This is a genomic window from Amycolatopsis sp. NPDC049159, from assembly GCF_040648295.1.
GTDB classification, from domain to species: Bacteria; Actinomycetota; Actinomycetes; order Mycobacteriales; family Pseudonocardiaceae; genus Amycolatopsis; species Amycolatopsis pretoriensis_A.
Genome location: NZ_JBEZDL010000014.1, coordinates 215,644 through 265,782, shown reverse-complemented (window position 1 = coordinate 265,782; position 50,139 = coordinate 215,644). Strand labels below are relative to the sequence as shown.

At 72.1% G+C, this 50,139-nt stretch carries 43 protein-coding genes and 1 rRNA gene; 30 read left to right on the top strand and 14 right to left on the bottom strand.

The features are described 5' to 3' along the window. A 5S ribosomal RNA gene (gene rrf, locus AB0B33_RS26545) occupies nt 1-95 on the top strand; the annotation flags it as partial. Nucleotides 96-150: 55 nt separating this feature from the next. Here the strand turns inward: rrf and cobF are convergent. Further along, nucleotides 151-918, bottom strand: coding sequence for a precorrin-6A synthase (deacetylating) (cobF, locus tag AB0B33_RS26540; protein ID WP_360776627.1), 768 nt, complete (start codon nt 916-918; stop codon nt 151-153). A gap of 79 nt (nt 919-997) precedes the next feature. Between cobF and AB0B33_RS26535 the strand changes: the two genes are divergently transcribed. The 3 genes from AB0B33_RS26535 to AB0B33_RS26525 are packed head-to-tail and all read left to right on the top strand — an operon-like array spanning nt 998 to nt 3,661. Continuing rightward, complete coding sequence (locus AB0B33_RS26535; protein ID WP_360776625.1) at nt 998-1,204, top strand: heavy-metal-associated domain-containing protein; 207 nt, start codon at nt 998-1,000, stop codon at nt 1,202-1,204. Next, a complete protein-coding gene (locus tag AB0B33_RS26530; protein ID WP_360776623.1) occupies nt 1,204-3,324 on the top strand; it encodes a heavy metal translocating P-type ATPase in 2,121 nt (706 codons plus the stop codon). Before AB0B33_RS26535 ends, AB0B33_RS26530 begins: the two co-directional genes overlap by 1 nt. A gap of 55 nt (nt 3,325-3,379) precedes the next feature. Then, nucleotides 3,380-3,661, top strand: a complete 282-nt coding sequence (locus AB0B33_RS26525; protein ID WP_125314973.1) for a metal-sensitive transcriptional regulator — start codon at nt 3,380-3,382, stop codon at nt 3,659-3,661. Nucleotide 3,662: 1 nt separating this feature from the next. On the opposite strand, the gene AB0B33_RS26520 is transcribed toward AB0B33_RS26525, so the two are convergent. From AB0B33_RS26520 to AB0B33_RS26510, 3 genes are all read right to left on the bottom strand, one after another. Next, nucleotides 3,663-4,370: a CPBP family intramembrane glutamic endopeptidase gene (locus AB0B33_RS26520; protein ID WP_360776621.1), complete on the bottom strand. Its 708-nt coding sequence runs from the start codon at nt 4,368-4,370 to the stop codon at nt 3,663-3,665. Between the two features lie 696 nt (nt 4,371-5,066). Next, nucleotides 5,067-5,885 (bottom strand): M protein, encoded by an 819-nt coding sequence (locus tag AB0B33_RS26515; protein WP_360776619.1) that lies wholly within the window; start codon nt 5,883-5,885, stop codon nt 5,067-5,069. Between the two features lie 144 nt (nt 5,886-6,029). After that, the gene (locus tag AB0B33_RS26510) at nt 6,030-6,749 is read right to left on the bottom strand and encodes an MgtC/SapB family protein (RefSeq protein ID WP_247025032.1); all 720 of its coding nucleotides are present in this window, start codon (nt 6,747-6,749) and stop codon (nt 6,030-6,032) included. Between the two features lie 109 nt (nt 6,750-6,858). Here AB0B33_RS26510 and AB0B33_RS26505 point away from each other — a divergent pair, with 109 nt between their 5' ends. Then, the gene (locus tag AB0B33_RS26505) at nt 6,859-7,530 is read left to right on the top strand and encodes a maleylpyruvate isomerase family mycothiol-dependent enzyme (RefSeq protein WP_360776617.1); all 672 of its coding nucleotides are present in this window, start codon (nt 6,859-6,861) and stop codon (nt 7,528-7,530) included. 62 nt (nt 7,531-7,592) lie between these two features. On the opposite strand, the gene AB0B33_RS26500 is transcribed toward AB0B33_RS26505, so the two are convergent. The 3 genes from AB0B33_RS26500 to AB0B33_RS26490 all read right to left on the bottom strand — a co-directional run bounded on the left by AB0B33_RS26500 (nt 7,593) and on the right by AB0B33_RS26490 (nt 10,337). Next, entirely contained in the window at nt 7,593-8,921 is a 1,329-nt protein-coding gene (locus AB0B33_RS26500; RefSeq protein ID WP_360776615.1) for a copper resistance protein CopC, read from the bottom strand. Further along, on the bottom strand, nt 8,918-9,493 hold the full coding sequence (locus tag AB0B33_RS26495) for a hypothetical protein (RefSeq protein ID WP_360776613.1): 576 nt from the start codon (nt 9,491-9,493) through the stop codon (nt 8,918-8,920). Before AB0B33_RS26495 ends, AB0B33_RS26500 begins: the two co-directional genes overlap by 4 nt. A gap of 151 nt (nt 9,494-9,644) precedes the next feature. Beyond that, entirely contained in the window at nt 9,645-10,337 is a 693-nt protein-coding gene (locus tag AB0B33_RS26490) for a winged helix-turn-helix transcriptional regulator (protein ID WP_247020216.1), read from the bottom strand. Between the two features lie 302 nt (nt 10,338-10,639). Between AB0B33_RS26490 and AB0B33_RS26485 the strand changes: the two genes are divergently transcribed. From AB0B33_RS26485 to AB0B33_RS26475, 3 genes are all read left to right on the top strand, one after another. Then, a complete protein-coding gene (locus AB0B33_RS26485; RefSeq protein ID WP_360776611.1) occupies nt 10,640-12,946 on the top strand; it encodes a TOMM precursor leader peptide-binding protein in 2,307 nt (768 codons plus the stop codon). A 49-nt stretch (nt 12,947-12,995) separates the two neighbouring features. Next, nucleotides 12,996-14,441 carry a SagB/ThcOx family dehydrogenase gene (locus AB0B33_RS26480; RefSeq protein WP_360776609.1) on the top strand — a complete coding sequence of 482 codons (1,446 nt, stop codon included), beginning with the start codon at nt 12,996-12,998 and terminating at the stop codon, nt 14,439-14,441. A gap of 68 nt (nt 14,442-14,509) precedes the next feature. After that, on the top strand, nt 14,510-15,706 hold the full coding sequence (locus tag AB0B33_RS26475) for a histidine kinase (RefSeq protein WP_360776607.1): 1,197 nt from the start codon (nt 14,510-14,512) through the stop codon (nt 15,704-15,706). Between the two features lie 223 nt (nt 15,707-15,929). Here AB0B33_RS26475 and AB0B33_RS26470 read toward each other — a convergent pair whose 3' ends face one another. Continuing rightward, entirely contained in the window at nt 15,930-16,535 is a 606-nt protein-coding gene (locus AB0B33_RS26470; RefSeq protein ID WP_086860973.1) for a response regulator transcription factor, read from the bottom strand. A 273-nt stretch (nt 16,536-16,808) separates the two neighbouring features. Continuing rightward, nucleotides 16,809-17,561, bottom strand: coding sequence for an AraC family transcriptional regulator (locus AB0B33_RS26465; protein WP_247020224.1), 753 nt, complete (start codon nt 17,559-17,561; stop codon nt 16,809-16,811). Between the two features lie 453 nt (nt 17,562-18,014). Here AB0B33_RS26465 and AB0B33_RS26460 point away from each other — a divergent pair, with 453 nt between their 5' ends. Both AB0B33_RS26460 and AB0B33_RS26455 read left to right on the top strand, forming a co-directional pair. Further along, entirely contained in the window at nt 18,015-18,191 is a 177-nt protein-coding gene (locus AB0B33_RS26460) for a hypothetical protein (protein ID WP_247020226.1), read from the top strand. A gap of 315 nt (nt 18,192-18,506) precedes the next feature. Next, nucleotides 18,507-19,112: a response regulator transcription factor gene (locus AB0B33_RS26455; protein WP_247020228.1), complete on the top strand. Its 606-nt coding sequence runs from the start codon at nt 18,507-18,509 to the stop codon at nt 19,110-19,112. Nucleotides 19,113-19,164: 52 nt separating this feature from the next. Here the strand turns inward: AB0B33_RS26455 and AB0B33_RS26450 are convergent, their stop codons facing one another. Continuing rightward, nucleotides 19,165-21,570, bottom strand: coding sequence for a histidine kinase (locus AB0B33_RS26450; RefSeq protein ID WP_360776604.1), 2,406 nt, complete (start codon nt 21,568-21,570; stop codon nt 19,165-19,167). Nucleotides 21,571-21,751: 181 nt separating this feature from the next. Then, nucleotides 21,752-22,267, bottom strand: coding sequence for a DUF899 family protein (locus tag AB0B33_RS26445; RefSeq protein WP_360776602.1), 516 nt, complete (start codon nt 22,265-22,267; stop codon nt 21,752-21,754). 162 nt (nt 22,268-22,429) lie between these two features. Between AB0B33_RS26445 and AB0B33_RS26440 the strand changes: the two genes are divergently transcribed. Next, nucleotides 22,430-23,050: an L-threonylcarbamoyladenylate synthase gene (locus AB0B33_RS26440; RefSeq protein WP_247020234.1), complete on the top strand. Its 621-nt coding sequence runs from the start codon at nt 22,430-22,432 to the stop codon at nt 23,048-23,050. Nucleotides 23,051-23,078: 28 nt separating this feature from the next. Here the strand turns inward: AB0B33_RS26440 and AB0B33_RS26435 are convergent, their stop codons facing one another. After that, nucleotides 23,079-23,744 (bottom strand): maleylpyruvate isomerase family mycothiol-dependent enzyme, encoded by a 666-nt coding sequence (locus tag AB0B33_RS26435; RefSeq protein ID WP_360776600.1) that lies wholly within the window; start codon nt 23,742-23,744, stop codon nt 23,079-23,081. 127 nt (nt 23,745-23,871) lie between these two features. Here AB0B33_RS26435 and AB0B33_RS26430 point away from each other — a divergent pair, with 127 nt between their 5' ends. Together AB0B33_RS26430 and AB0B33_RS26425 are read left to right on the top strand one after the other, a co-directional pair. After that, nucleotides 23,872-24,255: a YciI family protein gene (locus tag AB0B33_RS26430; RefSeq protein WP_247020238.1), complete on the top strand. Its 384-nt coding sequence runs from the start codon at nt 23,872-23,874 to the stop codon at nt 24,253-24,255. Next, nucleotides 24,252-25,469, top strand: coding sequence for a DUF6596 domain-containing protein (locus tag AB0B33_RS26425; protein WP_360776597.1), 1,218 nt, complete (start codon nt 24,252-24,254; stop codon nt 25,467-25,469). The genes AB0B33_RS26430 and AB0B33_RS26425 overlap by 4 nt, the downstream gene beginning before the upstream one ends. 20 nt (nt 25,470-25,489) lie before the next feature. Here the strand turns inward: AB0B33_RS26425 and AB0B33_RS26420 are convergent, their stop codons facing one another. Together AB0B33_RS26420 and AB0B33_RS26415 are read right to left on the bottom strand one after the other, a co-directional pair. Then, nucleotides 25,490-26,188 (bottom strand): winged helix-turn-helix transcriptional regulator, encoded by a 699-nt coding sequence (locus AB0B33_RS26420; protein ID WP_247020242.1) that lies wholly within the window; start codon nt 26,186-26,188, stop codon nt 25,490-25,492. Between the two features lie 67 nt (nt 26,189-26,255). Further along, nucleotides 26,256-27,062 carry an AfsR/SARP family transcriptional regulator gene (locus AB0B33_RS26415; RefSeq protein WP_247020244.1) on the bottom strand — a complete coding sequence of 269 codons (807 nt, stop codon included), beginning with the start codon at nt 27,060-27,062 and terminating at the stop codon, nt 26,256-26,258. Nucleotides 27,063-27,560: 498 nt separating this feature from the next. Between AB0B33_RS26415 and AB0B33_RS26410 the strand changes: the two genes are divergently transcribed. From AB0B33_RS26410 to AB0B33_RS26330, 17 genes are all read left to right on the top strand, one after another. Continuing rightward, entirely contained in the window at nt 27,561-28,466 is a 906-nt protein-coding gene (locus AB0B33_RS26410; RefSeq protein WP_247020246.1) for an AraC family transcriptional regulator, read from the top strand. 31 nt (nt 28,467-28,497) lie between these two features. Further along, on the top strand, nt 28,498-29,493 hold the full coding sequence (locus AB0B33_RS26405) for a DUF1702 family protein (protein WP_247020249.1): 996 nt from the start codon (nt 28,498-28,500) through the stop codon (nt 29,491-29,493). A 133-nt stretch (nt 29,494-29,626) separates the two neighbouring features. Beyond that, entirely contained in the window at nt 29,627-30,610 is a 984-nt protein-coding gene (locus AB0B33_RS26400) for a DUF1702 family protein (protein ID WP_360776595.1), read from the top strand. Beyond that, complete coding sequence (locus AB0B33_RS26395; RefSeq protein ID WP_360776593.1) at nt 30,607-32,580, top strand: CRTAC1 family protein; 1,974 nt, start codon at nt 30,607-30,609, stop codon at nt 32,578-32,580. The genes AB0B33_RS26400 and AB0B33_RS26395 overlap by 4 nt, the downstream gene beginning before the upstream one ends. A gap of 1 nt (nt 32,581) precedes the next feature. Next, on the top strand, nt 32,582-33,586 hold the full coding sequence (locus AB0B33_RS26390; RefSeq protein WP_360776591.1) for an enediyne biosynthesis protein: 1,005 nt from the start codon (nt 32,582-32,584) through the stop codon (nt 33,584-33,586). Next, the gene (locus AB0B33_RS26385; RefSeq protein ID WP_360776589.1) at nt 33,583-34,959 is read left to right on the top strand and encodes a cytochrome P450; all 1,377 of its coding nucleotides are present in this window, start codon (nt 33,583-33,585) and stop codon (nt 34,957-34,959) included. The genes AB0B33_RS26390 and AB0B33_RS26385 overlap by 4 nt, the downstream gene beginning before the upstream one ends. 35 nt (nt 34,960-34,994) lie before the next feature. After that, complete coding sequence (locus tag AB0B33_RS26380) at nt 34,995-35,564, top strand: DUF5987 family protein (RefSeq protein ID WP_360776587.1); 570 nt, start codon at nt 34,995-34,997, stop codon at nt 35,562-35,564. Continuing rightward, nucleotides 35,561-37,213 carry a GMC family oxidoreductase gene (locus tag AB0B33_RS26375; protein WP_247020256.1) on the top strand — a complete coding sequence of 551 codons (1,653 nt, stop codon included), beginning with the start codon at nt 35,561-35,563 and terminating at the stop codon, nt 37,211-37,213. Before AB0B33_RS26380 ends, AB0B33_RS26375 begins: the two co-directional genes overlap by 4 nt. A gap of 74 nt (nt 37,214-37,287) precedes the next feature. Then, on the top strand, nt 37,288-38,349 hold the full coding sequence (locus AB0B33_RS26370) for a carboxymuconolactone decarboxylase family protein (RefSeq protein ID WP_360776585.1): 1,062 nt from the start codon (nt 37,288-37,290) through the stop codon (nt 38,347-38,349). A 194-nt stretch (nt 38,350-38,543) separates the two neighbouring features. Continuing rightward, complete coding sequence (locus AB0B33_RS26365; RefSeq protein WP_247020260.1) at nt 38,544-39,338, top strand: TIGR03084 family metal-binding protein; 795 nt, start codon at nt 38,544-38,546, stop codon at nt 39,336-39,338. A 251-nt stretch (nt 39,339-39,589) separates the two neighbouring features. After that, on the top strand, nt 39,590-45,415 hold the full coding sequence (locus AB0B33_RS26360; RefSeq protein WP_360776582.1) for a type I polyketide synthase: 5,826 nt from the start codon (nt 39,590-39,592) through the stop codon (nt 45,413-45,415). 2 nt (nt 45,416-45,417) lie between these two features. Beyond that, nucleotides 45,418-45,870 carry an acyl-CoA thioesterase gene (locus tag AB0B33_RS26355; RefSeq protein WP_247020264.1) on the top strand — a complete coding sequence of 151 codons (453 nt, stop codon included), beginning with the start codon at nt 45,418-45,420 and terminating at the stop codon, nt 45,868-45,870. Nucleotide 45,871: 1 nt separating this feature from the next. After that, nucleotides 45,872-46,447 carry a flavin reductase family protein gene (locus AB0B33_RS26350; protein WP_360776580.1) on the top strand — a complete coding sequence of 192 codons (576 nt, stop codon included), beginning with the start codon at nt 45,872-45,874 and terminating at the stop codon, nt 46,445-46,447. Nucleotides 46,448-46,461: 14 nt separating this feature from the next. Beyond that, nucleotides 46,462-47,505, top strand: coding sequence for an NAD-dependent epimerase/dehydratase family protein (locus AB0B33_RS26345; RefSeq protein WP_360776578.1), 1,044 nt, complete (start codon nt 46,462-46,464; stop codon nt 47,503-47,505). Then, a complete protein-coding gene (locus tag AB0B33_RS26340) occupies nt 47,502-47,681 on the top strand; it encodes a DUF6222 family protein (protein ID WP_360776576.1) in 180 nt (59 codons plus the stop codon). Before AB0B33_RS26345 ends, AB0B33_RS26340 begins: the two co-directional genes overlap by 4 nt. Next, on the top strand, nt 47,678-49,393 hold the full coding sequence (locus tag AB0B33_RS26335; RefSeq protein WP_360776574.1) for an acyl-CoA carboxylase subunit beta: 1,716 nt from the start codon (nt 47,678-47,680) through the stop codon (nt 49,391-49,393). Before AB0B33_RS26340 ends, AB0B33_RS26335 begins: the two co-directional genes overlap by 4 nt. Before the next feature lie 9 nt (nt 49,394-49,402). Continuing rightward, nucleotides 49,403-49,594, top strand: coding sequence for an acyl-CoA carboxylase epsilon subunit (locus tag AB0B33_RS26330; RefSeq protein ID WP_360776572.1), 192 nt, complete (start codon nt 49,403-49,405; stop codon nt 49,592-49,594). Nucleotides 49,595-50,139 lie beyond the last annotated feature (545 nt).

The window sequence follows — 50,139 nt, the reverse complement described above, 5'->3', positions numbered from 1 at the left end:
AAACGCCCGGTCCCATTCCGAACCCGGAAGCTAAGCTTGACAGCGCCGATGGTACTGCAACCGAAGGGTTGTGGGAGAGTAGGACACCGCCGAACATAACCAAATGAAAGGCCCCGGTCGAGAACCTCACGGTTCTCCCGGGGCCTTTCGCTATTTCCGGACCGGCCGGCGCAGCAGGTAGGTGTCCATGATCCAGCCGTGCCGCTCCCGGGCCTCGGCCCGCGCGCGCCGGATCTCCGCCGCGAGGCCGGCCGTGAGCGGGCCCGAAAGCAGGATCTCGTCCGGGGTCCCGACGTAGGCGCCCCAGAAGATCTGCAAGCCCTCGTCGGTGAAGCGGTCGAAGGTCGTGTGGGCGTCCAGGAGCACGAAGACGTCGTCGACCCCGTCCGGCCAGCCCTCGGCCAGCCGACGGCCGGTCGTGAGCTGGACGGCGCGGCCGATTTGGTTCATCGTCGTCCGGTGCCGGGCCACCAGCGCCGAGATGCTGCTGACCCCCGGCACGACCTCGTAGTCGAACGAGACGTTCCCCCGCGCGAGCACCGCCTCGATCAGGGCGATCGTGCTGTCGTACAGCGACGGGTCGCCCCAGACCAGGAACGCCCCCGTGCCGTCGGGGCCCAGCTCCGAGCGGATCAGCCGCTCGTAGACCTCCGCGCGCGCCGCGTGCCAGTCGGCGACCGCGGTCCGGTAGTCCGCCGGCGTCCGGTCGCGGGGCGGGTCCTCCGCCAGCACGACGCGGTAGCCCGGCCGCGTGACGAACCGGTCGAGGATCTCCTGCCGCAGCCGCACCAGGTCGGCCTTCTCCGAGCCCTTGTCGAGCACGAAGAAGACGTCGACGCGGTTGAGGCGGTCGATCGCCTGCACCGTGAGGTGCTCCGGGTCGCCGGCACCGATCCCGATCGCGTAGAGCTTGCGCATGGGTCGAGTCTGTCGGGGCCCGATGGTGAACCCCTACCCCCGATGGGTATAAAGGAGGGGAGAGCGAAAGGACCCTCAGATGACCGAAGCGAGCTACACCGTCGAGGGCATGACCTGCGGACACTGCGCCACGTCGGTCCGCGAAGAGGTCTCCGAACTCACCGGGGTCCGGCAGGTGGACGTCGACGTGGAGAGCGGGCGCGTGATCGTGACCAGCGACACCCCGCTGGCCGCCGAAGCGATCGCCGCCGCCGTCACCGAGGCCGGTTACCGCCTGGTGGCGTGATGGCGGCCGAAGCGACCGCCGCGGAACGCGTCGAACTCGCCATCGGCGGGATGACGTGCGCGTCCTGCGCGGCCCGCGTCGAGCGCAAGCTCAACAAGGTCGACGGCGTCACCGCGACGGTCAACTACGCCACCGAGAAAGCCCAGGTCAGCTACCCGAGCGCGCTGTCGGTCGAGGACCTGACGGCCGTGGTCGAAGCCGCGGGCTACTCCGCGCGGCTCCCCGAGCCGGACGCCCCCGACGAACTGGCGGCCCTGCGCAAGCGCTTGCTCCTCGCCGTCGTCTTGACCGTCCCGCTGATGGCCCTCGCGATGGTCCCGGACTGGCAGATGGGCCTGTGGCAGTGGCGCTCGCTCGCCCTCGCCGTGCCGGTCGTCACCTGGTGCGCGTGGCCGTTCCACCGGGCCGCCGCGGTCAACCTCCGCCACGGCACCGCGACGATGGACACGCTCATCTCGCTCGGCGTCATCGCCGCGACGGCCTGGTCGCTCTACGCGCTGCTGTTCGGCACCGCGGGCGAACCCGGCATGCGCCACGAGTTCGAGTTCACCAGCTCCGGCCAGACCGGCGACACGCTGTACTTCGAGGTGGCCGCCGCCGTCACGACGTTCGTCCTGGCCGGGCGCTACTTCGAGACGCGGTCGAAGCGCCGCGCCGGCGCCGCCCTGCGCGCGCTCATGGACCTCGGTGCGAAGGACGTCACCGTCCTGCGCGACGGCGAAGAACACCTGGTCCCGGTCACCGAGCTGCACCCCGGCGACGTCTTCGTGGCGCGGCCCGGCGAGAAGATCGCCACCGACGGCGTCGTCACCGAAGGCGGTTCCGCGGTCGACACCAGCATGCTGACCGGGGAGTCCGTGCCGGTCGAGGTCGGGCCGGGCGACGCGGTCACCGGCGCCACCGTGAACGTCGGCGGGCGGCTGCTCGTGCGGGCCACCCGCGTCGGCGCCGACACCCGGCTGGCGCAGATGGCGCGGCTCGTCGAGGCCGCGCAGAACGGCAAGGCCGAGGTCCAGCGGCTCGCCGACCGCGTTTCGGCGGTGTTCGTGCCGGCGGTCGTGTTCGCGGCACTCGCGACGCTGGTCGGCTGGCTGGCCACCGGCGGCGCGACGGAGGCGGCGTTCACCGCGGCCGTCGCCGTGCTGATCATCGCCTGCCCGTGCGCGCTCGGCCTCGCGACGCCGACCGCCCTGCTGGTCGGCACCGGCCGCGGCGCGCAGCTGGGCATCCTCATCAAGGGGCCGGAGGTGCTCGAGTCCACCCGGCGCGTCGACACCGTGGTCCTGGACAAGACCGGCACCGTCACCACCGGGCGGATGACGCTCGTCGAGGGCGACGGCGAGGTGCTGCGGCTGGCGGGCGCCGTCGAGGCCGCGTCCGAGCACCCGATCGGCCGCGCGATCGCCGAGGCCGCCCGCGAGCGGTTCGGCGCGCTGCCCGCGGTCACGGAGTTCCGCAGCACGCCGGGCGTGGGCGTGACCGGGGTGGTCGAAGGACGCATGGTCAGCGTCGGGCGCGCGAAGGGTGCCGCCGCGACCACGGTGGGCGTGACCTGGGACGGCGAGGTCCGCGGCACCCTGGTCGTCGCCGACACGATCAAGCCGACGTCCGCCCGGGCCGTCGCCGAGCTGCGGGAACTCGGCCTGACGCCGGTGCTGCTGACCGGCGACGACGAGGGCGTGGCCCGGGCGATCGCGGTCGAAGCGGGCATCGACGAGGTCATCGCCGAGGTGCTCCCCGAGGGCAAGGTCGACGTCGTCAAGCGGTTGCAGGCCGAGGGGCGCGTGGTGGCGATGGCCGGCGACGGCGTCAACGACGCGGCCGCGCTCGCCCAGGCCGACCTGGGCCTGGCGATGGGCACGGGCACCGACGCGGCGATCGAGGCGAGCGACCTGACCCTGGTCCGCGGCGACCTGCGCGTGGCGGCGGACGCGATCCGGCTGGCCCGGCGCACGCTCGCGACGATCAAGGGGAACCTGTTCTGGGCGTTCGCGTACAACGTGGCGGCGCTGCCGCTCGCGGCGCTCGGCCTGCTGAACCCGATGATCGCGGGCGCGGCGATGGCGTGCTCGTCGGCGTTCGTGGTGAGCAACAGCCTCCGCTTGCGCCGGTTCCGCTGAACCCCCGGAGGGTATAGTCGGTGGTCAGGGACGCGGACGAGGGGACAGGTGGGCGATGACGGGTTACGGCACCGAACGAGAGGCCTATCTCAAGCGCTTGCGCCGGATCGAAGGGCAGATCCGCGGGCTGCAGCGCATGGTCGAGCAGGACAAGTACTGCATCGACATCCTGACCCAGGTCTCGGCGGCGACGAAGGCACTGCAGTCGTTCTCGCTGGAACTGCTCGACGAGCACTTGGCGACGTGCGTCGTCCAGGCGGCGGCGTCGGGTGGCGAGGAAGCGGACCTGAAGGTGCGGGAAGCGTCGGACGCGATCGCCCGGCTGGTCCGTTCGTAGGTCATTTGACCAGTACGGCGATGATGAGGCCGCCGGCGTTGGTGGCGAAGTGCACGATGACGGAGGCGAGCACGCCCCGGCCGGCGTGCCGCCACCAGTGCAGGAAGATCCCGGCGACACCGGCGGCGGCCATGGCGAGGATCTGCAGGACGACCACGGGAGTCGACCCCAACACGGCGTGCACGGCGGCGTTGCGGCCGACGGCCAGCGCCGGGAGGGCGTGCCAGAGCCCGAAGAGCGCGGCCGAGCAGAGGATGGGCGGCCAGCGCCAGCGGTCGTCGGTCGCGCCGAAGAGGCCGGGGAGGACTCCGCGGAAAGCGATTTCTTCGATGAGGACGGTCCCGAAGAGGATGCGTCCGCAGGTCAGCCAGAGGAGCTGGGTGAGATCGGGGTCGCCCACGCGGCCGTCTTTGTAGACGGTGCGGAGGCTGGGGATCGCCAGCGCGATCCCGAAGACGACGGCGATGAGCGCGGCACCTGAGAGGCCGACGAGCGCTGGGCGCCGGAGGGCGCTGAGGCCGAGGTCGGCCCAGGTGCAGCCGGCGGCTCGCCCGAGGGCGATGAGGATGAGGGCGGCGACGAGGCCGCAGAGCGGGTAGGCCCAGCCGGGCAGGACGCGGTTGGCGAGGGTGGTGGCCGCCGCGAGGACGAGGACTGCGGTGACCAGGGCGAACACGCGGCGAGGCGTGAAGGGGACGGCATCGCTCAAGGTCGGATGCCTGTGGTCGCGACGGGCTTGGCTGGGGTCGGCGGGCTTACCACTGGAGTGCCGTGCGTGCTGGTGGGGCCGGGGCGGCGGGGTCGCGAATGACTCATTGGGGACGTTGGTGGTCGGGAGTGGGTCGTTGGCGGCATCGCCGCAGCCGGTCGGCGGCCGCTGGCTCCGGTCACCTGGTCTGGTCTGGTCGGGGCGACCGTGGTCGCGAGTGGGTCATTCGCGACCACGTCACCGGCCGGTTGCGGCCTACCTGGGCAACTGGGGCTGGTCGCGGCGGCTGCGGTCGCGGGTGGGTTATTGGCGGCATCGCCGCAGTCGGCTGGTGGCTGCGGGCTCCGGTCACCTGGGCTGGTCGAGGTGGCAGTGGTCGGGAGTGGGTCATTCGCGACCACGTCACCGGCCGGTTGCGGCCTACCTGGGCAACTGGGGCTGGTCGCGGCGGCTGCGGTCCCGAACGGGGCATTGGCGGCATCGCCGCAGCCGGTCGGCGGCCGCGGGCTCCGGCCAGCCCGGCCGATAGAGGTCGCGAATCGGTCATTGGCGGCGGCAGCGGTCCCGAATGGGGCATTCGCGGCACCCTCGGCCGGCTGCCGCAGGGCCGGGCGTCGGCCAGCCGGGGCGGCAAAGGTCGCGAATGGGTCATTCGCGACACCACCGCCGGCCGCCCGCCACCTGCACCGACCAACGTCAGCTGACCGGGTCGGCTAGGTTGTCCGCTGGTGAGCGGCGCTGGACCGGCACTCTCTTCGACATCGGCATCGGCAACGTCGCTTCCGGATCGAACGGCGCCGGGCGGTCGTCCAGGGCCACCGCTGCCTCGCTCAGCAATGTCCGGCAGCCCGTCAAGCTCGCGTGCAGCTTGTCGCGGACCTCGTTCAACGCCGTGACCTCGCGCTCGGCCGCGCCGACCAGGGCCTCGCCGCGGGTGGTGGCCTCCGCTACCAGCCGGTCCGCCTTCGTCCTGGCGGCCGCTTCCTGCTCTGCCAGCTCGCGCATCGCCTCCGCGCGGCGGACCGTCATCGCGCGCTTGTGGTCCTCTTCCAGCTCCGCTCGGCGGTGGGCCGCCGCTTCGTCGAGTTCGCGGCGGCGCTGCTCGGAGGCGCGCATCAGCTCTTCGTGCTCGGTGCGGTGGCGGTCGCGCTCCGCTTCCGCCTCGGCCACCAGGCGGCGCTCCTCCGCGGTCAGGCGGACGGCCTCCGCCTTCGCTTCTTCGCGGATGCGGGCCGCGGTTTCCGTTGCGCGGCCGGTGATTTCGGCTGCCTCTTCGCGGGTGAGCTCGATCATCCGGCGCGAGCGCTCCTGGAGGGCGTCCGGGGCGATCGGGGTGCGGCTGATCCGGTCGATCTTCACGCGGAGCTCACCGTTCCGCTCCGCGAGCTCGGCTCCGCGGCGGCGCGCCGCGTCGCGTTCGGTCGTGAGTCTGCGGATCTCGGACTCGGCCCACTCGACGTATTCCTTGACCTGGACGCGATTGAAGCCGCGCCACGCCAGGTCGAATCGGGCCACGTCCTCGCCACCGCCGGGGGCCACGCCTCACCTCCGAATTGGATGGTTTTTCCTCGGCCGCACCTTTTCCTTGCGGTGCCGGGGAATCCGGTGTGCACCCCAGTGTGCCGCAAACCCGCCGCCGCGCGCTGCCCGGGCGGGTGATCATTCGTCGAGCGGTTCCCCGGCGCCGGTGGACGTGCTCCGCACGCCAGGCAGTTCGGCGAGTTCGGCGGCGAGGTCGTAGAGATCACCGCGGCCGTCGAGGCGCAGCGTGACGACCGCGATCCGTTGCCCCTCCTCGGAAAGGGACTCGTGGTCGACGTCGACGTGCTGCACCGACCAGCCCCGTCCGGTGCACGTGGCCAGTGCCGCGCGCAGCACGCCGTGGCCGTCGAGGTAGCTCAGCTGCAGGAGCGGCGGTTCCCGGCGGTGCCGCGCGACGAACCGCTGCAGCGGCGGGAACCCGCGGGTCACCACGAAGTGCGCGATCGTCGCGCCGACGGCGAGCACCGGGAGACCCGCACCGCACGCCGTGCCGATCGCGGCGGTGACCCAGATCGTCGCCGCCGTGGTCAGGCCGCGGACCGCGTCGCGGCGGACGAAGATCAGGCCGCCGCCGATGAAGCCGATGCCGGACACGATCTGCGCCGCGATCCGCGACGGGTCGAGCGACACGTGGTCGAGGCCGAGCAGGTCGGCGAAACCGTACTTCGACACCAGCATGAACACGGCCGACCCGACCCCGACCAGGCTGTGCGTCCGCAGCCCGGCGGCCTTCATGCCGGCTTCGCGTTCGAGCCCGATGGCGACGCTCAGCACGAGCGCGAGCAGCACCGGCGGCAGCAGCTCCCACTGCGCCGACGTGGACCACAGAGTGGGCAAGGTCACGACCTCCTGTCTCTTCGGCCGACGGCACGCGAAGAGAACCGCGAGCCCGTCACCAGGGGATACTGGGTCAAGACCCCCGATCGTGCCAGGGTGAGGTGAGCTCGTGACAGCGACCCGGCCGGTCCCGGCCCCGGACTTCGTCGGCTACCCGGAAGTGCGGCGCCACGTCCGCGCGCTGCTCGACGGGCGGCCCGGCACGCACCGACGCCCGGTCCCGGCGTGTCCGAAGTGGACCGTCACGGACCTGCTCGACCACGTCCTCGAGAAGGCCGAGGGGGTCCTCGAGCGCCACGGCGGCACGCTGCCGCCCGCGGTGCCGCGCGAGGTCCCCGAGCTGCTCGACCGCTGGGACGAGATCGGCGACGAACTCGACCGGCGCTTCGCGGACGCGGGCGGGCGCAGCGGCGAAGTGCTGGTGATGGACGCCTACACCCACGAACTCGACCTGCGCGCGGCCCTGGGCGTCCCGCCGCCGGTGGAGCACCTGGCCTGGGCGCCGAGCTTCGCCGTGCTGGTCCGCGGCTTTTCGGGCTCGATCGCCGGCCGCGGCCTGCCCGCGGTCCGGATCCGCACGACGGGCGGCTCGGCCTGGACGGCGGGTGCGGGACGGCCCGAGGTGACGGTGACCGCCCCGGCCCACGAGCTCTACCGGGCGCTGGCCGGACGCCGGTCGTCGAGCCAGCTCACGGCGCTGGACTGGAGCGCGCCGCCGGCGCGGTGGCTGCCGGCCTTCACGTGGGGACCGTTCGTGCCCCCGCCCCGACCTGGGGTTTGAGCGCGCCGGCCGGCATGAACGACTCGTTCATGCCACCTGGCGACATGAACGAGTCGTTCATGTCAGCCGCCGGGGGGCGTGACCGTCAGCAGCGCCGCCAGCGCCAGCACCACCACGCTGAGCAGGACCTCGATCGCCACCGCCGCGCGCAGGCGGCGCAGGTTCGCCGTCACCGTCTTCGTCGTTCCCTCGCCCCGCTCGGTCATGCTCCGCCGGACCGCCGCGCGCGAGCGGCTCGCCACCGCCAGCAGCGCCGCCAGTCCGGCGATCTTCAGCAGCACCAGCAGGCCGAACTCGGTCGTCCACAGCGCGGACAGCGTCGGCATGATCCGCAGCGCCAGGATCGCGCCGCTGATCGCGACCGCCGTCACCGAGCCCGCCGCGATGCGGGAAAACCGCGTCGCGACCCCGGTCAGGTCCTCGTCCGGGGCCGGGCGGTACAGGCACAGGGCCAGCTGGACCAGTCCGCCCGCCCAGACCGCGATCGCGCCGAAGTGGACCAGGTCCGCCGTCACCGAGACGAACATGACCGGGTCCGTCACCGGGTGGCCGGTGGCCGAGAACGTCAGCAGGACGACGAAGCCCGTCACCATCGTCAGGTTCTCGTAGCGGGCCCGCAGCCGGTCCGGCTGCCCGGGCCGCAGCAGCCTGGGCAGCAGCACGACCAGCACGGCCACCGCGACCAGCCGGAGCAGCAGCAGCTTCCCGTAGGCGACGCGCAGCGTGTCCGCCAGCAGCCCGAAGTCGGACACCGCGCCGATGCCCCGCCCGGCCGCGTAGGGGCCTTGCAGCACGAACGCCGCCACGGTGGCCGCCGCGACCAGGCCCGCGCCGGTGTTCAAGAGCCGGCGGGCCCGGCGGTCGGTGCGGCCCGCCGGGCGGCACAGGACCAGGAACGCCGCGCCGCCGAGGAGGACGACGCCGAGGTAGGCCAGCCAGCGCACCGACGTCGAGGCCGCGTCGACGACGCCGTCGGTGCCGGTGGCCGCGGACACCGCGCCCGCCGACGTCACCAGCGGGCCGGTGCCGACGACGAACGCGAACGTGCCGCGCACCGGGTGGGAGTCGGCCGAGACGAACGCGTACTCGACCAGGTAGCTGCCGTCGGAGATGCCCGGCTGCAGCTTCACGGCGAGCTGTTCGGCGTCCTCGCCGGGCTGGAACACCGGACCGGAGTCCACCTGCTTGCCCGTCAGGTCGACGACCTTGATCGACCCGGGCTGGATCCCGACGTTCTCCGACAGGGTGACCGACACCAGGGACGGCGCCGCGCTCAGGCGGGCGCCGTCCCCGGGGGTCGACGAGACGACTTCGACGTGCGCCGAAGCGGGTGTGGCGCCGAGCAGCAGCCAGCCGGCCAGGAAGGCCAGCAGGGCCAGCGCCCGTTTCACGACGCGGAGAGCGCGGGCTGCCTCGGCACACCGCACGAGCAGCCGGTGATCTCGCGCTCGGCGGCCGAAGCACGCCGGTGCAGCACGACCGCGACGATCATCGGGATGGTGACGATCGTGTTGTAGAACAGGTGCAGCTCCACCCGCGGGACCAGCAGCTGGATGATGCTGGTGGGCACCTTCTGCCCGGCCAGCCGCCAGCCGCTCTGCGCCTGGATGAACAGCAGCAGGTGCTCGATGTGGTGCCAGAACTGGATGCCCAGCGCGAGGTTCCACCACTGCCGCGAGCGGCCCGCGAACCCGTGCCGCAGCACCCACAGGAACACCAGCATCACCAGTGCGTAGCCGTAGTGCAGCCACTCCTGCGAGATCAGCCACGGGAAGGGCATGCCGAGCACGCCGCGGGCCCGCGAAGTCGGCCAGCCCAGGGCGTAGATCTGCACGGCCTGCACGATGTGCTCGCCCCAGTGGGCGAGGACGATCAGCATGAACACCGCGAGCGCGCGGTTGTGGTACCGGCTGTTGAGACTGCCCAGGAACCCGGCGGGGCGGGCGATTTCGGACGTCGACATGCGAACCCCAGGTCTTCCGAAGTCGAAAGGTGTGCGTCGACGATAGCGGTCCGCGAGCCGTGATCCATTACTCCGGATTGCGCATTCCACCAGGGAAATCGCGGCACTCGGCCGAATGCGCGCCGCGGGGCGGGCCCGCGGCGCGGATCGGTCAGTGCGCGACGAGGCCGGTCGGGCGGTCCGGGGCCGGCGGGACGCGGAACAGGCGGGTGAACAGGTCCAGGTGCGCCGGGTCGCCCTCGACGCGGACCTTGCCGCTGGCGATCGCGTCCGGCGCGGACAGGTTGCCGTTGAGCAGGTCCAGCAGCGCCGGTCCCTGCGGCTCGATCACCAGGTCGGCGGCGGGCAGCGCGCCCGCGGACGCCTTGAGCGCGCCGTCGTCGACCATGGCGTGCACGACCATGTCGCCGGGGTGGTGCAGCTCGTAGTTGACGTGCACGCCCGTCGCGGCCTCCTCCTGGAAGGTCGTGTAGAGCGAGATGATCGCGGTGTCGAGGGTGAAGACCTCGTCCGGCTTCGGGTAGGTCAGCGACCGCGAGCCCCACAGGCCGAGGTCGAGGACGATGTGGTCGAGCTCGGTGCCGTACTCGGTCAGCTCGTAGACGATGCCGCCGTCCAGCTGCGACAGCACGCGCCGCCGGACCACGCCCGACTCTTCGAGCTCGTTGAGGCGGGAGGTCAGGATGCTCACCGGGATGCGTGGCAGGGTGCGCTGCAGGTCGGTGAACCGCTTCGGGCCGAGCATGAGGTCCCGGACGACGAGCAGCGACCAGCGCTCGCCGACGATCTCGAGCGCCCGGGCCAGGCCGCAGAACTGTCCGTAGGTGCGAGCAGAGGTAGGCATACTCGGGTCCTCACTATGTCTCGGGGTGCCAGACCGGGCACCACCCCCCGAATCGCGCAGGGCCGCGAGGTCGGTTACGGTGCCCCGTGACGCACCAATCCGGCGCGGGCGTCGCTGTCTACGGTGACGGTTCAGCGCGGTGCACGGCCAGTGAGTCCCGCACCGCCGCGCCATGCGTTTCCCACATCGGCCCATGCGTTTTGCATGACTTCTCCGTGTTTGCCGCACTGGTTGAGTAGACCTCGCGTGGAGCAGGATTCAGATTCTCGTCCCGCCCCACCCGGCTACCGGCAGGAGAGCCCATGCGCACGACGGCTGTCAACGCACGGGTCCCGGAAGACGGCGGCGCGGTGCCGACGCGGGCCCCCGCCTTCCGCCGGCACCTCCGCGCCGAGGTCAGGGCGGGCAAAGGGGCGTACCTGTTCTCCGAACAGGGCGTGATCGCGATGCGCGGGGCGAAGATCGAGTCGCTCGCGGCGCTGCTGGACGGGACCCACGACCTCGACGGGCTGCTGCGCGACCGGCCCGGCGGGATGGCCCCGGAAGAGGTCGCCGCGCTGCTGGCGCAGCTGGTCGACGCCGGTCTGGTGACGTTGCGCAGCCAGGGAGAAGACGACCGGGCCGGCGACGAACGCGCGCTGGCCTACTGGGACGCGTGCGGCGTGGACGCCGACCTCGTCGCCGCACGGCAGGGCACCGTGCGGCTGACGGCGGTCGGGGACAGCGCCGACGGCGTCGACCCCGGCGCGGTCGAGCGGGCGCTCGCCGGTGCCGGGCTCGGGGTGGTGCGCGCCGACGCCGGGGCCGCCGACCTGTCGGTCGTGCTGTGCGCCGACTACCTCGACCCGCGGCTGGCCGAAGTCGACGCCGAACACCGGCGGGCCGGGCGGCCGTGGCTGCTGGCGCGCCCGTTCGGCGCCCAGGTGTGGATCGGCCCGGTGCTGCAGCCGGAAGGCGCCTGCTGGCATTGCCTGACCCACCGGCTGTGGGGCCACCGGCACGCCGAAGCGTGCGTGCAGGAGGAGCTGGGCCACGCCGGCCCGGCGCGCCGCCCGATGCCGGCGTTGCCGCCGCTCACCTCGGCCGCGGCGCACCTCGTGGCGCTGGAAGCGGCCAAGTGGGTGGCCGGCTACCGCTACCACGGCCAGCAGTGCGTGTGGACGCTCGACACCCTCGACCTGCAGGGCCGCCTGCACGAGCTGCGCCGCCGCCCGCAGTGCCCGGGCTGCGGCGACCCGTGGCAGGTGGCGTGGCGCTCGGTCCGGCCGGTGACGCTGCAGCCGGCGAAGAAGGCGACCACCGGCGGCGGCGGGCACCGCACGGCGACGCCGTCGCAGATGCTCGAGCGGCACCGGCACCTGATCAGCCCGATCACCGGGATCATCAAGGAGATCCAGCCGGACCCGGCCGCGCCGCCGTTCGCCAACGCCTACCGCTCCGGGCCCAACGTCGCCCGCGGCATCACCGGGATGGCCGCGCTGCGCGCCGGGCTGCGCTGCGAAAACGGCGGGAAGGGCGTCAGCCCGCTCGACGCGGAGGTCAGCGCGCTCTGCGAGGCGGCGGAACGCTTCTCCGGCAACTTCCAGGGCGACGAGCTGCGCATCCGCGGCTCCTACGACGAGCTGGAGGACGAAGCCGTCCACCCCAACGCCTGCATGCTCTTCGCCGGGCGGCAGTACGCCGACCGCGAGGCCTGGAACCGCGCGCACGCCGACTTCCAGCACGTCCCCGAGCCGTTCGACACGTCGGCCCGCACCGACTGGACGCCGGTGTGGTCGCCGTCCGGGCGCCGCCGCCTGCTGCCGACGTCCTACCTCTACTACGGGACCCCGCGGGTGAGCGCGGCGCGCGGGGTGCGCGCCGATTCGAACGGCGCGGCGGCGGGCAGCAGCCTGGAGGACGCGATCCTGCAGGGTGCGCTCGAGCTCGTCGAACGCGACGCCGTGGCGCTGTGGTGGTACAACCGCACGCCGGTGCCGGGCGTCGACCTCGCCTCGTTCGCCGACGCGTGGCTCGAGGAGATGGCGGGCAACTACGTGGCGATCGGCCGCGAGCTGTGGGTCCTCGACGTGACCTCCGACCTGGGGATCCCGGTGGCCGTCGCGCTTTCGCGGCGGACCGACGGGCCGCACGAGGACATCATGATGGGCTTCGGCGCGCACCTCGACCCGCGGATCGCGGTGCGCCGCGCGGTGACCGAGCTGAACCAGATGCTGCCGGTCGTGCGGGAAGGCGGCCGCGGCCTCGACGACCCGGACGCGCGGCGCTGGCTCGCCTACGCGACCGTCGCGAACCAGCCGTACCTGCGACCGGCGGCCGGGCAGCGGATGCGGACCGCGGCGGACTTCCCGTTCGTCAACCGGCCCGACGTCCGCGACGACGTCGAGGCGCTGGGCAAGGTGTTCGACCGTGCGGGCCTGGAGCTGCTGGTGCTCGACCAGACCCGCCCGGACGTCGGGATTCCCGTGGTCAAGGTGCTCGTGCCCGGCCTGCGCCCGTTCTGGGCCCGGTTCGCGCCCGGCCGCCTCTTCGACGTCCCGGTCGCGCTGGGCAGGCTCGAGGCGCCGACTCTGTACGAGCGGCTCAACCCGTTCCCGATGTTCCTCTGAGCGTCCCGTGGGAAGCTCGGTTTTCGCAGTTCGCTTGAGGAGTTCCGCCTTGCCTGCACACCGCCAGGAGGGGATCCCGGAGACCGTCCGGCTCTGGTCCCTCACCGAAGACACCCTGCTGGAGGCGGGGGACGACGACACGATCGTCGCCATCACCTGGTGGGGTGAGTACGAGCTGGCGGGCATCCCCGGTCCGGTCCGTGAGTCGCTCGGCCGGATGGTGCTCGGCCCGGTCTCGATGGGCAACCTCGCCTCGTCGGCCAGCGGTGGCACCGAGGCCTGGGCGGGGGCGCTGCGCAAGGCGCTGAACCGGTTGTCCGGCTCCGTCGTGCATTCGCTGGCGCTCAACGACGGCCGCGGGCCCCTGCTTTCGGCGATCCCGGTGACGCAGTTCCCGGTCTTCCCGAGCGATCCGGTGCAACCGGGCCGGCTCATCAAGCTTTCGCGGTTCTCGGCCATGCGCCCGGACGGCGGCGGGCTGCTGCTCGAATCGCCCCGCGCCCGGTACCGCGTCGCGCTGCTGCGCCCGGCGGCGGTGACCGTCGCGTCTTCGCTCGCCCGGCCGGTCACCGTCGCCCAGGTCGCCGAGACGACCGGGCTGACCGAAGCGGTGGTGGCCGACATCGCGGCGTTCCTGGTGTCCGCCGGCGTGGTGCTCGCGGCCGACGACTGGGCGGAGTTCGCCGAGGACGGCGACGACGACCTCGCCGCCTGGTCGCCCGACGACCTGATGTTCCACGCGCGCAGCCGGACGTGGCAGAAGGGCGGGTCGTCGGAACCGGGGCCGCGCCGCACCGGCGCCGAGCCGCCGGTGGTCAAGCCGATCACGGCGGGCCCGACCTTCCCGTTGCACCGCCCCGACCCGGCGGTGCTCAAGGCGGCCGACCCGACGCTGAGCTCGCTGCTCGAAGAAGACCACCTGTGCCCCGAGGTCACCGAGCGCGCGTTGTCGGCCGAGCAGATCGGCGAGTTCCTCTTCCGCGCCGCGCGGGTGCGCTCGATCGGGCCGACGTACCTGCCCGGCGGGCCCGGCCACGAGGCGTCCCAGCGGCCGTACTTCAGCGTCGCCTGCCTGTACGAGCTCGAAATCTACGTCGCCGTCAACCGGTGCGCGGGCCTCGGGCGCGGGATCTACCACTACGACCCGCTGTGGCACACGCTGACGCTCATCAACGACGACGCGGTGGCGCTGGACGGCATGCTGGACCTGGCGATGATCGGTGCCGGCAGCCACCGCAGGCCGTCGGTGCTGCTGACGATGACCGCGCGGATGTCGCGGATCGCGTGGGTGCTCGGCAGCGCCGCGTACGCGACGACCCTGCTGCACGTCGGCGCGCTCCAGCAAGTCCTGTACCTCACGGCGAAGGCGATGGGCCTCGCCGCGCACGCCGTGCCGGTCGACGCCGGCGACCGCGTCGACCGCTCGCTGAAGCTGGAGTGGCCCGCCGAAGTGAGCGTCGGCGAGTGCGTCCTCGACTTCCCCGGGGTCGGTTGACCCCTGAATCCGATGGGCCGCCCTGTTACCTTGGAGTCACTGGGGTGCGGGGTGACGCGGGAGGGGCCGTGGTTTATCCGGTGCGGGTGCGCGGTGCACGGCTTCGGAAGCGGACCGCGCCGCTCGCGGGCGAGCGGCGGGAATCCCGCGCGCTCGTGCTCGGCGCGCAGGCCGTGGCCGCCGTCGGGGTGGCCGTGCTGGCCGCACTGCCGGTGCTGACCGGTGCCCAGCCCTGGTTCCTCAAGCCGATCGCGCTGGTGTGCGCCGCGGGGCTGGTGGCCGGGCACCTCGCCTGGTTCGCCCGCGGCCGCGTCCGGCGCCCGTGGCTGGCCCTGACCGTGCAGGCCGTGCTGGGATTCGGGCCGTTGCTGGCGCTCGGGGAGCCGTGGAGCACGGCGGGCGGCTTCTTCGCCGGTGGGCTGCTGCTGGTGTCCCCGCCGGCCAGGGCGGTGCCGTGGGCGCTGCTCGCGTGCGTCGTGGCGGGAGTCGTTTCGGCGCTGCCGGGCTGGCCGGCCGGATTGCTCGACGCGGGGGTGGGGAGCGCGGTGTCGGCCGGGGTGGCGGCGCTGTCCCTGTTCGGGCTCGCGACGGCCGCGCGGGTGGTCGCCGGGCGGGCGGAGGAGGTGTGCGAGCTGAAGCGCCGGACCATCGCCGAGGAACGCATGCGCTTCTCCCGAGACCTCCACGACCTGCTGGGATTGAGCCTTTCGGCCATCACCCTCAAGGGTGAACTCGTCGACCGCATGGTGCCCGGCAAGCCGGAGCTGGCCAAGGCGGAACTGGCGGAGCTGCTGGTGATGTCCCGGCGCGCGCTGGCCGACGTCCGCACGATCGCGGCGGGCTACCGCGAACTGTCCCTGGAAGAGGAGTGCCGCGCGGCGGCGGACGTGCTGAGCGCGGCGGGCACCCGCGTGACGGTCGCCCGCTCCGGCATCGGCGAGCTGCCGCCGCCGGTGGCCACGACGCTGGGGACGGTGCTGCGCGAAGGGGTGACGAACGTGGTGCGCCACAGCACGGCGAGCTGGTGCGCGTTCTCGGTGAGCACCGAGGACGGCACGGCCTGGCTGGAGATCGTCAACGACGGCGCGGGCGGCGCCGGCGGCGGTGGTGGTGCGGGTTCGGGCGCGGGACTGCGGAACCTGGGCGACCGCGTGGCGGCGATGAACGGGACGTTGACGACGGAAGTGAGCCAGGACGGCACCCACCGCCTGCTGGTGGCGATCCCGGTCGGGTCGGTGCGCAGGGAACGCCCGAAGGCGAGCTGAGGCCGGCGGCCCGGCCTGCGCGGTGCCGGGCGGCTCGGTGGTCGCCGGGCTCGCTCACGCGCCCCCGGATGTGGCGTTCGGTGCGTTGGACGCAACCAACGCCACATCGGGGCGCTCGCGGCTGGGTGCGGGCGGGTGCGGGCGCAGCGGAGCGGGCGGGTGCGGGCACAGCTGGGCCGGGTGGAGCGGGTGCGGGCGAAAGCGCTTTCCGGGACCGGTGCGGTCAGAGCCACTCGGCTTCGGTGGCGATGCGGATCGCGTGGACCCGGTTGCGGGCGTTCAGCTTCGTCACCACCGCGGCCAGGTAGTTGCGGACCGTGCCCGCCGACAGGAACAGCTCGGACGCGATGTCGGCCACCGTCCGGCCGCGCGCTGCCAGTGACAGGATCTCGATCTCGCGCGGGGTCAGCGGGCAGTCGTCGGTTTCCCAAGCGGCCAGCGCCAGTTCGCTGTCGATGACCCGGCGTCCGATCGCGACCGAGCGGACCGCGTTCGCCAGCTTGTCCGACGGCGCGTCCTTGAGCAGGAAGCCGTTCACCTTGGCGTCCAGCGCGCGGCGCACCGTGCCCGGGCGGCCGAGGCTGGTCAGGATCAGCGTGTGGACGTCCGGCAGGCTCTCGTGGATCTCGATGGCGGCGGACAGGCCGTCCTTGCCCGGCAGGTCGATGTCGATGATCGCGACGTCGGGCTGTGCCGCCTTCGCGGCGGGCAGGATCTGGTCCCCCGTGGACACCTCGGCCACGACCTCGATGTCGGATTCGAGGTTCAGCAAGGCGACGAGCGCGCCGCGGACCATGTGCATGTCCTCGGCCAGCAACACCTTGATCACGACGGTACCTCGCACCCCAGTCCGACGACTCCGAACAGTAATTGTACGCCATTGCCCCGCACCGCCGGAGTTTCGCGGAAGTGAAACTCCGATCGCGCACCGGAGGAGAATGCCCCCTCAATTCCGGCGCACTTACCCGAGATAGGCACTTACCCGCAATCCCGCGGCCGATGACGGCACGTTGGGCCGAACGGCCGCGGGTGCTCCCCAGTACCCCACGCCGCCCGCACCCCGGCGGGCGGCGGCTTCCCCAGTGACTCCCCAGTGCGTGCTTCAGCTCGCCAGCGAGCGCGAAACGGCGGCCTGGCGCAGGTCCGGGAGGGCCAGCAGGACCGGCGGGTCGAAGCCGTGGCGCGGGCGCAGCCGGACGTCGGCCAGGCTCGCCGTGACGCCGCGCTGGATGGTCACCGGGCCGGTGAGGCCGGTGAACGGCCGCAGCCCCTGGTTGCCGTCCAGCGGGCAGCTGCCGAACGCGTGGGTCAGCACGTACCACGACCCCAGCGGAACGTCTGCCAGCGCGTACGGCCCGGGACCGGGCACGACGACGTGCCGGGCGGGGGTACCCTCGGCGATCCGGGCGCTGAAGAGCCCGATGAACACCGGCCCGACGTCGGCCGGCGAGGAAAGGCGCAGCTGCCCGCGCACCGTGGCACCCGAGCCCGGCTCGGCCTGCCGGTCGGCGATCCGCGGCGCCATGCCGTGCAGCTGGCGGTAACCGGACGGCGAGACGCCGACGCTGCCGCTGAACCGCGCGCTGAAGGTGCCGACGCTGTTGTACCCGACCTGGTGGCTGATGTCGGCCACCGAGATGACGGTGGTCGCGAGCAGGCGTTTCGCCTCCGCCAGCCGCAGCGCCGAGAGGAACCGGCCGGGCGAGAGCCCGGTGACCCGCAGGAACACGCGGGTGAAGTGGAACTTGCTGAACATGGCCGCGCGGGCGAGGTCGTCGATCGTGAGCCGCTCGCCCAGGTTGTCTCGCATGGTCACGATCGCTCGCGCCACAGCTTGCCGGACGATCTCATCCATGGTGGGCCGTCCTTCCGGTCGAGGATGCCGCCCGATCGCCCGCCGAAGCAGGCACCCGGTGCGGGAATTGATTTCGACTAAAACTGTAGATCCGCCGCCGTCTACTTCTTAAGTGCTCTGTGCACCGGTCGACGTGGATTTCACCGGTGGTCGACATGCGTTTTGCACATGCCCTGTTTGTGGGGGTTCGGGGCGGGTAGTCGACGTGCACCGGACGTGTGTCACCCGTGACGGTGATAGCAAAGCGCAGCCGGACGACCGCGCTTCGTCACGAAATCGGTGTGCTCAGCTCCCGATTCGACTTCTTGTTAGGCCGTTCGGAGTCCGCTCCGGAACCGCACGGACCATGTGTAAGCCACAGCGCCCCGATGATGCGGGCACTGGCTGTCGTTGCGTCCGTCGGCGACGATTTATGGCACGTGAAGCATTCATCTTCGCCACTGGGAGCAAAAAATGTCCGCACAGGTTTCTGCTGACGTCCGCGCACTTTTCGCCGATATGGGTATCGAGTTCGAGAAGGCCGCGACCGATCTGGCCATCGACCGCTTCGAGCAGTGGAGCAACCGCGGCGCCGACCTCCGTCCCGTCATGGGCACCATCTGCAACATGGACCTCCTCGAAGCCGCCTGAGGTCTGTTTGCGCAGTTCCTGACGGTGCCGAGCCGGTCTCGACGGATGCCTCCCGTGTCCGCTGCGACCGGCTCGTCGCATGTGGAGGGCCCGAGTGTCCACACTCGCCGGCTGGTGACTTTCCCACCGAACCGCCGGTACGCTCGTCACGGCCGGTAGCCGTCCGGTCGCGAGCTGGCATTTTTAACCTGGTACTTACCTGGTGCGGAGTATTCCCGCCGCGGTGACGGCAAAGTGGTGCCCGAATGGTGCAACCGATTCGTCAAGCAGAATGTTTAACTGAGCTTCTGGGGAATCGTGAGTGCGGAGGCACCCGTGATCAGAGTGCTGGTTGCCGAGGACATGCACATCGTGCGGGGCGCACTGGTCGCCCTGCTGCGGCTGGAGCCCGACATCGAGGTCGTCGCGGAGGTCGCGTCCGGGCTGGAGATCCTGCCCACCGCCAGGGCCAAGCAGGCGCAGGTGGCGGTCATCGACATCGACCTGCCGGGCAAGGACGGGCTCACGGCGGCCGGTGAGCTGCACGAACAGCTGCCGGAATGCCGGACGCTCATCCTGACCAGCCTGGGCAGACCGGGGACGCTCCGGCGCGCGCTGGACGCCAAGGTGGGCGGGTTCCTGCTGAAGGACGCACCGCCCGACAAGCTGGCCAACGCCGTCCGCGGGGTCCTCGCGGGCCGCCGCATGGTCGACGGGGACCTGGCGCTGGCGGCCTGGGACACGGTGGACTGCCCGCTCACCGGCCGCGAGCTGGACGTGCTGCGGATGACCGCGCAGGGCTACGGAACCGTCGAAGTCGCCGCGCGCCTGTACCTGTCCGCCGGCACGGTCCGCAACTACCTGACGACCGTCGTCGCGAAGCTCAACGCCCGCAACCGGGTCGACGCCATCCGCATCGCCGAGGAGTCCGGCTGGCTCTGAGTCGCGGAATACTGGTCTGGACCATAAAGGTACAGACCAGTATTCCCGTGGTTCAGACCGGTACGACCGCGCGCAACCGGAAGCGGCCGTCCGGCTCGACCCCGGCGGTGAGTTCGCCGCCGAGGTCGGCCACCCGGTGCGACAGGTTGCCGATCCCGCTGCCCGGCGAGGTGTCCCGCGACGCGACGACGACGTCCGGGCGCCGCGGTGCGGGCACCACCGGCTCTTCCCCGGCCGCGTCCGGCGCTTGAGGACGGTCGCCGCGGGTCCCGTTCCCGGTGCGCTCGACGCCGTCGTTGACGATGTCGAGGCAGATCCCGTTGTCCGTGCGGCGCATGGCGATCTCGCAGCTCTCGACCCGGCTGTGCCGCAGCACGTTCGTGACGCCTTCGCGCAGTACGACGGCGAGCACCGTCCGTACCGGCATCGGCAGGTCGTCCTCGAGCATCTCCATCCGCACCCGGACGTCGGCGGCCACCAGCACGGACTTCGCGGTGCGTGACTCGCTGTCGAGGGACAGCTCGCGGTAGCCGCTGGCGACCGACCGGACGTCGGAAAGGGCTTGCCGCGTCAGGCCGAGCACTTCGGTCAGCTCCTCGGCGGCGCGGTCGCGGTCCAGCGGCAGCACCCGCGCGGTCAGCTCGCTCTTCAGCGCGATCGCCGACAGGCTCATGCCGAGCAGGTCGTGCAGGTCGCGGGCGAACCGCAGCCGTTCCTCGGCCAGCGCCATCTCGGCCAGCCGGCGCCGGGTGCTGTCGAGCTCGGCGACCAGCCGCACCAGCCACAGCAGCCCGAACACGGCCAGCCCGGTCATCACGGTCGCGGCGGTGTAGTAGACCGTCGAGATGACGTCCGCGCCGGAGAACCGCTGGATCTCGGCGTAGACGGCGATGTTCACCGCGAAGAACGCCCAGCCCGCCACCGGCGGCAGGACCAGCAGCCCGCTGCCGATCAGCAGCCCGGGCACGCTGACCCAGTTCGCGCCCAGCGGCAGCAGCGGCAGGTAGGTCAGGCAGATCTGGACGAACAGCATGCCGTAGCTCTGCCCCGACCGCAGTTGCGTCGACGGCCGGTTGAAGTACGAGAACTGCAGGGCCAGCAGCGCCAGCACGCAGCCGACCACCAGCGTCACCTGCCACGCCTGGGTGGTCAGCTGGAGCACGTGCACGGTCGCGCCGCACCCCATGATGGCCATGCACGCCGGCAGCAGCCAGCGGATCCGCTTCGACTCGCTCGTGCCCCGCCGCTCGGTCTCGCGGTCGGCGGAGCCCACCGTCCGGTCGGCCACCGGGAGGTCGACGCGCAGCCGGAAGCGGCCGTCCGCGCCGGCCTTCACGGTCGCGGTGCCGCCGAGCGCGGCGACCTCGTCGGGCAGGGCGGTCAGCTTGCTGTCCGGGGCGAGCGCCGCGTCGTCCGCCGTCACCCCGTCGTTGACGATCTCGAGGGTGACCTTGCCGTCGTGGTGCCGGACGTCGATCTCGCAGTGCTCGACTTCGCTGTAGCGCAGGACGTTCGTGACACCTTCGCGCAGCACCCGCGCGAGCAGCGTGCGGGCCTGCACGGGCAGGTCGCCCTGGTCCAGGTGGATCTGCACGGCGATGTCGGAGGCCGACAGCAGCGTCTCGGCCGTCCGGGACTCCTTCTCCAGCGACAGCTCCCGGTAACCGTGGGAGACGGCCCGGACGTCGGAGAGGGTGCGCTGCGCGGTGGCGGTGATCTCGGCGAGCTCGGCCTTGGCGCGCTCGGTGGACTTGCGCATCAGCCGGTGCACCAGCTCGCCCCGGAGCGCGATCGCGGACAGGCTCAGCCCGAGCAGGTCGTGCAGGTCTCGGGCGAAGGCCAGCCGCTGCTCGGCGACCGCGCGCTGGGCCAGTTCGGTGCGGGCCTGGTGCAGTTCGTTGACCAGCCGGACGAGCCGGGCCAGCAGGTAGAACAGGAAGCAGTAGAAGGCGGCCGCGAGCCCGTTGTAGATGGCGGACAGCGGCTCGGCGTCGAAGATCCAGTAGACGAAGACGACGCTGAGGCAGACCGTGACGAGCGTGGGCCACGCCCACCGGGGCGGCAGCACGAGCAGCGCCGCGCCGCCGACGAAGTCCGGCATGTCCGCCCAGTAGACGCCGAAGGTCAGGATGGGGAGGTAGGCCAGGACGACGACGACGGCGAGCAGGACCCGGCTGGTCGCCGAGTCGAGCTGGGCGCTCGGCCGGCTGAACCACAGCAGCTGGATCGCGAGCAGGCCGGCGACGGCGGCGATCGCGTACACGGCGTGCAAGCCGTCGACCGACGTCGGCAGCAGGTTCACGACGCCGACCACGCCGAACCCGGCGACCACGACGACGACGATCGCCGCCGCCAGGTAGGTGGCCAGCCGTGGGCGCCGGTCCGCCGCGGTCGTGCCGCGGGGCTCGGCGGTCGCTGAGCGCCCGGTGGGCGGCTCGAGTGCGGCGACCGGAGACATCAGTGCGGACCCCCCGGAGTCTGCGCGGCGGCCGGTCCGCTCGGGAGGCCGGAACCTGGACGCGGTGTGCATGGCGTGCGGTAGATCCTAACTCACGGGAGCGCGCCGAAAACGGTGCGAAAGCGCGCGGAACGGGCCCGGTGGCCCCTTCGGACACCGGGAATCGGAGGTGACGGCCAGGTCAGCGGCCGTCCGGTGCGGCCGGGAACCCGAACGCGTGTGCGAGCAGGCCGAGGAAGTCGAGGCGGGGCACGGCGACCGACCCGGTGTGCAGCACCGAACCCGGCGCCAGCCGGAAGAAGCTCAGCCCGGACTCGTCGTCGTCCCACGAGTCGCTGCCCGCGGCACCGGGGATGTGGCGGGTCGCCGGGAAGTCGTCGGTGAACCGGGTGCCCGCGGCCGAGAACGCGGCGACGTCCCAGCCGAGGTGCCGCCGGTACTGCTCGACCTTGGCGTAGGGCGCGCGGGAGACCAGCACCAGCCGCAGGCCCGGGTCGTCCAGCGCGGCCGCGACGTCGGCGGCGGGCAGCAGGTCGGCGGGTCCGCTGTGGTCGGCCATCGGGTGGTGCACGGCCAGGCGCTGGTGACCGCCGAACAGCCCGGCCAGCGAAACGCGGCCCCGCGAACCTTCGAACAGGTACTCGGCCCCGGCGACTACGCGGGGGCGGTCCAGCTCCGGCACGGTCAGCTCCGTCATGACTCGTCCTCCCTGGCTTGGTCCCACAGCGGATTGTGAGCCGGTGCCGGGGCACGAGCCCAGCGTTCGGCCCGTGAACCGCAACCTAGGAGACGCGGGCGGCGTGTCGCTGCCGGTGGGGCCCGACGTGCCGGTCCGGGCGGGCGACCCTAGGCTCGGCCCATGGCACGCTATTTCGACCTGCACCCGGAGAACCCGCAGAAGCGGTCGCTGGGCCAGGTCGTCGAGATCCTCCGCGGCGACGGGCTGATCGCCTACCCGACCGACTCGTGCTTCGCGCTCGGCTGCCGGCCGGGCAACCGGGACGGGCTCGACCGGATCCGCAGCATCCGCAAGCTGGACCACCGGCACCACTTCACGCTGGTCTGCCAGGACTTCGCCCAGCTGGGCCAGTTCGTCATCGTCGACAACGCGGTGTTCCGCGCGATCAAGGCGGCGACGCCGGGCAGCTACACGTTCATCCTGCCCGCCACCAAGGAGGTGCCGCGGCGGCTGATGCACGAGAAGAAGAAGACGGTCGGCGTGCGCATCCCCGACCACCGCGTCACCCAGGCGCTGCTGGCCGAGCTCGGCGAACCGCTGCTGTCGAGCACGCTGCTGCTGCCCGGCGAGGGCGAGCCGATGACGCAGGGCTGGGAGATCAAGGAAGAGCTGGACAACGTCCTGGAAGCGGTCCTGGACTCGGGCGACTGCGGCGTGGAGCCGACGACGGTCGTGGACTTCTCCTCGGGGGAGGCGGAGATCCTGCGCGTCGGCGCGGGCGACCCGGCCCCCTTCGAGTGACGCCCGGCTGAGCCCTGCGGCGGTGGCGTCAGCTCTCCAGCAGCTCCAGCCATTCGGCCGTGTGCCGTCCGGTGAACGCCAGGTCCAGGTCCTCGGCGAAGCGGCGGCCGGTCACCAGCAGGCAGAAGTCCTCCGCCGGGCCGCTCACGCGGTCGGTCGCGTTCTCCGGGCCGAAGTCCCAGCGTGCTCCCGACGGGGCCACCAGCTCGAAGCGGAACGGCTTCGCCGGTGGCGTCTCCTGGTGGCGCCGGTAGGCGCGGTCCCTGGTCCGGACGCCGTAGTAGGCGACGTGGCCGATGGAGTCGTCGCGCTGGGGCCGGACGCCGAACAGGTCGGCGATGTCCTGGCCGCCGGCGAAGACCTCGGTCAGCACGGCCGCGGCGAGGACCGACGGGCGCAGCGGGCCGTCGCTCCACGGCAGCTCCGGCTCCGGTGGCGCCGAAGCCAGCAGGGCGTTGGCCTTCCGCTGCTCGATCAGCCAGACCAGGATCGCCTCGTCGAGCGAGTCGTAGGAGATCTGCGGCGTGACGCCGAACGCGCCGGGGTTCTCCACGCTGAGCCGGACCAGCCGGGCGGTCGACGTCAGCCGGGCGAAGTGCCCGGTGATGTTCGGGCCGGGACCGTACCCGTGGCGCTCGGCCAGTTCGGCCAGCGCCTCCGTCTCGGTCTGCAGGTCCGTGAACACGTCGGCCATCGGTGCCACCCTCCTGGGTCCGGGACTGCCCGGGTCCAGGCTGGCAGCCGGGCGCGCGGGGGCTCCACTCCGCGGTTGCGACGTCGGCCTCGGCTATGTTCGAGGCGCACGGACGAAGGGAGCGGGCGTGAAGTACCTGCTGGCGATGTACCTGAACCCCGACGTGATGGCGGGCCTGTCCGAGGCCGAGATGGACACCATCATGACCGGGCACCAGGATTTCATCCGCACGATCAGGGAATCCGGCGAGATGATCAGCACGCAGGCGCTCGGCGCGGTCGCCGACAGCTCCGTCGTGCGGGTGCGCTCGGGCCTGCCGGCGGTCACGGACGGGCCGTTCGTGGAGTCCAAGGAGTTCCTGGCCGGGTACTACCTCGTGGAGTGCGCGAGCAAGGACCGCGCGGTCGAGCTCGCGGCGATGATCCCCGACGCCGCGATCGAGGGCCTCGGCATCGAGGTGCGCGAAGTCGTCTTCTTCGCCGACGCCGAAACCGAAGTCCCCATGGCGTGACCGGCGTCGCCGAGGTCCTGCGGCCGCTGGTGCCGCAGGTGCTGGGCGTGCTCGTCCGCCGCTACGGCCAGTTCGACGCCTGTGAGGACGCCGTCCAGGAGGCCCTGCTCGCGGCGAGTGAGCAGTGGCCGGCCGAGGGGGTGCCGGACAACCCGCGCAGCTGGCTCGTCACGGTCGCGACCCGGCGGCTCACCGACCTCTGGCGCAGCGAAAGCGCCCGGCGGCGCCGGGAAGAGACGGTCGCCGTGCGCGAGCCCGCCGCGGTCGTCGCCGGCCCCGGCGAAGAGCGGCCGTCCGACTCCGACGACACGCTGACGCTGCTGTTCCTCTGCTGCCACCCCGCGGTTTCACCGCCTTCGCAAGTGGCCCTGACGCTGCGTGCGGTCGGCGGCTTGACGACGGCGCAGATCGCGAGCGCGTTCCTGGTGCCCGAGGCGACCATGACGCGCCGCATCACCCGCGCGAAGGAGAGCATCGCGGCGGCCGGCTCGACGTTCGGCGAACCTTCGCCCACCGACTTCCCGGAGCGGCTGCGCGTGGTGCTCCAGGTGCTGTACCTGATCTTCAACGAGGGCTACACGGCGACGTCGGGGGAGAACCTGCTGCGCGTCGAGCTGGCGGCGGAGGCGATCCGGCTGACGCGCGCGGTGCGCGAGCTGGTCCCGGGCGAGGGCGAAGTGGCCGGGCTGCTGGCGCTGATGCTGCTGACGGACGCGCGGCGGGCGGCGCGCACCGGCCCGGACGGCGAGCTGGTCCCGCTGCCGGAGCAGGACCGCACCCGCTGGGACGCGGCGATGATCGCCGAAGGCGTCGAGCTGGTGCGTGCCGTGCTCGGCCGCGGCCCGATCGGGCCGTACCAGGTGCAGGCGGCGATCGCGGCGCTGCACGACGAAGCGCCGAGCACGGGAACGACGGACTGGCCGCAGATCGTCGAGCTGTACGGCGTGCTGGGCGAGCTCATGCCGGGCCCGGTGGTGGCGGTGAACCGGGCGGTCGCCGTCGCGCAGGTTTCGGGCCCGGAGGCGGGCTTGGCGCTGCTGGACGGGGTCGACGTCGCCCACCGGTCCGACGCGGTGCGCGCGCACCTGCTGGAAGAAGCGGGCCGCGCGGCGGAAGCGCGGGAGTGCTACCTCAGGGCGGCGAACCGGACCGGGAGCGGCCCGGAACGCCGTTACCTGCAAGCGAAAGCGGACCGGCTCGGCTCGGAGTCCTGACCGGACTCCGAGCCGGCGGGTCAGCGGACCACGATGCCGGACGCCGGCTCCGGGGCCGCCGGGACGTGGAACAGCTGGGCGAACAGCTCGAGGTCCGACAGCTCGCCCTCGATCGCGATCTTGCCCGAGCGCAGCGCGGTGGGCGCGGTGAGCTGGCCGCTCATCAGGTCCAGCAGCGCCGCGCCGTGCACGGCCTTGATGACCAGGTCGGCACCGGCGAACCGGCCCTCGCCGACCTTGACCGCGCCGTCCTCGACGAGAGCGTGCACGATCATGCGGTCGTCGTAGCGGATCTCGAAGTTGATCTGGACGCCTTCCGCGCACTCGGCGCGGAACGTGGTGTACAGCGACAGGATCGCCGCGTCCAACGTGAACACGTCGTCGGCGCCGGGGGCGTGCAGCGAGCGGGCGCCCCACAGGCCGAGGTCGAGCAGGATGTGGTCGAGCTCGCTGCCGTACTGGGTCAGCTCGTAGACCAGGCCCGCCTCCAGCTCGGCGCGGACGCGGCGGCGGATCACGCCGGTCGCCTCCAGTTCGTTCAGCCGGGCCGACAGGATGGACGGCGGGATCTTCGGCAGGCCGGCCTGCAGCTCGTCGTAGCGCTTCGCGCCGAGCACCAGATCGCGGATGATCAGCAGCGACCAGCGCTCGCCGATGAGTTCGAGCGCGCGGGCGACGCCGCAGAACTGGCCGTAGGCACGGGTGGGTGCAGTGGGCATCGAACGTTCCTCACTTCTTTCTCGGGCGATCCGACGGTTCGGCGGGTGCCGGGGAAGTCTGGGCGGATCAGCGGTGGTCGCCTTCGGAGATCAGCTCCCGGTGCAGCGTCTGCAGGTCGTCGCACGGTTCGACGCCCAGCTCCCCGGCCAGCCGGGACCGGAGTCTGCGGTAGACGGACATCGCGTCGGACCGCCGTCCGCTGCGCCCGAGCGCGCGCATCAGCTGCCCGTGCAGGGCTTCGTCGAGCGGGCTGCCCGTGGTCAGCGAACGCAGTTCGCCGATCAGCTCGCGGTGCCGCCCGCCGATGATCTCGGCTTCGATCCTCAGGTGCAGCACGCTGCGCCGCTGCTCCAGCAGTTCGGTCCGGTACGCGGACAACACCGGTCCACAGTGGACGTTCGCGAACGGCGTGCCGGACCACAGGTCCAGCGCCGCGCGGTAGGCGTCCGCGGCGGCCGAGTGGTCGCCGGCGTCCTGGTGCTCGTGACCGATCTGCTGCAGCCGGGTGAAGTCGTACGTGTCCACCTGGGCCGGGTCGATGTGGAACGTGTAACCGGATTGCTTGGTGGTCAACATCTTTTCACCGTCCCCCGCGAGCTTGTTCTGGTCGATGCACCGGCGGAGGTGGTAGACGTAGGTGTGCAGGGTGGTCCGGACCGTCCGCGGCGGGTTGTCCGACCAAAGCTCCCGGATCAGGGTGTCGATGTGTACCATCTTCCCCGGTCGCATCACGAGCACGGCCAGCAGCGCCAGCACCTTCGGCGTCGTCGGGGCGTAGTCGGTTCCCTCACGCAGCACTTCCAGCGGCCCCAGCACGGTGAAGCGGACGCCACCGGGGTCCGGCTCGTCGGTTCGCCGCTGTTCGGAGTACATGGCAGGCCTCCAGCATCATCAAAGCGTCCTCGTGCTCCCCAGGTCGTGCCGCGCGGCTCGGTGGACGGCCGAATTCCGGGCTTCTATCCGAATGTGACAGAGCCGGGCCGCCGCGGCCAGTGAGCCGCCCACCAGACTCCTCGTGCGTTAACCCCGCCCCCGCATGCGTTTCGCACGGTCCGGGTGTGCGTTGCGCATCCTCGGCCATCTGGCCGAACCAGGGGCCCGGCCCGTCCAGGGGGTCCCCGGAACGGACCAGACGGGACTCCCGGCGGACCGCGGACGATCAAGACGGCGGGTGTTGCGCACGCCCGGCCCGGGTGTTGCGCACGCCACACCCGGGTGGAATCCCCGCACCCGGGTGGGTGTCACGCGTCCGGGTTGGACGGACATCGGGATTCCTCAATCGCGCGTCGATCGATCTGCGAGATGTGGCGTCTTCCCTGGCTACAAGAGAACCAGGAGAACTGCCATCAGGGGAATTCGAGGTTTGGACTGATGATGTTGCGCTCTATAGCTGCTGTCGGGAACGACGGCGAGTTCGGTGAACCGCGCCGCGAGCCGGCGCTCGAGCGAGTGGAAAAGTCGGTCCGGCCCGCCGTCCTGCAAGCCATCTCTTCGATCCAGGAACGGTACTTCGAGCCGATCACGCTCGCGGAGCTGGCGTCGGAGGTGTTCGTCAGCCGGTTCCACTTCTCGCGGATGTTCGCCGAGGCCACCGGCGTCACACCCGGCCGGTTCCTCACCGCCGTGCGCCTGTTCGAGGCGAAACGGCTGCTGCTGACGACGTCGCTGAACGTCTCGGACATCGTGTGCAGCGTCGGCTACAGCAGCGTCGGCACCTTCACCAGCCGGTTCTCGCGGGCGGTCGGGATGACCCCGACGCAGTACCGCGAGCCGCAGGTGGCCGAGCTGCTCGTCGCGATCTCGTCGACGTTCCAGCGGCTCCCGCCGCTGCGGACGCTGCGCGCGGCCGGCCGCAGCTGCGCCTCGCTGCAGACCGGCTCCGGCGTGCTGTCGCTGCAGCTGGACATGCCGCGCGGCTCGGCGCCGGCGGACACGCTGGTCGGGCTGTTCGCCGACCCGGTGCCCCAGTGCGGCCCGGTCGCCTTCGGCGGCATGGCCAACATGACCTCCGGCGACCTGACCATCCACGGCGTCCCGGCCGGGCGGTGGACGGCGATCGCGGTCGCCCAGCACCAGCCGGGCAACGCCGGGCCGCGCTTCTCGATCGGCTACTCGCCGGTGCAGGTGGCCCCGCACGGCCAGTCGACCGGCCGGGTCGGGCTGCGCGCTCCCGCGTCGACCGACGCGCCGATCGCGATCACGCTGGCGTCGAAGCAGTCGCCGTTCACCCAGCGGATGCTCGCCGCCCAGCGGCCGCACCTGCGCGCTGTCGCCTGATCCCCTTCGAACCTTAAGGACGACTACGACGATGTCCACTGTCATCGGAGTGCTCCGCAAGCGGGTGCTCGCTCCTTCGCTCGCCTCGGTCGGGTTCGCCGACCGCGGCTTCCCGGTCACCCACACCGACGCGACGGCCCGGCTGGAGGCGGTGCCGCAGGCGGTGGTGTGCGGGTTCGAGTGGGCCATCGAAGGGGCTTCGCTGTGGGAGATCGAGCGGCGCCTCGCGCTGATCGAGCCCGAGCAGCGCGGCTTCGCCTACGAAGGCGCCACGATGGGCTACACGATCCTCGACGCGATGCCCGGCGGCGGCCGCAACCGCACGCGCGAGCTGCTCGAAGGACCGGGCCGCCCGCACATCTTCCTGACCTACATCGGGATCGGCTTCGCGATGGCGCGGCTGCCGCGTCCACTGTGGAAGAACATCCTGCCCGAGCTGAGCGGGGTGGCCTACCACCCGGTGATGAGCTGGCTCGCCGTCGACGGCTTCGGCTTCGACCGCGCCTACTTCGACACCGAAAAGTGGGTCGGCGAGCAGGCCGAGCCACAGCCCTACCCGTGGGCGGGGCGTCCGGAGTACTTCGCGCGCGCCTTCGACCAGGGCGTCGGCCGGGCGCTGTGGTTCATCAACGGCGGCAACCCCGAAGCCGCGGCCGCCGCGGTCGGGCGGTTCGCCGAGGGGCGGCGGGCGGACCTGTGGAGCGGGGTCGGGCTCGCCGCGACCTTCGCCGGCGGGGCCGACCAGGCCGGGCTCGGCAAGCTGCGGCGGCTGGCCGGGGAGCACTACGACGAGCTCGCGCTCGGCGTGGTGTTCGCCGTCAAGGCCCGCACGTACTCCGGCTACGTCCCGGCCCACACGCACCTCGCGGCCGGCGTGCTCACCGACCTGTCGGTGCAGGGCGCGCAGAACCTCGCGGACCGCACCGAGCGGGCCGACGGCGAGGACGGGCCGGAACCCGCGTACGAGCTGTGGCGGCAGCGGATCCGCGACGAATTCGACGTCGCCGCGAAGCGTCGCGCGAGCTGAGGCGGATTCCGCACTCGCGGAGAGGCCAGGCCCGCCCACGCAAATGTGGAGTAGAGCGCTGACCAGCGAATCTGTGACCGTAGAAGGCGAAGAAGCGACACCTTCCTATTCGACCCGTAAGGGGGAGAGTGCGTTGGGCAATGGTTGGCGCGCGCTCAGACGGCGCATCCTGACACCGAATGTCTCGGAGACCTCGCTGGAGAAGCGGGGTTTCCACCGGAAGAGCCCAGCCGCTCAAGAACGGCTCGAGACGGTCGGGGAGAAGTTCCTCCTCGGTTACGCACACGCGGTCGAAGCCCGGTCGGTCGAGCAGGCCGAGGAATGGCTCGAGCAGATCCCGACGCAGTTCCGCGGGTTCGCCTACGAGGGCGCGGGAATGGGGTACGGCGTTCTCGACGGGCTGCCCTTCGGCAAGAGCACCAACATCGCCGACTTCCTGGCCGGCCCCGGTGAGAAGCACGACTACATCATCTACGTCGGGGTCGGCTGGGCGATGTGCCGGCTCCCGCGGTTCGCGTGGCCGAAGGCGTCGGCGTTCGACCCGCTGCTGCGGTGGCTGGTGCTCGACGGCTACGGCTTCCACCAGGCGTACTTCAAGACCGAGAAGTACATCCGGCAGCAGCACCAGGACCAGGGCTTCTCCTGGCCGGACCGGCGCTACGACGGCTACGCGCTGCGGGCCATCGACCAGGGCATCGGCCGGGCGCTCTGGTTCATCTGCGGCACCGACGTCGAGCTCGTGACCAAGACGATCGAGGAGTTCCCCGAGTCGCGCCACGGCGACCTGTACGCCGGGGTCGGGCTGGCCTCGACCTACGCGTGCGGCGTCACCGCCGACGAGCTGGCGGAACTGGTCGACCGGGCCGGGATCCACCACGGGCCGCTGGCCCAGGGCAGCGCGTTCGCCGCCGAGTGCCGGGTGCGCGCGGGCCTGATGATCCCGGAGACCGAAATGGCGGCCCAGGCCATCTGCGGGATGTCCGCCGAACGCGCCGCGGCCATCACGCAAGAGGTCCGGCCGGCCGTGGTCGTCGACGGCGACGACGTCCCGGCGTTCGAAACCTGGCGGCAGCGGATCGCCGAAGAAGTGCTGACCCACGGAGGGAAGAACAAATGACCGCGACCTTCGGCTGGCTGCGCAAGCAGCTGGCGGGCATCGTGGCGCTGGTGCTGATCCTCGGCCTGTTCCTGGTCGCACGGCTGCCCAGCGTCTCCGCCGCCGAACAGGACAAGCTGGCGGACCAGTTCCACTTCACGCCGATGACGATCGCGCTGCCCGCGGCCACGAAGTCGCAGTCGATCCGCACGGTGAACAAGGAGTACGAACACATCTCCGCGTGGATCTCCTCGGTCGGCGCCGCGATCGCCATCAACGACATCAGCGGCAGCGGCAAGCCCAACGACCTCTGCCTGGTCGACCCGCGCAGCGACCAGGTCGTCATCACGCCGGCGCCGGACTCCGGCCCGCGGTACGCGCCCTTCGCGCTCGACCCCGCCCCGGCGCTGCCGACGTGGGACTACATGGCGCCGATGGGTTGCGTGCCCGGTGACTACAACGAGGACGGCCGCACCGACATCCTGGCCTACTACTGGGGCCGGACGCCGGTGTTGTTCCTGCAGAAGGCGAACGCGACCAAGTTCGACGCCTCCGCGTTCCAGCCGACCGAACTGGTGCCGGGCAACCACCGCGGCGCCGACGGCAAGTACAACGGTCCACTGTGGAACACCGACTCCGTCACCATCGGCGACTTCGACGGCGACGGCCACGTCGACATCTTCGTCGGGAACTACTTCCCGGACAGCAAGGTCCTCGACCCGAACGCCGACGGCGGCATCACGCTGAACCAGTCGATGTCGCACGCCACGAACTCGGGCGGCAAGTTCATCTACCGGTGGACGGGCGCCCAGGCCGGGGCGAACCCGTCGGCGAGCTTCGTCGACGCGTCCCAGGGGATCCCGGAGAACGCGCGGCTGGGCTGGACGCTGGCTTCCAGTGCCACCGACGTCGACGGGGACAACCTGCCCGAGCTCTACATCGCCAACGACTTCGGGCACGACCACTTCCTGTACAACAAGTCCACGCCGGGTCACGTCGAGTTCGGCGAGGTCAACGGGGTCCGCGGGATCGCCGACCCGAAGTCGAAGGTGCTGGGCCACGACTCCTTCAAGGGGATGGGCGTCGACTTCGGCGACCTGAACCACGACGGCCTCTACGACCTGTTCGTCAGCAACATCACGACGTCGTGGGGCATCGAAGAGTCGAACTTCCAGTTCATGAACACCGCGAAGGACGGCAACGACCTGACGCGGCAGCTGAAGGACGGGGTCGCGCCCTTCCACGACGACAGCGGCTCGGCGGGCACGGCGTGGTCCGGCTGGGGCTGGGACGTCAAGATCCAGGACTTCAACAACAGCGGCGAGAACCAGATCGCCCAGGCGACCGGGTTCGTCAAGGGCCAGGTCAACCGCTGGCCGAACCTGCAGGAGATCGCCACCGCCCACGACGGCCTGCTGTCCAACCCGTTCTGGTGGCCGAACGCCCGCGCCGGTGACGACATCGGTGGCGACCAGACCCTGCACTTCTTCGTGAAGAGCGCGGACGGCCGGTACGTCGACCTCGCGCCGAAGCTGGGCCTGGCGGTGCCGGTCCCGACCCGCGGCATCGCCGTCGGCGACACCGACGGGGACGGCCTGCCCGAGTTCGCGGTGGCGCGGCAGTGGGAGCAGCCGATCTTCTACCACAACGACAGCCCGAACCCCGGCAAGTTCCTGCAGCTGAAGCTGTTCACCGACGCCCCGGTGGCGCCCGGCCCGCTGCCCGCGGCCGGCCAGCCCGCGATCGGCGCCCAGGTCACCGTGACGACTTCGGACGGCAAGAAGTACCTCGGCCGGGTCGACGGCAGCAGCGGGGAGGCCGGCCGGCGCAGCTTCGACGTCCAGATCGGCCTCGGCCAGAACGTCAGCGGCCCGCTCGACGTGCACCTGCAGTGGCGCGACCGGACCGGGCAGCTGCGGACGCAGAACCTGAAGCTCGAACCCGGTTGCCACATGTACCAGCTGGGCTCCACGGCGAAGGAAGAGATGTGACATGGCCACCCCTACCCTGACCAAGGTGGACAGTGCGCCACCGAAGCGGACCAACAAGGTCATCACCGCGCTGCGGCGCTTCGCGATCTCGATCACGATCTTCAACATCATCGGCTACACCGTGCTCGGCTTCGAGCAGCCGTACCTGTACCCGTTCGTCGCGCTGGCGACCGCGTACACCACGGAGATCCTGCTCGAGATCATCAACTCCCGCGTGACCAAGCGTGACGTCCGGTTCCGGGGCAACGGGTTCAAGGGGCTCGTGGAGTTCCTCCTCCCGGCGCACATCACCGGTCTCGCGCTGAACATGCTGACCTACGTCAACGACCGGATCTTCGTGATGATCTTCGGGGTCGTCGTCGCCGTCGGTGCGAAGTGGGTGCTGCAGGCTCCGGTGTACGGCCGGATGCGGCACTACATGAACCCGTCGAACTTCGGCATCACGATCATCCTGCTGGTGTTCCCGTGGGCGAGCATCGCGCCGCCGTACCACTTCACCGAGCAGATCCCCACCTGGGGCGGCTGGCTGATCGTCGGCATCATCCTGGTGTCGGGCACGGTGCTCAACGCGTTGCTGACCAACCGCATGTGGCTGATCCTGGGCTGGCTGAGCTTCTTCGTGGTCCAGGCCTTCGTCCGCGGCTGGCTCTTCGGCACGTCGATCCCCGGCGCGCTGGCGATGGGCACCGGTGTCGCGTTCGTGCTCTACACCAACTACATGGTGACCGACCCGGGCACGTCGCCGTCGAAGCCGGCCTCGCAGTTCGCCTTCGGTTCCGGCGTGGCGCTGGCGTACGGCTTCTTCACCGCCGTGCACGTGGCGTACGGGCTGTTCCTGGCCACCGCGACCGTCTGCCTGATCCGCGGGCTCTTCCTGTGGGGCCTGCACTTCTCGAACAAGGCGCGGATCAAGTTCGAAGCCGACCAGGCCGCGCAGAAGGCGAAGCTCGAACTCGCCGCGGCACCGCCGGCCGAAGACGAGAAGCCGGGAGCCGTCGCGGCATGACCGATCCCACGGACGACACCCGGGCGGCGCGCACCGCGCCGCCCGGGCCGCCGCGCCGGGCGACGATCCGGTTGCTGAAGCAGCTCTTCACCGACCGGCTCGCGCTCATGGGCGACAACGCCGAGGCCTACGGCGACGTCGTCCGCATCGCCATCGGACCGAAGGCGATGTACCTGGTGAACCACCCGGACCTGGCCAAGCACGTGCTCGCGGACAACGCGGCGAACTACCACAAGGGCATCGGCCTGCAGGAGGCCCGCCGGGCCCTCGGCGACGGCCTGCTCACCAGCGACGGGGAGACCTGGCGCAAGCAGCGCCGGACGATCCAGCCGGTGTTCCAGCCCAAGCGGATCTCGCGCCAGGCGGGCATCGTCGCCACGCAGGTCGAGGCGCTGATCGAGCGGCTCGCCGCGCACGACGGGCCGGTCGAGATCCTGCACGAGATGACCGGGCTGACCCTCGGCGTGCTCGGCAGGACGCTGCTCGACGCCGAGCTGGGCGGGTACGAAACGCTCGGCCACTCGTTCGAGGCCGTGCAGGACCAGGCCATGTTCGAGGCGGTCACGCTGAGCATGGTCCCGCAGTGGGTGCCGCTCAAGAAGCAGCTGCACTTCCGGACCGCGCGGGAGGACCTGCGCCGGATCGCCGACGAGCTGGTCGACCAGCGACTGGCGAACCCGGTCGAGAACGGCGAAGACGTGCTGTCCCGGCTCATCGCGTCGGGCGCGGGGGACGGCGCGTCGCGCGAACGCATGCGCGACGAGCTGATCACCCTGCTGCTCGCCGGGCACGAGACCACCGCGAGCACGCTGGGCTGGGCGTTCCACCTGATCGACGAGCACCCGGAGGTCGGCGAGCGGCTGCACGCCGAAGCCGTCGAGGTGCTCGGCGACCGGCTGCCCGAGCACGAAGACCTGCGGCGGCTGACGTTCACCGTCGCGGTGGTCGAAGAGGTCATGCGGCTCTACCCGCCGGTGTGGCTGCTGCCGCGGGTCGCCCAGGCCGGCGACGAGATCGGCGGGTACCACGTGCCGGCCGGCTCCGACGTCGTCGTGGTGCCCTACACGCTGCACCGGCACCCCGAGTTCTGGACCGACGCCGAACGCTTCGACCCGGACCGGTTCACCGGCGCGGAGCGGCCGCCGCGGTACGCCTACCTGCCCTTCGGGGCCGGGCCGAGGTTCTGCATCGGCAACAGCCTCGGCGTGATGGAGGCGGTGTTCGTGCTGGCGATGGCGGCGCGGGACCTGCAGCTGCGGAAGGTGCCGGGCAAGGTCGTCGACCCCGAAGCGATGCTCTCGCTGCGGGTGCGCGGCGGGCTGCCGATGACCGTGCACCGCCGGGAGCGGACGCGGCGCGCCGAAGCCGCCTGAACTCTACTGTGGACATTCGATGAGGAGGTAGGCCGGTGCAACCCGAGGCCACCGAAGAAGAACGCGTCATGAACATGACTCTCGAGGCCTACGCGGACACGATCGTGCCCGGGGAGAAGCGGTACCCCGAAGACCGGGCGATCGCCGGGGCCGCGCCCGGGCCCGGTTCGGTCGCCGCGGGCGCGCTCGAGCTGCTGAACTTCGACGCGACCGGCGTCACGGCCGGCCTGCCCTACCTCGCGCAGTCGCTCAACGACCACGCGAAGGCGTACGCCGGGGAGGTGGAGCTGGAGCTCGACCACGACGTCGCGCCGTTCGTCGCGCTGCCCTACGAGCACCGCCGCGAGCTGGTGCACCGGCTGACCACGCCGGGGCACCCGGAGAAGGACGGCTGGGTCAGCCTCGCGCTGTTCTGCAACATGGCCTTCGACAGCGCCGCGCACAAGCACACCGCCGAGGCCATCCGCGAGGGGCACCCCGGCCTGCTGGCGCTGGGCTACACCGCGCCGGACGCGGACGGGTTCTGGCGGTTCCCGAAGTACGGCTACGGCCGCAAGCTGGCCGAACTCCACCCTGACACCACGCCCTCCGGGAGCCCCGCATGAGCGCCATCGAGAAGACCGACGTCGTCATCGTCGGCAGCGGGTTCGGCGGTTCGATCCCGGCCTACCACCTCGCCGCCGGCGGGGCGAAGGTGACCGTGCTGGAGCGTGGGCCGTGGCTGGCCGCGGCCGACTTCGAGCACGACTACCTGCTCGGCTCGTCCTACACCCGCGCGTTCGACTTCGTCGTCGGTGACGGGATGAGCGTGCTGGGCGGCAACTGCGTCGGCGGCGGCAGCGTGGTGTACTTCGCCGCGATGCCGCGCGCACCGCGCTTCGTCTTCGAGCGCCACGGCAGCATCGGGCGCCGGATGTGGCCGTCCGTGATTTCCCGCGACAGCCTGGAGCCGTGGTACGACCGCGTCGACGAGTCGATCCCGGTGTCCAAACAGGACTGGAGCGACGTCTCCTACGCCGGCGGCCTGTGGGCGGCGGCCTGCAACCACTCGGGCCGCACGGCCAACCCGGCGCCGGTCGCGGTGGACAACGACACCTGCGTCAACTGCAACTTCATGATGGCGGGCTGCAAGTTCGACGCCAAGCGGTCGATGCTGACGAACTACCTGCCCGCCGCCCTGTCCCACGGCGCCGAGATCCGGCCGCTGCACGAGGTCGAACGGCTCGAGCGCACCGAGGACGGCAGCTACCGCGTCCACTTCGACATCGTGGACGAAGAGGACTACCGGGTGCACACCGGCACCGGCGTGATCGAGGCGAAGGTCGTCATCATCGCCGCGGGTGCCGGCGCGACCCCGGTCATCCTGCAGCGGTCGGAGGCGGCGCTGGGCGAGATGCCGCACGGCGTCGGCCGCTACTTCTCGGGCAACGGTGAGCGGCTCAACACCGCGATCATCGACGAGGACCGCGTCCGCGAGGTGCTCGGACTGTCCCGTGAGGACGGTCCGGTGTACTCGGCCAACCACATCGGCAAGGGCCCGACGGTCGCGAACTGGGACAAGCTCGACGGTTCGCTGCCGGAGTACGAGCGGTACTCGCTGGAGCAGCTGTACTTCCCGCCGGGCCTGGGCACGATCCTCGCGCAGGTGCCCGGTGGCGAGGAGCCGCGCTGGTACGGGGCGGAGAAGAAGGAGATCCTCAAGCAGTGGGCCAACTGGCTCACGATCTTCTTGATGACCGAGGACGACAACGAGGGTGTCTTCGGCACGCCGCCGCCGACCGGCAACGCGTACCGGATCTCCCAGCAGATGCTCGGCCGCGGCCCGCTGCGCTACGACCCGACGGAGAACACCCGCCGGGGCTGGGCGCTGGCCGACGCCGACTGCAAGGCGATCATCGAGAAGGACGGCCTGGCCAAGGTTTCGCCGTGGACCAACGACGTCGTCGGGGCGTACACGGTGCACCCGCTGGCGTCCTGCCGGATCGGCGACGACGCGGCGACGTCCGCGCTGCACCCGAACCACGAGCTGCGCAACCACCCGGGCATCTTCGTGACCGACAGCGCGTCGGTGCCGGGTGCGCTGACGGTCAACCCGGCGATGACCATCGCGGCACTGGCCGAGCGCTCGATCCCGGGCATCGTCCGGGAGCTGCAGTCGCGCGGGGTCGACGTGAAGTACGGCGCGCCGTCCCCGGACGGCTCGATCACCGGGCGGCGCGCGGTGTCCAAACTGGACCTGGTCGCGGGTAACTGAGGCACGGCACCACCGTTCGCGGACTCGCGCACCCGGCCGGGGTGCGCGAGTTCGCCGTTTCAGGAGGAGGGGTCATGGCTCCGGGTTTGGTCAGGATCGCGCTGCGGCGGACGCTGCGGGACGTGAAGTACGTCGAGGTCGTGCGCCCGGGGCGGGCGCGGGGGCTCGTCAAGGACGTGTACCGGCAGGTCGAGCGGGACTTCGGGATGCTCGCCCCGCCGATGGCGCTGCACTCGGCTTCGCCGGAGGTGCTCGCCGCGGCCTGGGCCGTGCTGCGGGAGTCGCTCGTGGCCGGCGGGACCGCGAGCCGGGCCGACAAGGAAGTCGTCGCGGCCGCGGTTTCCGCGGCCAACGACTGCCCCTACTGCGTCGAGGTGCACGGGATGGCGCTCGGGTCGCTGGGGGATCCCGCGGCCGCCGCGGCCATCGAGGCCGGGGACGTCGGGGCCATCCCGGACCGCGACACGCGGGCGCTGGCGGCCTGGGCGCGGGGCGAGGGTCCGCTGCCCGCGGACGTCCCGGCTGGCACCGCCGCCGAGTTCACCGCGGTCGCCGTCGCCTTCCACTACCTCAACCGGGTGGTGAGCGTGTTCCTCGGGCCTTCGCCGCTGCCGGAGAACGTTCCGCCGCAGGCGCGCGCGAAAGCCAAGGCGGTACTGGGCTTCCTGCTCAAGCCGGGTGCGCCGCCGCCGGCCGGGCGGGCGCTGGAACTGCTGCCCGCCGCGGCCGGGGACGGGCCGGGCTGGGCGCTTCCGGGGCACACGCTGTCGGACGCCTTCGCTCGCGCCGAGGCGGCCGTGGCGGCCGCCGGTGAGCGCTCGGTGCCGTCCCGGGTGCGGGAGCTCGTCCGGCGGGAAGTCAAGGCGTGGGACGGGAAACCGGCGGGGCTGAGCCGGGCCTGGGTCGAGCCGGTGCTCGCCGAGCTGCCTGCCGGAGAACGGGCTGCCGGACGGCTGGCGCTGCTCACCGCCAAGGCCGCGTACCAGGTCGGGGCCGACGACGTCGCCGCCGTCGGCGCGTCCGATCGCGGCCTGGTGGAGCTGGTGTCGTGGGCCGCTTTCACCGCGGCCGTGGCGGCCGGCGGGCGCCTGCCGGTCCGCCCGCCAAGAGAAGACCCTGCAGGTCGGCGCGGGTGATGATCGGAAGGTCGGATCGCCCGCCGGGGCGCGCAGCACCGGGACACACAGAAACTCCGGGACCGCGTCGCCGCCCCGAGCGGCAGCCGATCTGCTCAGGCCGGCGGTCGCCGCACGGTGGCGCCCTTACCCCCGCCCCGCGCGGCGGCCGCCGGCTCACGAGAAAGACGTCGCATCGGTGAAAGGACTGACAGGTGACTGACACCACGGGCGTGATCGCCGACCTGACCGCCGAGGCCGCCGAGGTGGACGCGCTCGTCGCCGGCCTTTCCGAAGCGGAGTGGGACACCCCCACGCCCGCGCCCGGCTGGCCGGTCCGGCACCAGATCGGGCACCTCGCCTTCATCTTCCGCATCGCCGGCCTCTCGGCCGCGCAGCCGGAAGCCTTCGTCGCCATGACGAAGTCGCTCAAGGGCGGCTTCGAGGCCGCGGTGAACGCCGCGCTGGAGGACTACGTCCACGACCCGGCCGAGGTCCTGCTGACCCGCTGGCGCGCCGAGCGGGACGCCGGCATCAAGGCCCTCGCGGCCGTGCCCGGTGACCAGCTGGTGCCGTGGCTGGTCAACCCGCTGCCGCCGTACGTGCTGGCGTGCGCCGGGATGATGGAGGCCTTCGGCCACGGCCAGGACATCGCCGACGCGCTCGGCGTGCGCCGCGAACGGACCGACCGGATCAAGCACCTGGTCGGGTTCGCCGTGCGCGTGCGGGACTTCGGTTACGAGGCGCGGAACCTGAAGCCGCCGGCCGAGGAGTTCCGGTTCGAGCTCACCGCGCCCTCGGGCGCGCTCTGGACGTTCGGGCCCGAGGACGCGACCCAGCGGGTCAGCGGCAGCGCGGCGGACTTCTGCCTGCTGGTGACCCGTCGGCGGCACCGCTACGACCTCGACGTGCGGGCGCAGGGCACGCTGGCGGACCAGTGGCTCGACATCGCCCAGGCTTACCGCGGGCCGGCCGGCCAGGGCCGCAAGCCCGGCCAGTTCGACGCCTGAAAATCCATTGTAGACAGTGCGGGTCCCTTGTCCCAGCGTGCTGACGTGCGCGCCGCGGGCAGGGAGAGAGAAGACCGCCCGCACCGGCCGGGAGATGCTGGACTTCAACGGCCCGGCGGACGGGCACTCCGGGCGGCGCGGCCGCCCGAGGAGACAGACCGGCGGTGGGGCTCGAGCCCCGCACCGGAGGACAGCGGGGACCTGATGGTCCCGGTGATACGGGGCTCGAGAGCCAGTGGGAGTGCGGTGGCATGAGCGTAGAGCGGATTTCGATCGTCGGTATCGGTCTCCGGTACCCCGACGCGAGTTCTCCGGAGGAGCTCTGGGAAAACGTGCTGGCCGGGCGCCGGGCGTTCCGCAGGCTGCCGGACGAGCGGATGAACCGGGCGGACTACTACTCACCGGACCCGAAGGCGCCGGACCGCTTTTACGCGCAGAAAGCGGCGGTGCTGCGGGACTACGAATTCGACCGGGTGGCGCACAAGGTCGCCGGCAGCACCTTCCGGGCGACGGACACGACGCACTGGCTCGCCCTGGACGTCGCGGCCGCGGCCCTCGCGGACGCCGGCTTCGGCGAAGGTGACGGTGCTCCGCGGCAGAGCACCGGCGTCGTCATCGGCAACAGCCTGACCGGGGAGTTCTCCCGCGCCAACATCATGCGGCTGCGCTGGCCGTACGTGCGGCGCACGGTCGCGGCGGCGCTGAGCTCCCGCGGCTGGGAGGACGAGGAGACCGCGAGCTTCCTCCGCGAACTGGAAGTCCAGTACAAGGAGCCGTTCCCCGAGATCAACGAGGACACCCTCGCCGGTGGCCTGGCGAACACCATCGCCGGCCGCGTCTGCAACCACTTCGACTTCGCCGGCGGCGGGTACACCGTCGACGGCGCCTGCTCGTCTTCGCTGCTTTCGGTGGTCACCGCGGCCAACGCGCTCGTCCAGGGCGACCTGGACCTCGCCGTCGCCGGCGGTGTCGACCTGTCGATCGACCCGTTCGAGGTCATCGGCTTCGCCAAGACCGGCGCGCTGGCCAAGCGCGAGATGAAGGTCTACGACGCCGACTCCAACGGCTTCTGGCCGGGCGAGGGCTCGGGCATGCTCGTCCTGATGCGCGAAAGCGACGCGCTGGAGCAGGGCAAGCGGATCTACGCGTCGATCGGCGGCTGGGGCGTCTCCTCCGACGGCAAGGGCGGCATCACCCGGCCCGAGGCCGCCGGGCACCGGCTGGCCATCAAGCGCGCCTACGACCGCGCGGGCTACGGCGTCGAGACCGTGTCCTACTTCGAGGGCCACGGCACCGGCACCGCGCTGGGCGACGCCACCGAGATCGAGGCGCTGTCCACCGCCCGCCGCGACGCCGACCCGCTGGCCAAGCAGGCCGCGCTGTCGACCATCAAGGGCAACATCGGCCACACCAAGGCCGCGGCGGGGGTCGCCGGCCTGATCAAGGCGACGCTGGCGGTGTACCACCAGGTCATCCCGCCGGCCACCGGGCACCACGACCCGCACGAGTCGCTCACCGGCTCCTCGGCGCGGATGTACGTCCCGCGCGAGGCGTCGCTGTGGCCGGCGGACCAGCCGGTCCGCGCGGGTGTCTCCGCGATGGGCTTCGGCGGGATCAACTCCCACATCACCGTCACCGAGGCGCCGACCGCGCCGCGGCGCCGCGAGCTCGACGAGCGGGCCCGCGCGCTGGTCGCCGGCCGCCAGGACGCCGAACTGCTGCTGTTCGACGCCGACGACCTCGCGACCCTGCGCGGGAACGTGGCCGCGGTGCTGGAAACCGTGCCGAAGCTGTCGTTCGCCGAGCTGACCGACCTCGCAGCTTCGCTGGCGAAGGACCTTTCGGGCAAGGCGGTGCGCGCGGCGGTCGTCGCGGCCAACCCGGAGCACGCCGAGCGGAAGCTGACCAAGCTCCTGGAGCAGCTCGACTCGGGTGACGCGGTCTTCGACAGCGCCGACGGCATCTTCGCGAGCAGCCGCGGCAGCGCGCCGAAGATCGGCTACCTGTTCCCCGGCCAGGGCTCCGGCCGCGGCGGCGACAGCGCGCTGCGCCGCCGGTTCACCGCGGCCGAGGAGATCTACCGCGCCGCCGGGCTGCCGGTCACCGGCGACCAGGTCGCCACCGAGGTGGCGCAGCCCCGGATCGTCACCGGTTCGCTGGCCGCGCTGCGGGTGCTGCGGTCGTTCGGCATCGAGGCCTCGACGGCCACCGGGCACAGCCTCGGCGAGCTGACCGCCCTGCACTGGGGCGGTGCGCTCGACGAGCGCGGGCTGCTGGCGCTGGCGAAGGTCCGCGGCAAGGTCATGGCTTCGACGACCGGCGACGGCACCGGCGCCATGGCCGGCATCGCCGCTTCGCCGAGCCGCGTCGAAGAACTGGGCCTCGGCTCGGACGTCGTCATCGCGGGCTACAACGCGCCGGAGCAGACCGTGATCTCCGGGCCCGCCCCGGCGATCGACAAGATCGTCGCCCGGGCCAAGGCCCAGGGCGTCGGCGCGACCCGGATCAAGGTCTCGCACGCCTTCCACTCGCCGGCGGTCGAACCCGCTGCGAACGCGATGACCGAGAAGCTGGGCGAATTCTCCTTCTCCCGCCTCGAGCGGCCGGTCGTCTCCACCGTGAGCGGCGACGTCCTGCACGCCGCGGAGAACCTGTCGGAGCTGCTGCGCGACCAGATCGTGCTGCCGGTCCGCTTCCGCGAAGCCGCCGCCAAGGTGGCCGAGCGCAGCGACCTGGTGGTCGAGGTCGGGCCGGGCCGGGTGCTGACCGGGCTGTTCGAAGAGATCGCGCCGGAGACCCCGGTGCTCGCGATCGACACGGACAACGCGTCGCTGCAGGCGCTGCTGCGGGTCGTCGGCGCGGCGTTCGCGCTCGGCGCCGACCTGGCGGTGGACGCGCTGTTCGAGGGCCGCGTCGTGCGCGCCCTGCCCGCCGATGGCGTCTTCAGCTTCCTGGCCAGCCCGTGCGAGGCGGCGCCGTCGATCGACAGCGAGCTGGCCGCCGAGCTGGCCGCGGAGAAGGCGCAGGCCGCCGACGCCGACGCGGGCAACGCCGACAGCGAGTCCGGCTCGACGCTGGACCTGCTGCGCAAGCTCGCCGCCGAGCGCGTCGAGCTGCCGCTGGAAGCCGTCACCGCCGACACCCACCCGCTCGACGACCTGCACCTGTCGTCGATCACGGTCGGGCAGCTGGTCAACGACGTCACCCGGGCGCTGGGGCGCCCCGCGCTGGAAGGCATGCCGAACTTCGCGACGGTGTGCCTCGGTGAACTCGCCGAGATGATCGACGAGCTGGCGCAGACAGCGAAGTCGACCGACCAAGGCGCCGGCGAGGCTCCCGGTGTCGGCCCGTGGGTCCGGCCGTTCGCGGTCGAGTACGTGCCCGCGCCGCGGCCCACCGCGGACCTCACGCCGGGTGCCGGGCACGCCGAGTGGCAGGTCTTCGCGACCCCGCGCCACCCGCTGGCCGAACCGGTGAAGGCGGCGCTGGCGAAGGCGGGCGTCGGCGACGGCGTCCTGCTCGTCCTGCCGGCGGACTGCGACTCGAGCCACGTCGGCCTGTTCCTCGACGCCGGCCGCGCGGTCATGGCGGCTCCCAACGGCACGCGCTTCGTGGTCGTGCACCACGGCTACGGCGCCGCCGGCCTGGCCCGCACCCTGCGGCTCGAGGACCCCTCGGCGAAGACGACGATCATCGACTTCGCGGACCCGGCACCGTCGGGCGAGGACGCGATCGCGACGGCCGTGACCACCGTGGTGGCCGAGGTCGCGGCGACCACGGACTTCACCGAAGCGCGCTACGGCGCCGACGGCGGGCGCACCGTGCCGCGGCTGTCCGCGCTGGCCGCGCCGAAGCCCGGCCCGATCCAGGACTCGCTGGACGCCACCGACGTCCTGCTCGTCACCGGTGGCGGCAAGGGCATCACGGCGGAGAGCGCGCTCGCGCTGGCCAAGGACTCCGGAGCGCGGCTGGCCCTGCTCGGGCGCAGCGACCCCGAGTCCGACACCGAGCTGGCGGAGAACCTCGACCGCATGGAAGCGGCGGGCATCCGCTACCGCTACGAGCGCGCCGACGTCACCAGCGCCCCGCAGGTCGCCGAGGTGGTCGCGCGGATCCAGGCCGACCTCGGCCCGGTCACCGCGGTCCTGCACGGCGCGGGCCGCAACGAGCCGGCCGCGCTGTTCTCCCTCACGGAGGACAGCTTCCGCAAGACGCTCGCCCCGAAGATCGGCGGCCTCAACGCGGTGCTGAACGCGGTCGACCAGGACAAGATCAAGCTCCTGGTCACCTTCGGCAGCATCATCGGCCGGGCGGGCCTGCGCGGGGAAGCGCACTACGCCACGGCGAACGACTGGATGACCGAGCTGACCCTGCGCTTCGGCCAGGAACACCCGCAGGCGCGGGCGATCGCGCTGGAGTGGTCGGTCTGGTCGGGCACCGGCATGGGCGAGAAGCTCGGCGTGGTCAGCGCCCTGATGCGCGACGGCATCACACCGATCCCCACCGAGGAGGGCATCACCATCCTCCGCCAGGTGCTGGCCGACCCGGCCGCGCCGCCGGTGCTGGTGGTCTGCGGCCGCACGTCGGGCCTGGCCACGCTGCCGATCCAGAAGCGGGAGCTGCCGCTGACCCGGTTCGTCGACCGCGCGGTCGTGCACTACCCGGGCGTCGAGCTGATCACCGAGGCGGACCTGTCCGACGGGTCGGACCCGTACCTGACCGACCACCTGCTCGACGGGCAGCTGCTGTTCCCGGCGGTGCTCGGCATGGAGGCCATGACGCAGGCCGCGGCGGCGACGCTCGACCGCACCGGCACCCCGGTGCTCTCGGACGTCGAGTTCCTCCGGCCGATCATCGTCTCGCCCGGCGGGTCGACCACGGTCCGGCTGGCCACGCTGGCCCGCGACGCCGACACCGTCGACGTCGTGATCCGCAGTGACGAGACGGGCTTCAGCGCCGACCACTTCCGGGCGCGGCTGAGCTTCGCGCGGCCGGCGGAACTGGGCGAGCAGGTGCCCCGCGACGTCGCGCTGCCGCCGGTCCCGGTGGAGCCGATCAGCGAGCTCTACGGCTCGGTCCTGTTCCAGGGCAAGCGGTTCCAGCGGGTGCTGGGCTACCAGCGGGCGAGCGCCCGGCACGCGGTCGCCGAGATCGCGACCAGCGCGGACCACTATTGGTTCGCCCCGTTCCTCCCGCAGGAGCGGCTGCTGGCCGACCCCGGCACGCGGGACGCGATGATGCACGCGATCCAGTGCTGCGTCCCGGACGCGACGCTGCTGCCGCAGGGCATCGAGAAGCTGTACCTGGCCGAGCCGGGTGCCCAGCACGACGAGTACGTGCTGCTCGACGCCAAGGAACGGTCCCAGGACGGCGACAGCTACGTCTACGATCTCGACGTCCGCAACCCGGACGGCACCCTGGTCGAGCGCTGGGAAGGGCTGAAGCTGCGCGCGGTCCGCAAGCGCGACGGCGCCGGCCCCTGGGTCCCGTCGATGCTCGGGTCCTACGTGGAGCGTGCCTGTGAACGGCTGCTCGGCGGGACGCGGTCGGTGGTGCTCGAGCCGGACCCGGCCGGGCGCCCGGCGGAGGGCATCGCCGAGCGGAGGGCGCAGACCGCGCTCGCCGCGGGCCGCGCGCTCGACCGGCCGGTCGAGGTCCGCTACCGCCCCGACGGCAAGCCCGAGTTCGACGCGGGCAACGTCGGCGCTTCGCACACCTCTCAGCTGACCCTCGTGGTCGCCGGCGCCGACCAGGTCGCCTGCGACATCGAGACGGCGATCGAACGCACCGAAGAGGACTGGGCCGGCCTGCTCGGCGAGGAGCTGCTCGGTCTCGGCCGGCTGCTGGCCGCCGACACCGGCGAGGCGATCAGCGTGGCGAACACCCGGGTCTGGAGCGCGCTGGAGTGCGTGCGCAAGACCGGGCTGATGACCCAGGCGCTGACCGTCCGCCAGGTCGACGCCGACGGGTGGGCGCTGCTCGCCTCCGGCAACGCCCGGATCGCCACCTGGTCGACCACCGTCAACGACCGGACCGACCCGATCGTGTTCGCCGTGCTCCACGCAGAGGGGAACTGAAGATGACCGACTACTACGAGATCCGCCACACGGTCGGCTTCGAAGAGACCAACCTGGTGGGCAACGTCTACTACGTGAACTACGTGCGCTGGCAGGGCCGGTGCCGCGAGATGTTCCTGAAGGAGAAGGCGCCGGCGGTGCTCGAAGAGGTCCGCCACGACCTCAAGCTGTTCACCCTCAAGGTGGAGTGCGAGTTCTTCGCCGAGATCACCGCGTTCGACGAGCTGTCCATCCGGCTGCGCCTGGAGGAGCTCACCTCGACGCAGATCCAGTTCGCGTTCGACTACGTGCACCTCACCGAGGACGGCGAGGAGCGCCTGGTGGCCCGGGGACGGCAGCGCATCGCCTGCATGCGCGGCCCCAACACGGCCACCGTGCCGTCGCGGGTCCCCGAGCAGCTGCGCGAGGCGCTGGTTCCCTACTCGACGGCCGCGGTCAACGGCAAGGGAGTCTGACGTGGGCTACGAAACCGAGCCTTCCGAGAGGACTCACGTCCTCAAGCGGCTACGGACCTCGCCGGCCCGCCGCGGGCTGTCGGCCCAGCCGGGGCTGCGCCAGGTGATGGCGCAGTTCGCGACCGGGGTGACGGTGCTGACGGCGGGCGGGGAGGACGCGCACGGCATGACCGCCAACGCGTTCTCGTCGGTGTCGCTCGAGCCGCCGATGGTGCTGTGCTGCGTTTCGAAGGCGGCCCGGATGCACGCCGCGATCGTCACCGCCGGCTCGTTCGGCGTGAACATCCTTTCGGCCGACCAGCAGGACCTGTCGAAGTACTTCGCCGACTGGCGCCGTCCCGACGGCATCGCCCAGTTCGAAGCGGTCGGCTACACGGCGGGCGGCAAGACCGGCTCGCCGCTGCTCAAGGGCGCGCTGGCGTGGCTGGAGTGCGAGCTGGCCCAGGTGATCGAGGGCGGTGACCACTCGATCTTCCTCGGCCGGGTGGTCGAGACCAGCCGCGGCGAGGGCGAGCACGCGCTCGTCTTCTACGGCGGCGGCTACCACCAGATCGACGGGCGGGCCCGCGCGGCCTGAAGGGGGCGGAAAGCATGTTGATCGCGGTCACGGGCGGGACGGGGTTCCTCGGCGGGCACACGGTCGCGGCGCTGCTGCGGCGGGGCCACCGGGTGCGGCTGCTCGCCCGTGACCCCGGTCGTGCTCCGTCCACTGTGGACGTCGTGGAAGGCGACGTCACGGATCCCGGTGCGGCGGCCCGGCTCGTCGACGGGGCGGACGCGCTGCTGCACGCGGCGGGCGTCTACACCTTCGACAGCAGGCGCCGGGCCGAGGTGCGGCGGGTCAACGTCGGCGGCACGGCGAACGTGCTCGACGCCGCCCGCCGAGCGGGTACGGGGCGGATCGTGCACGTCTCCACCGTCGGGGCGCTGTACCCGGCCCGGGAGCCGTCGATCGGCCCGGCCAGCCCGGTCGGCCGGCCGCGGGAGACCTACCTCGCGGCCAAGGCCGAGGCCGAGCTGATCGCCCGCGGGCACCGGGACGCCGGCGTGCCGGTCACCATCACCTACCCGCCCGCGCTGCTCGGCCCGGCCGACCCGCACCTGGGCGACCAGAACGCGCGGCTGCGTGACCTGCTGCGCGGGCTGATGCCGATGTGGCCCTCCGGCGGGCTGCCGATCGGCGACGTCCGCGATTCGGCGGAGCTGCACGCGCGGCTGTTCGACGGGACGGCGCCGGGCCCCGCGTACTTCGGGCCCGGGCACTTCCTGCGCACCCGCGACTACCTCGCCGCCGTCCGGGCCGCGACCGGACGGCGGCTGCCCGCGGTGTTCCTGCCCGCCCGCGCGATGTTCCCGGTCGGCCACGCCGCCGGCCTGCTGCAGCGCGCCTGGCCGTGGCACATCCCGGCGGAGTACGGCGCGCTCTACGTGTGCGCCACCGCCGTCCCCGTCGACGCGGCCGCACCGCACGCCGGCGTCCCCGCGCGGCCGGTGGCCGAGACCGTGCGCGACACGGTGGCGTGGCTGCACGCCACCGGGCGGCTGACCCGCCGCCGGGCGGGGACCGTTCTTCTGCCCAGAGTGTCCACTGTGGACGCCGGAGTCGGCGCCCCGACCGAGGAGGTCCTGCCATGACCGCCAGCGATGCCACCGAACCCGTCCGGTCGGCCGCGGCTCCGCCCGCCGTGCCGGACGTGCCCGCCGAGTGGCCGGTCCGCCCGATGCCCCGGCTCGGCCGCGGCATCGTGTGGTCCGACATCGTCGCCGAGATCGAGCACGACCAGCAGCTACGGATGAGGGATGCCGCGTGAGCGGAGGCCACGAGTCCGGGGCCCAGCGAGCCGACGACGCGGAGGTGGTGCCGGTCCCGGAGGGGACCCGCCCCGCCCGCCGCCGGCTCGCGCGGGCGGGGGAGACCGGCGACGCCCAGGTCATCGAGCTGGCCAGGGCGACCGACCAGGTGCGCGCGGAGCCCGCGGACATGCCGCTGCTGCGGCGCCGCCGCGACGAGCTCCGCGCGCACATCCACGAGGGCAAGCTCGACGCCGTGCGGCGCCAGCACTCGCTGGGCAAGCTCACCGCGCGCGAGCGGCTGGTCCTGCTGCTCGACGAGGACTCGTTCACCGAGATCGAGCCCTACCGGCGCCACCAGGCGAGCGGGCCGGGGCTGGCGGGCAACCGCCCGTACACCGACGGCGTCGTCGCGGGGTCCGGCACCATCGACGGGCGCCGCGTCTTCGTCTACGCCCAGGACTTCACGCTGTTCGGCGGTTCGCTCGGCGAGGCGCACGCGGCCAAGATCCACAAGGTCCTCGACCTCGCGGTGGCCAACGGCGCCCCGGTGATCGGCCTCAACGACAGCGGCGGCGCCCGCATCCAGGAGGGCGTGCTCGCGCTCAACGGCTACGGCGGCATCTTCCGCCGCCAGGTCGAGGCGTCCGGGGTGATCCCGCAGATCAGCGTGATCCTGGGCCCGTGCGCGGGCGGCGCGGCGTACTCGCCGGCGCTGGCGGACTTCACGTTCATGGTGCGCGACACGGCCCGGATGTACCTGACCGGCCCGGACGTCGTGGAGGCGGTCACCGGCCGGCGCGTGACGCACGAGGAACTCGGCGGCGCCGACGTCCACGGCACCCATTCGGGCGTGGCGACGGTCGTGCACGACGACGAGGAGAGCTGCCTCGCCGACGTCCGCTACCTGGTTTCCCTGCTGCCGGCGAACTACCTGGAGCCGCTGCCGGACGCGAGCTCGTCCAGCGCGAAGGACGACTACCGCCCGCGCCTGGCGGAGCTGGTCCCGGTGGAGCCCAACCAGCCGTACGACATGCACGACGTCTTTTCGGAGATCGCCGACGACGGCGAGTTCTTCGAGCTGCACGAAGGCTGGGCCCGCAACGTGCTGTGCGCGCTGGCCCGCATCGACGGCCGCGTGGTCGGCCTGGTCGGCAACCAGCCGGTGGTCTTCGCCGGCGTCCTGGACGGCCCGGCCTCCCAGAAGGCGGCGCGGTTCGTGCGGTTCTGCGACGCGTTCGGCATCCCGCTGGTGAGCCTGGTCGACGTCCCGGGGTTCCTGCCCGGCGTGGAGCAGGAGCGCAGCGGCATCATCCGCCAGGGCGCGCAGCTGCTGCACGCGTACTGCGAGGCGACGGTGCCGCGGATCCAGGTGATCCTGCGCAAGGCGTACGGCGGCGCGTACATCGTGATGGACTCGCGGTCCATCGGGTGCGACCTGTCACTGGCGTGGCCGACGAACCAGATCGCGGTGATGGGCGCGGAGGGCGCGGTGAACGTGTTGCACCGCCGCGAACTCGCGGCGGCCGAGGACCCTTCGGCGTTGCGGGCGAAGCTGGTGGCGGAGTACACGGAGGAGTACCTGAACCCGCAGTACGCGGCCGAGCGCGGCCTGGTGGACGACATCATCGACCCGGCCGAGACCCGCGCGGCCCTGGCCCGCGGGCTGGCGATGTTGCGCGACAAGCGGAAGCCGGGCCCGGCGCGCAAGCACGGCAACCTTCCGATCTAGGGGGCGAGGATGGTGTTGCGGGTGGTCCGGGGCGCTCCGGACGACGTCGAGCTGGCGGCTCTGGTGACGGCGCTGGCTTTGCTGGGGACGGAGTCCCCGGCGGAGCCGGTCACCGAGGCGGTGGGGTGGCGGTCGAGGGGTGAGGTGGCGCCTTCGTTCCGCCGGCCGGGAGCTTGGCGGCTGTCGGGGTTGCCGCGCTGAGTTTTTGCCGGTGGGGGCGGTCCTTTGTGGGGCCGTCCCCTTTGGCGTGCCCGGGTTTGCCGGGCCTCGGAACCGCTACCGGCCGCCATCGCCCGGGCCGACGCTCACGTGCTGGCTGGGCTGTGCCGGCCCGGGGTGGCCTCGCGGACCCGCGCGCTGCGCCGGCCCGCCTCCGCGGCTCGGCTGGGCTTTCTGCGGCCCGGAACCACAGCCGGCCTTCGCTGCCCGGGCAGGGATGCGCCGCCGGTTCGCCTCACGGGCCGTCTGGGTTGTGCCGGCCCTGGGCTGCTCCGCCGCATGGGTTGGGTGGCCCCGCCCGGAACTGCAACCGGCCTTCGCGGGTCGGGCAGGGTTGTGCAGATCCGGGCAGGTATCACTGGGCCGGCTGGGTTGAGTCGCTTCCGCAGCCGGGGGGGGCCAGTCCGGAAGTGCAGCCGGCCTTCGCTGCCTGGGCACGATTGTGCCGGCGGGGTCGGCCTCGCGGGCCGGCTGGGCTGTCGGCTTCCGCGGCCTGGGTGGCCGGTCCGGAAGTGCAGTTGGCCTTC

Excerpts from the sequence above, each read along its gene's own strand:
- cobF (WP_360776627.1), bottom strand. The coding sequence starts at position 918 with ATGCGCAAGCTCTACGCGATCGGGATCGGTGCCGGCGACCCGGAGCAC.
- AB0B33_RS26535 (WP_360776625.1), top strand. The coding sequence starts at position 998 with ATGACCGAAGCGAGCTACACCGTCGAGGGCATGACCTGCGGACACTGC.
- AB0B33_RS26530 (WP_360776623.1), top strand. The coding sequence starts at position 1,204 with ATGGCGGCCGAAGCGACCGCCGCGGAACGCGTCGAACTCGCCATCGGC.
- AB0B33_RS26525 (WP_125314973.1), top strand. The coding sequence starts at position 3,380 with ATGACGGGTTACGGCACCGAACGAGAGGCCTATCTCAAGCGCTTGCGC.
- AB0B33_RS26495 (WP_360776613.1), bottom strand. The coding sequence starts at position 9,493 with ATGTCGACGTCCGAAATCGCCCGCCCCGCCGGGTTCCTGGGCAGTCTC.
- AB0B33_RS26490 (WP_247020216.1), bottom strand. The coding sequence starts at position 10,337 with ATGCCTACCTCTGCTCGCACCTACGGACAGTTCTGCGGCCTGGCCCGG.
- AB0B33_RS26485 (WP_360776611.1), top strand. The coding sequence starts at position 10,640 with ATGCGCACGACGGCTGTCAACGCACGGGTCCCGGAAGACGGCGGCGCG.
- AB0B33_RS26465 (WP_247020224.1), bottom strand. The coding sequence starts at position 17,561 with ATGGATGAGATCGTCCGGCAAGCTGTGGCGCGAGCGATCGTGACCATG.
- AB0B33_RS26460 (WP_247020226.1), top strand. The coding sequence starts at position 18,015 with ATGTCCGCACAGGTTTCTGCTGACGTCCGCGCACTTTTCGCCGATATG.
- AB0B33_RS26450 (WP_360776604.1), bottom strand. The coding sequence starts at position 21,570 with ATGTCTCCGGTCGCCGCACTCGAGCCGCCCACCGGGCGCTCAGCGACC.
- AB0B33_RS26445 (WP_360776602.1), bottom strand. The coding sequence starts at position 22,267 with ATGACGGAGCTGACCGTGCCGGAGCTGGACCGCCCCCGCGTAGTCGCC.
- AB0B33_RS26440 (WP_247020234.1), top strand. The coding sequence starts at position 22,430 with ATGGCACGCTATTTCGACCTGCACCCGGAGAACCCGCAGAAGCGGTCG.
- AB0B33_RS26435 (WP_360776600.1), bottom strand. The coding sequence starts at position 23,744 with ATGGCCGACGTGTTCACGGACCTGCAGACCGAGACGGAGGCGCTGGCC.
- AB0B33_RS26420 (WP_247020242.1), bottom strand. The coding sequence starts at position 26,188 with ATGCCCACTGCACCCACCCGTGCCTACGGCCAGTTCTGCGGCGTCGCC.
- AB0B33_RS26415 (WP_247020244.1), bottom strand. The coding sequence starts at position 27,062 with ATGTACTCCGAACAGCGGCGAACCGACGAGCCGGACCCCGGTGGCGTC.
- AB0B33_RS26410 (WP_247020246.1), top strand. The coding sequence starts at position 27,561 with ATGATGTTGCGCTCTATAGCTGCTGTCGGGAACGACGGCGAGTTCGGT.
- AB0B33_RS26405 (WP_247020249.1), top strand. The coding sequence starts at position 28,498 with ATGTCCACTGTCATCGGAGTGCTCCGCAAGCGGGTGCTCGCTCCTTCG.
- AB0B33_RS26395 (WP_360776593.1), top strand. The coding sequence starts at position 30,607 with ATGACCGCGACCTTCGGCTGGCTGCGCAAGCAGCTGGCGGGCATCGTG.
- AB0B33_RS26390 (WP_360776591.1), top strand. The coding sequence starts at position 32,582 with ATGGCCACCCCTACCCTGACCAAGGTGGACAGTGCGCCACCGAAGCGG.
- AB0B33_RS26385 (WP_360776589.1), top strand. The coding sequence starts at position 33,583 with ATGACCGATCCCACGGACGACACCCGGGCGGCGCGCACCGCGCCGCCC.
- AB0B33_RS26375 (WP_247020256.1), top strand. The coding sequence starts at position 35,561 with ATGAGCGCCATCGAGAAGACCGACGTCGTCATCGTCGGCAGCGGGTTC.
- AB0B33_RS26370 (WP_360776585.1), top strand. The coding sequence starts at position 37,288 with ATGGCTCCGGGTTTGGTCAGGATCGCGCTGCGGCGGACGCTGCGGGAC.
- AB0B33_RS26360 (WP_360776582.1), top strand. The coding sequence starts at position 39,590 with ATGAGCGTAGAGCGGATTTCGATCGTCGGTATCGGTCTCCGGTACCCC.
- AB0B33_RS26355 (WP_247020264.1), top strand. The coding sequence starts at position 45,418 with ATGACCGACTACTACGAGATCCGCCACACGGTCGGCTTCGAAGAGACC.
- AB0B33_RS26345 (WP_360776578.1), top strand. The coding sequence starts at position 46,462 with ATGTTGATCGCGGTCACGGGCGGGACGGGGTTCCTCGGCGGGCACACG.
- AB0B33_RS26340 (WP_360776576.1), top strand. The coding sequence starts at position 47,502 with ATGACCGCCAGCGATGCCACCGAACCCGTCCGGTCGGCCGCGGCTCCG.
- AB0B33_RS26330 (WP_360776572.1), top strand. The coding sequence starts at position 49,403 with ATGGTGTTGCGGGTGGTCCGGGGCGCTCCGGACGACGTCGAGCTGGCG.